55 protein-coding genes (2 of these 55 cut by a window edge) are annotated in these 55,340 nt (G+C 66.3%); 30 read left to right on the top strand and 25 right to left on the bottom strand.

Annotation, left to right across the window (positions count from 1 at the left end):
* Positions 1-576: the 3' portion of a DUF1345 domain-containing protein gene (locus ACYQOP_RS20415; protein WP_461223670.1), read on the top strand. The gene continues 81 nt to the left of window position 1, outside the view; the window shows 576 of its 657 coding nt (coding positions 82-657); its start codon lies off the left edge, out of view; it ends in the stop codon at positions 574-576.
* 13 nt (positions 577-589) lie between these two features.
* Here ACYQOP_RS20415 and ACYQOP_RS20410 read toward each other — a convergent pair whose 3' ends face one another.
* The 6 genes from ACYQOP_RS20410 to ACYQOP_RS20385 all read right to left on the bottom strand — a co-directional run bounded on the left by ACYQOP_RS20410 (position 590) and on the right by ACYQOP_RS20385 (position 8,301).
* Entirely contained in the window at positions 590-1,501 is a 912-nt protein-coding gene (locus tag ACYQOP_RS20410) for a WecB/TagA/CpsF family glycosyltransferase (protein ID WP_461223669.1), read from the bottom strand.
* Complete coding sequence (locus ACYQOP_RS20405; protein ID WP_461223668.1) at positions 1,498-3,591, bottom strand: GumC family protein; 2,094 nt, start codon at positions 3,589-3,591, stop codon at positions 1,498-1,500. Before ACYQOP_RS20405 ends, ACYQOP_RS20410 begins: the two co-directional genes overlap by 4 nt.
* Positions 3,592-3,954: 363 nt before the next feature.
* Complete coding sequence (locus tag ACYQOP_RS20400) at positions 3,955-4,791, bottom strand: polysaccharide deacetylase family protein (protein ID WP_461223667.1); 837 nt, start codon at positions 4,789-4,791, stop codon at positions 3,955-3,957.
* Positions 4,788-5,600, bottom strand: coding sequence for a class I SAM-dependent methyltransferase (locus tag ACYQOP_RS20395; RefSeq protein WP_207411333.1), 813 nt, complete (start codon positions 5,598-5,600; stop codon positions 4,788-4,790). Before ACYQOP_RS20395 ends, ACYQOP_RS20400 begins: the two co-directional genes overlap by 4 nt.
* A 257-nt stretch (positions 5,601-5,857) precedes the next feature.
* Positions 5,858-6,910 carry a DUF6492 family protein gene (locus ACYQOP_RS20390; protein WP_461223666.1) on the bottom strand — a complete coding sequence of 351 codons (1,053 nt, stop codon included), beginning with the start codon at positions 6,908-6,910 and terminating at the stop codon, positions 5,858-5,860.
* A gap of 29 nt (positions 6,911-6,939) precedes the next feature.
* Entirely contained in the window at positions 6,940-8,301 is a 1,362-nt protein-coding gene (locus tag ACYQOP_RS20385) for a lipopolysaccharide biosynthesis protein (RefSeq protein ID WP_056434104.1), read from the bottom strand.
* A 369-nt stretch (positions 8,302-8,670) separates the two neighbouring features.
* Between ACYQOP_RS20385 and ACYQOP_RS20380 the strand changes: the two genes are divergently transcribed.
* The 3 genes from ACYQOP_RS20380 to ACYQOP_RS20370 are packed head-to-tail and all read left to right on the top strand — an operon-like array spanning position 8,671 to position 12,078.
* A complete protein-coding gene (locus tag ACYQOP_RS20380) occupies positions 8,671-9,765 on the top strand; it encodes an endo-1,4-beta-xylanase (RefSeq protein ID WP_461223665.1) in 1,095 nt (364 codons plus the stop codon).
* Positions 9,762-10,727 carry a glycosyltransferase gene (locus tag ACYQOP_RS20375; protein WP_207411330.1) on the top strand — a complete coding sequence of 322 codons (966 nt, stop codon included), beginning with the start codon at positions 9,762-9,764 and terminating at the stop codon, positions 10,725-10,727. The genes ACYQOP_RS20380 and ACYQOP_RS20375 overlap by 4 nt, the downstream gene beginning before the upstream one ends.
* A 13-nt stretch (positions 10,728-10,740) precedes the next feature.
* Positions 10,741-12,078, top strand: a complete 1,338-nt coding sequence (locus ACYQOP_RS20370; RefSeq protein WP_461223664.1) for an O-antigen ligase family protein — start codon at positions 10,741-10,743, stop codon at positions 12,076-12,078.
* A 50-nt stretch (positions 12,079-12,128) separates the two neighbouring features.
* On the opposite strand, the gene ACYQOP_RS20365 is transcribed toward ACYQOP_RS20370, so the two are convergent.
* On the bottom strand, positions 12,129-12,290 hold the full coding sequence (locus tag ACYQOP_RS20365; RefSeq protein WP_207411328.1) for a hypothetical protein: 162 nt from the start codon (positions 12,288-12,290) through the stop codon (positions 12,129-12,131).
* Between the two features lie 101 nt (positions 12,291-12,391).
* A complete protein-coding gene (locus tag ACYQOP_RS20360; RefSeq protein ID WP_461223663.1) occupies positions 12,392-13,504 on the bottom strand; it encodes a glycosyltransferase family protein in 1,113 nt (370 codons plus the stop codon).
* Positions 13,505-13,799: 295 nt separating this feature from the next.
* Between ACYQOP_RS20360 and ACYQOP_RS20355 the strand changes: the two genes are divergently transcribed.
* The 3 genes from ACYQOP_RS20355 (at position 13,800) to ACYQOP_RS20345 (ending at position 17,365) form a co-directional block, all read left to right on the top strand.
* On the top strand, positions 13,800-14,732 hold the full coding sequence (locus ACYQOP_RS20355; RefSeq protein WP_461223662.1) for a hypothetical protein: 933 nt from the start codon (positions 13,800-13,802) through the stop codon (positions 14,730-14,732).
* A gap of 77 nt (positions 14,733-14,809) precedes the next feature.
* Positions 14,810-15,919: a GNAT family N-acetyltransferase gene (locus tag ACYQOP_RS20350; protein WP_461223661.1), complete on the top strand. Its 1,110-nt coding sequence runs from the start codon at positions 14,810-14,812 to the stop codon at positions 15,917-15,919.
* A gap of 117 nt (positions 15,920-16,036) precedes the next feature.
* The gene (locus ACYQOP_RS20345; protein ID WP_461223660.1) at positions 16,037-17,365 is read left to right on the top strand and encodes an LLM class flavin-dependent oxidoreductase; all 1,329 of its coding nucleotides are present in this window, start codon (positions 16,037-16,039) and stop codon (positions 17,363-17,365) included.
* A gap of 42 nt (positions 17,366-17,407) precedes the next feature.
* On the opposite strand, the gene ACYQOP_RS20340 is transcribed toward ACYQOP_RS20345, so the two are convergent.
* Positions 17,408-17,911 carry a YciE/YciF ferroxidase family protein gene (locus ACYQOP_RS20340; protein WP_419951210.1) on the bottom strand — a complete coding sequence of 168 codons (504 nt, stop codon included), beginning with the start codon at positions 17,909-17,911 and terminating at the stop codon, positions 17,408-17,410.
* Between the two features lie 605 nt (positions 17,912-18,516).
* Between ACYQOP_RS20340 and ACYQOP_RS20335 the strand changes: the two genes are divergently transcribed.
* From ACYQOP_RS20335 to pqqA, 3 genes are all read left to right on the top strand, one after another.
* Positions 18,517-18,648 carry a DUF2735 domain-containing protein gene (locus ACYQOP_RS20335; protein ID WP_244477938.1) on the top strand — a complete coding sequence of 44 codons (132 nt, stop codon included), beginning with the start codon at positions 18,517-18,519 and terminating at the stop codon, positions 18,646-18,648.
* A gap of 84 nt (positions 18,649-18,732) precedes the next feature.
* Positions 18,733-19,548 (top strand): shikimate 5-dehydrogenase, encoded by an 816-nt coding sequence (locus ACYQOP_RS20330; RefSeq protein WP_461223659.1) that lies wholly within the window; start codon positions 18,733-18,735, stop codon positions 19,546-19,548.
* 187 nt (positions 19,549-19,735) lie between these two features.
* Positions 19,736-19,825, top strand: a complete 90-nt coding sequence (gene pqqA, locus ACYQOP_RS20325; RefSeq protein WP_018043773.1) for a pyrroloquinoline quinone precursor peptide PqqA — start codon at positions 19,736-19,738, stop codon at positions 19,823-19,825.
* A 112-nt stretch (positions 19,826-19,937) separates the two neighbouring features.
* Here pqqA and ACYQOP_RS20320 read toward each other — a convergent pair whose 3' ends face one another.
* Both ACYQOP_RS20320 and ACYQOP_RS20315 read right to left on the bottom strand, forming a co-directional pair.
* The gene (locus ACYQOP_RS20320; protein ID WP_461223658.1) at positions 19,938-21,095 is read right to left on the bottom strand and encodes a helix-turn-helix transcriptional regulator; all 1,158 of its coding nucleotides are present in this window, start codon (positions 21,093-21,095) and stop codon (positions 19,938-19,940) included.
* 87 nt (positions 21,096-21,182) lie between these two features.
* Complete coding sequence (locus ACYQOP_RS20315; RefSeq protein ID WP_461223657.1) at positions 21,183-22,280, bottom strand: helix-turn-helix transcriptional regulator; 1,098 nt, start codon at positions 22,278-22,280, stop codon at positions 21,183-21,185.
* 305 nt (positions 22,281-22,585) lie between these two features.
* Between ACYQOP_RS20315 and ACYQOP_RS20310 the strand changes: the two genes are divergently transcribed.
* From ACYQOP_RS20310 to ACYQOP_RS20295, 4 genes are all read left to right on the top strand, one after another.
* Complete coding sequence (locus tag ACYQOP_RS20310) at positions 22,586-24,427, top strand: beta strand repeat-containing protein (protein ID WP_461223656.1); 1,842 nt, start codon at positions 22,586-22,588, stop codon at positions 24,425-24,427.
* A gap of 486 nt (positions 24,428-24,913) precedes the next feature.
* Complete coding sequence (locus ACYQOP_RS20305; RefSeq protein WP_200919237.1) at positions 24,914-25,066, top strand: hypothetical protein; 153 nt, start codon at positions 24,914-24,916, stop codon at positions 25,064-25,066.
* Between the two features lie 250 nt (positions 25,067-25,316).
* The gene (locus ACYQOP_RS20300; protein ID WP_461223655.1) at positions 25,317-25,595 is read left to right on the top strand and encodes a hypothetical protein; all 279 of its coding nucleotides are present in this window, start codon (positions 25,317-25,319) and stop codon (positions 25,593-25,595) included.
* A gap of 357 nt (positions 25,596-25,952) precedes the next feature.
* Positions 25,953-27,056 carry a helix-turn-helix transcriptional regulator gene (locus tag ACYQOP_RS20295; RefSeq protein ID WP_461223654.1) on the top strand — a complete coding sequence of 368 codons (1,104 nt, stop codon included), beginning with the start codon at positions 25,953-25,955 and terminating at the stop codon, positions 27,054-27,056.
* A gap of 33 nt (positions 27,057-27,089) precedes the next feature.
* Here ACYQOP_RS20295 and ACYQOP_RS20290 read toward each other — a convergent pair whose 3' ends face one another.
* The gene (locus ACYQOP_RS20290) at positions 27,090-27,998 is read right to left on the bottom strand and encodes a LysR family transcriptional regulator (protein WP_207411315.1); all 909 of its coding nucleotides are present in this window, start codon (positions 27,996-27,998) and stop codon (positions 27,090-27,092) included.
* 93 nt (positions 27,999-28,091) lie between these two features.
* On the opposite strand from ACYQOP_RS20290, the gene ACYQOP_RS20285 reads away from it, so the two are divergent.
* Positions 28,092-28,964, top strand: a complete 873-nt coding sequence (locus ACYQOP_RS20285; RefSeq protein ID WP_461223653.1) for an aldo/keto reductase family oxidoreductase — start codon at positions 28,092-28,094, stop codon at positions 28,962-28,964.
* Between the two features lie 474 nt (positions 28,965-29,438).
* On the top strand, positions 29,439-29,699 hold the full coding sequence (locus tag ACYQOP_RS20280) for a hypothetical protein (protein ID WP_056434137.1): 261 nt from the start codon (positions 29,439-29,441) through the stop codon (positions 29,697-29,699).
* A gap of 282 nt (positions 29,700-29,981) precedes the next feature.
* On the opposite strand, the gene ACYQOP_RS20275 is transcribed toward ACYQOP_RS20280, so the two are convergent.
* Positions 29,982-30,290: a hypothetical protein gene (locus ACYQOP_RS20275; protein WP_246747837.1), complete on the bottom strand. Its 309-nt coding sequence runs from the start codon at positions 30,288-30,290 to the stop codon at positions 29,982-29,984.
* Between the two features lie 60 nt (positions 30,291-30,350).
* On the opposite strand from ACYQOP_RS20275, the gene ACYQOP_RS20270 reads away from it, so the two are divergent.
* Complete coding sequence (locus ACYQOP_RS20270) at positions 30,351-30,491, top strand: hypothetical protein (RefSeq protein WP_461223652.1); 141 nt, start codon at positions 30,351-30,353, stop codon at positions 30,489-30,491.
* Between the two features lies 1 nt (position 30,492).
* Entirely contained in the window at positions 30,493-30,759 is a 267-nt protein-coding gene (locus tag ACYQOP_RS20265) for a hypothetical protein (protein WP_056434138.1), read from the top strand.
* A 45-nt stretch (positions 30,760-30,804) separates the two neighbouring features.
* Here ACYQOP_RS20265 and ACYQOP_RS20260 read toward each other — a convergent pair whose 3' ends face one another.
* Complete coding sequence (locus tag ACYQOP_RS20260) at positions 30,805-31,101, bottom strand: hypothetical protein (RefSeq protein ID WP_246747836.1); 297 nt, start codon at positions 31,099-31,101, stop codon at positions 30,805-30,807.
* A gap of 46 nt (positions 31,102-31,147) precedes the next feature.
* Between ACYQOP_RS20260 and rsgA the strand changes: the two genes are divergently transcribed.
* Entirely contained in the window at positions 31,148-32,260 is a 1,113-nt protein-coding gene (gene rsgA / locus ACYQOP_RS20255) for a ribosome small subunit-dependent GTPase A (protein ID WP_461223651.1), read from the top strand.
* An 81-nt stretch (positions 32,261-32,341) separates the two neighbouring features.
* Complete coding sequence (locus ACYQOP_RS20250; RefSeq protein WP_461223650.1) at positions 32,342-32,971, top strand: 2,3-bisphosphoglycerate-dependent phosphoglycerate mutase; 630 nt, start codon at positions 32,342-32,344, stop codon at positions 32,969-32,971.
* Positions 32,972-33,021: 50 nt separating this feature from the next.
* Here ACYQOP_RS20250 and ACYQOP_RS20245 read toward each other — a convergent pair whose 3' ends face one another.
* Positions 33,022-33,408: a phage holin family protein gene (locus tag ACYQOP_RS20245; RefSeq protein ID WP_461223649.1), complete on the bottom strand. Its 387-nt coding sequence runs from the start codon at positions 33,406-33,408 to the stop codon at positions 33,022-33,024.
* Positions 33,409-33,525: 117 nt separating this feature from the next.
* Entirely contained in the window at positions 33,526-34,617 is a 1,092-nt protein-coding gene (gene dinB / locus ACYQOP_RS20240) for a DNA polymerase IV (RefSeq protein ID WP_461223648.1), read from the bottom strand.
* Between the two features lie 344 nt (positions 34,618-34,961).
* On the opposite strand from dinB, the gene ACYQOP_RS20235 reads away from it, so the two are divergent.
* The 5 genes from ACYQOP_RS20235 (at position 34,962) to ACYQOP_RS20215 (ending at position 40,480) form a co-directional block, all read left to right on the top strand.
* Positions 34,962-35,363 (top strand): response regulator, encoded by a 402-nt coding sequence (locus ACYQOP_RS20235; RefSeq protein ID WP_348646094.1) that lies wholly within the window; start codon positions 34,962-34,964, stop codon positions 35,361-35,363.
* 229 nt (positions 35,364-35,592) lie between these two features.
* Positions 35,593-38,541, top strand: coding sequence for a PAS domain S-box protein (locus tag ACYQOP_RS20230; RefSeq protein ID WP_461223647.1), 2,949 nt, complete (start codon positions 35,593-35,595; stop codon positions 38,539-38,541).
* Positions 38,492-38,863, top strand: coding sequence for a response regulator (locus ACYQOP_RS20225; protein ID WP_056434152.1), 372 nt, complete (start codon positions 38,492-38,494; stop codon positions 38,861-38,863). Before ACYQOP_RS20230 ends, ACYQOP_RS20225 begins: the two co-directional genes overlap by 50 nt.
* A 131-nt stretch (positions 38,864-38,994) precedes the next feature.
* Positions 38,995-39,738 carry a Crp/Fnr family transcriptional regulator gene (locus ACYQOP_RS20220; protein WP_207411347.1) on the top strand — a complete coding sequence of 248 codons (744 nt, stop codon included), beginning with the start codon at positions 38,995-38,997 and terminating at the stop codon, positions 39,736-39,738.
* A gap of 40 nt (positions 39,739-39,778) precedes the next feature.
* Positions 39,779-40,480, top strand: a complete 702-nt coding sequence (locus ACYQOP_RS20215) for a sensor histidine kinase (RefSeq protein WP_056434158.1) — start codon at positions 39,779-39,781, stop codon at positions 40,478-40,480.
* Between the two features lie 98 nt (positions 40,481-40,578).
* Here ACYQOP_RS20215 and ACYQOP_RS20210 read toward each other — a convergent pair whose 3' ends face one another.
* The 3 genes from ACYQOP_RS20210 to ACYQOP_RS20200 all read right to left on the bottom strand — a co-directional run bounded on the left by ACYQOP_RS20210 (position 40,579) and on the right by ACYQOP_RS20200 (position 43,029).
* Positions 40,579-40,788: a hypothetical protein gene (locus ACYQOP_RS20210; protein ID WP_461223646.1), complete on the bottom strand. Its 210-nt coding sequence runs from the start codon at positions 40,786-40,788 to the stop codon at positions 40,579-40,581.
* A 74-nt stretch (positions 40,789-40,862) separates the two neighbouring features.
* Complete coding sequence (locus ACYQOP_RS20205; RefSeq protein ID WP_461225404.1) at positions 40,863-42,323, bottom strand: DUF2252 domain-containing protein; 1,461 nt, start codon at positions 42,321-42,323, stop codon at positions 40,863-40,865.
* A gap of 502 nt (positions 42,324-42,825) precedes the next feature.
* Positions 42,826-43,029, bottom strand: a complete 204-nt coding sequence (locus tag ACYQOP_RS20200) for a hypothetical protein (RefSeq protein WP_461223645.1) — start codon at positions 43,027-43,029, stop codon at positions 42,826-42,828.
* Between the two features lie 269 nt (positions 43,030-43,298).
* On the opposite strand from ACYQOP_RS20200, the gene ACYQOP_RS20195 reads away from it, so the two are divergent.
* The gene (locus ACYQOP_RS20195) at positions 43,299-44,177 is read left to right on the top strand and encodes a DUF4336 domain-containing protein (RefSeq protein ID WP_461223644.1); all 879 of its coding nucleotides are present in this window, start codon (positions 43,299-43,301) and stop codon (positions 44,175-44,177) included.
* Positions 44,178-44,236: 59 nt separating this feature from the next.
* Here the strand turns inward: ACYQOP_RS20195 and ACYQOP_RS20190 are convergent, their stop codons facing one another.
* Positions 44,237-44,905, bottom strand: a complete 669-nt coding sequence (locus ACYQOP_RS20190) for a DUF4142 domain-containing protein (protein ID WP_461223643.1) — start codon at positions 44,903-44,905, stop codon at positions 44,237-44,239.
* Between the two features lie 254 nt (positions 44,906-45,159).
* Between ACYQOP_RS20190 and ACYQOP_RS20185 the strand changes: the two genes are divergently transcribed.
* Positions 45,160-45,351, top strand: a complete 192-nt coding sequence (locus ACYQOP_RS20185; protein ID WP_244477943.1) for an Rmf/CrpP family protein — start codon at positions 45,160-45,162, stop codon at positions 45,349-45,351.
* A gap of 139 nt (positions 45,352-45,490) precedes the next feature.
* Here ACYQOP_RS20185 and ACYQOP_RS20180 read toward each other — a convergent pair whose 3' ends face one another.
* Positions 45,491-45,874: a hypothetical protein gene (locus ACYQOP_RS20180; protein ID WP_056434164.1), complete on the bottom strand. Its 384-nt coding sequence runs from the start codon at positions 45,872-45,874 to the stop codon at positions 45,491-45,493.
* Between the two features lie 307 nt (positions 45,875-46,181).
* Between ACYQOP_RS20180 and ACYQOP_RS20175 the strand changes: the two genes are divergently transcribed.
* Positions 46,182-47,054, top strand: coding sequence for a type 1 glutamine amidotransferase (locus ACYQOP_RS20175; RefSeq protein WP_461223642.1), 873 nt, complete (start codon positions 46,182-46,184; stop codon positions 47,052-47,054).
* Between the two features lie 46 nt (positions 47,055-47,100).
* On the opposite strand, the gene ACYQOP_RS20170 is transcribed toward ACYQOP_RS20175, so the two are convergent.
* Positions 47,101-50,124 carry a M10 family metallopeptidase C-terminal domain-containing protein gene (locus tag ACYQOP_RS20170; RefSeq protein ID WP_461223641.1) on the bottom strand — a complete coding sequence of 1,008 codons (3,024 nt, stop codon included), beginning with the start codon at positions 50,122-50,124 and terminating at the stop codon, positions 47,101-47,103.
* 426 nt (positions 50,125-50,550) lie between these two features.
* Between ACYQOP_RS20170 and ACYQOP_RS20165 the strand changes: the two genes are divergently transcribed.
* A complete protein-coding gene (locus ACYQOP_RS20165; protein ID WP_461223640.1) occupies positions 50,551-51,237 on the top strand; it encodes a L,D-transpeptidase family protein in 687 nt (228 codons plus the stop codon).
* 241 nt (positions 51,238-51,478) lie between these two features.
* Here ACYQOP_RS20165 and ACYQOP_RS20160 read toward each other — a convergent pair whose 3' ends face one another.
* The 3 genes from ACYQOP_RS20160 to ACYQOP_RS20150 all read right to left on the bottom strand — a co-directional run bounded on the left by ACYQOP_RS20160 (position 51,479) and on the right by ACYQOP_RS20150 (position 54,135).
* A complete protein-coding gene (locus ACYQOP_RS20160; protein WP_461223639.1) occupies positions 51,479-52,336 on the bottom strand; it encodes an EamA family transporter in 858 nt (285 codons plus the stop codon).
* A 111-nt stretch (positions 52,337-52,447) separates the two neighbouring features.
* Positions 52,448-53,263, bottom strand: coding sequence for a DeoR/GlpR family DNA-binding transcription regulator (locus ACYQOP_RS20155; RefSeq protein ID WP_461223638.1), 816 nt, complete (start codon positions 53,261-53,263; stop codon positions 52,448-52,450).
* Positions 53,260-54,135, bottom strand: coding sequence for a LysR substrate-binding domain-containing protein (locus ACYQOP_RS20150; protein ID WP_056434171.1), 876 nt, complete (start codon positions 54,133-54,135; stop codon positions 53,260-53,262). Before ACYQOP_RS20150 ends, ACYQOP_RS20155 begins: the two co-directional genes overlap by 4 nt.
* Before the next feature lie 127 nt (positions 54,136-54,262).
* On the opposite strand from ACYQOP_RS20150, the gene ACYQOP_RS20145 reads away from it, so the two are divergent.
* Positions 54,263-55,340 carry the 5' portion of a 2-aminoethylphosphonate--pyruvate transaminase gene (locus ACYQOP_RS20145; RefSeq protein WP_461223637.1) on the top strand. The gene runs 29 nt beyond the window's last position, so 1,078 of the gene's 1,107 nt are visible here — the first part of the coding sequence; the start codon lies at positions 54,263-54,265; its stop codon lies beyond the right edge, outside the window.

Below are 55,340 nucleotides of genomic sequence, written 5' to 3'. Positions count from 1 at the left end.
CTGCCCTTCGCGTCGCTCTGGACGCGCCTCCTCGTCGGCTGGTGCGTCGGCGTCGTCGTCTACACCGCCCTCGTCATCTGGCGGACCTCGTCCCTGTCGCGGGACGCCCTGCGCCGGGAAGCGTCGCGGCTCGACGACAGCGCACCGGTGATCTCGCTCTTCGCCATCCTGGCGGGGCTCGCGAGTTGCGGCGCCGTGGCGATGCTGGTGATCGGAGGACGGGAGCCGGATGCGCCGCGCCTCGCCCACCTTGCCCTGGCGATCATGACGATGCTCTGCGCCTGGGTCTTCGTGCAGGTGATCTTCACCGTGCATTACGCCCATCTCTATTACGGCGAGGTCGACGAGGGTCGGAACCGTGGCGGAATCGACTTTCCCGGCGGAGAGGAGCCGGATTTCTGGGACTTCCTCTACTTCTCCGTCACCATCGGGGCGACCTCACAGACCTCCGATACCGACATCACCAGTAAGGCGTTCCGCCGGATCGTGACGGCGCAGACGATCTACGCCTACCTGTTCAACACCAGCGTCCTGGCTCTGGCGGTGAACATGGCCGCGGGCTTCGCCCAGCAGTGAACCTCGAAAGGGGTCAGGCCCCCTTCACCCGTGTCACGACACGATCGCCGTCATCGGTCGCGGTTCGGACGATCGTCTGGCCGTGATCGGCTTGGCCGTCACTCGCCCGGTTGTCTCTCGCCTTGTCTCGACGCGTCCGCCAGCGATCGCCGCTGCGTGTGAGCATGAGGTAGAGCGAGTGCGGATTGGTGAGGAAGTAGCGCCAGAACAGGCGCCGGGGCTCCTGCAGCAACCGCCAGAACCATTCGAAACCGATCCGCTGGACCCAGGCCGGTGCCCGGCTGCGGCTTCCGGAGAGAAAGTTGAACAGGCCGCCCGACGTCTTGATGAGGGCGACGTTCCGCAAAAGCGGACCGTGATCGCGCACGAAGGCCTGCTCGCGCGGCACCCCCAGGGCGATCCAGAGAATGTCCGGCGCCAGGGCGTCGATTTCGGCGACCTTGGCGGCCAACGCGTCGCCCACGAGGTAGCCATGGTGGTGACCGACGATGCGCAGCCCTGGATACAGGCGCTGTGTCGTCGCCACCGCCGCGCGGTTCTCGTTCTCGGTGGCGCCATAGAGATAGAAGGTCACGCCTTCCGCCAGAGCCTTGCGGGCGACCTCGTGATAGAGGTCGGTGGTGGCGACCCGTTCGGGCAGGGCCCGGTCCCCGACGAAGCGGGACATGGTCACCATCGGCTGTCCGTCGGCGCTGATGACATCCGCCATGTCCATCAGCCGGGCGAACTCAATGTCGCGTGCGTGCCGTGACATCACCTCGCCATTGGCCGAGGTGAAGTAGAGGGGCGTTCCGGGGCGCGGATGACGGCGCACGGCCTCGGTCATCAGATTCACGGTCTCCCGCATTCCCAGAGCCGCGATCGATACGCCGCCGAGAGAGGTCAGGGGAACCGGTTCGGGCAGAACCGGAGACGGTGTCGTCATCGTGCCCCTCCGATCAGCGCGGCAGCGCCGGACACGCTGAACGATGCGGCAGAGGCACGCTTGACCGATGGACGTTGTCCCGGATCGGGTTTGTCGAAAGGCTTCTTCGGGGCCTGCTCGGGCTCGGGACGGGAGACGGTTCTAGGCACCTGTACCGGCTCCGACGGACCCTTTGGCTCCACTCGGACGGGGGGCTCGATGGCCGGCCTGGTCTCCGGGTCCTTGGCGTTGCCACGGATGAAAGCCATCGCCGACCGCCGCGGATCTGGCAGATCGGGCGCGCGGAAGGCGGGCGGGCTCACCGGGATGCGTCTATCCTTCGGAATACCCGCCGGAATCGGTGCCTCGGCCGAACGGGGCATCTCGACCAGCTTGGATTCGCGGCGCGGCTTGGATTCGCGGCGCGGCTCGGTTTCGCGGCGCGGCTCGGTTTCGCGGCGCGGCTCGGTTTCGCGGCGCGGCTCGGGCGGCCGGGCGGGAATGGGAGCGGGGGCGGGGGCGGGGCCCGCAACCTGCGCCGGATTGAAGGCTTGGACCGGCTCCGACACGGGAGCCCGCTTGAAAGCCTGGGCCATCTTGGGAGCCGGCTCCGGCTCTCGTGCCGGAGCGGCGGCCTTCACCGCCATGGGGGGCTCAGCGACCCTGGGCCCACGGACAGGGTCCGACCGGCCGAACCGGGCCCAATCGTCGAGCAGGGCGAGGAGAATGCCGAGGCCGAGCCCCGCCAGGAGTCCCATCGCCATCAGCGTCCGCGCCGGGGGCGGGAAGCTGCGCATGATCGGCTTCGTCGCCGGAGAGACGACCCGGGCATTGCCCATGTCGAGATAGGCCTGCTGGCCTGTCTCGCGCGAGCGGGTGAGGAAGGCTTCGTAGACCGAGCGGCTGGCCTCGGCCTCCCGTTCGAGTTCCCGCAGGCGGATCGACGCCTGGGCGAGACCGACCGTGCGGCCCTTGGCCTGATCGAAGTTCTTCTCCAGGGCCGATGCGGTAGCCCGCGCCTTGGCGAGGTCGGTCTGCGCCGCCTGTGCGAAACGGGAGACCTCCTGATCGATGGAGCGGCGCGCCTGGGCGACCTGCTTGACCATGGAGGAGACGGAAGGATGCCGCGGCCCGAGCTCGTTGGTAAGCTCGGCCTGACGCCGGGTGAGGTCCGCGTATTGGCTGCGCAGGGCAGCCACGGTCTGCGAGGAGAGGATATCGTCCGTCGCCCCGGCATCCAGCCCGGCGCGGGTAATGCGCTGGCTCTGTTCGACGCGGGCCTGCGCCTCGACCACCCGAGCGCGGGCGGCGGCGAGCTGCGCGTTGATCTGCGTCAGCTGCTGATCGCTCACGAGGGCGTCGCGGGTGCCGACGAGCCCGGTCTCGGCACGATAGGCCTGAACCCGATTCTCCGCGGCGTTGAGCGCGGTGCGCAATTCGCCGAGCCGCGCCGTGAGTCCGGAATTGGCGCGGTTGGCGGCCTCCGTCCGGGCGGCGGCATCCTCGGCGAGATAGGCGGCCACCACCGCGTTGGCGAGGCGCGCAGCCTTCGCCGCATCCCGCGCCCAGACCGAGACGTCGATCACGTAGGTCCGCCCGGTTCGGCGCACGGAGATGCGCTGCTGCAGGAGCCCGACCGCCGCATTCGCGTCGCCCTCGTCATCCGAAGGCGCATCCTGACTTCCGAACCCCAGGGCAGCGACGACCTTCGAGACCATCCCGCCCGACGCGGCCGTGAATTCGTCGTCCCTGGTGAGGCCGGTGGCATCGACGACCCGGCGCAGCACGCTGCTCGAGGTGATGAGACGGGTCTGGCTCTCCACCACGCTCTGGTAGGCGTTGGAATCCTGGCCGCCGGTGGTCAGTTCGCGGGAGACGAGGTTCAGGTCGCGCGGGTCGATATAGATCTGCGCCTCGGCGGTGTAGCGCGGGCTCAGCAGCTTTCCCCCGACGAGGCCGATCCCGGCCAGGACGAGCGCGCAGGCGAAGATCCAGACGATGCGTCGGCGCAAGGCCGAGAAGACACCCCCGACGGAGAGGCGATAGCCGTCGCGTACCGGCTCGACCGGGCCGGGCCTGCCGGATGCAGGGGGATCGTCGTAGACCAACATCAATCGCCTCCCACCATCACGGAGTTCCGAGAAGACACGAGCCCCGGCGCGCCCCGGGATTGCTGGTGTGACGATCCCGCTTCGGTCCGTTCGTGTCCCGAGCCGGCACAGTCCGTAGAGCGCGCGGCCGAATGCACGAGGGAATAGCAACTGCGAGTCCAAATTAGATTAAATTCTCAGGCGGCCTTCAACGAATGCGCAACAACGCGGAACGATGATGAATCACGTCTTTACACCTCCCGCCGGAATTGGATGGGACGCCTGAAGACACGCCTTCGTCATGGCACCGGACAGGACAAGAAGCCTCGGATGCGGGCGGGCTCACGCGTCGCGTGGACCGTTCTTCGAGAGCTGCGTCGAGGTCTAGCCCGAAAGGCAGGATGCCTCTTCCACGGGGCGCCGTTCCCCAGCGATGCCAAGGGCCCGCGCTATCCCCTCCGCCATCGAGACCACCGGGATGCCGCGCCGGTTCGCGGCCAGGAGAGTGGCCTCGAGCAAGGCGGGGGAGCAGCCGTAGGGGCTTGCCCCCTCGGTCACGTCATGGCCGAAAAAGATCACCCAGCCGTTACGGGCCACCGCCTCGTCCATCAGACGCGCGAGGAGAACGGCGTCGAGGCAGCGGTCGAAGAGCGGGTTGGCGCGCAGGAAATAGCGGTCGATGCGTCCGGCATTCAGGCCCGGCATGATGCTGCGGCCGGATCCATAGGTCCGGCTCAGCACGCGCTTTGCGGCCAGCGACGCATAGCCGTAGGGAAAGGCGAAATTCTCCAGCACCAGTCCCGGCACGAGGGAAGCGAGCGCATCCCGGTTACGCCGGAGATCCGCGGCGAAGCGCGGTGCGTCGAGGGTGGGCACGAGGCGGTGATCATGAGTATGGCAACCGATTTCGTGCCCGCGGCAATGGATCTCCGCCAAGGCCTCGGCCCCTGCGACCCGCCAATGCTCGGTGGCGGTGCCGAGGAGGGTGCGGGAGACGTAGAACGTGCCTTTCACGCCATGGTCGTCGAGGAGGGCAGCGCCCGTCTCGCAGGCACTGTCCGGCACGTCGTCGAACGTGACGCTCACCATCGGGCCAGGCAGGCGGGGAAGTAAGGGCGCGGACGGGATATGCCGCGACAGACGATGGGAGAGCCGCGCCCGGAAGGAGAGCTGCGCCTTGAGTTCGGTCACGTCGCGATCGAGGATGGCGTCGGGGGTCATTGCGGTGTCGGATGCCCGGACCGCTTGCGCAGCACCAGGTGATAATCACCGCGCTGCAGGTTGAAGCGCCGCCCCGTCACCCTGTTCACCACATCGGTCACGCCGTCGGTGAAGGCGGCGAGGCGCGGACGGCATATCCGCATCTCCGCATAGCGCGGGCTCTCGTAGACATGTTCGTAGATCGGCTCGAGCCCGAGGCGATCGAGGAACGGCTTCAGCCGGGCCGGCAGGACGAGCGGGTGATAATGGACTGGAAATGGAGGTTCGCCCGGCTCGCCCGCCCGCTCGTGACCGCGGATATGGCGGTAGAACCAGACGTGGAACCAATGCGGCGAATATTTCGTCACGAGGCCGGAGAGCGACCGCGGATGCGGTGCGCCGATCAGCAGGAGACCGCCGGGCTTCAGGCATTCGGCGAAGCGCTCCATCGCCGCGCCGACATCGGGCAGATGCTCGATGACGTTGTAGCTCGTCACGAGGTCGAAGGTCAGGGGCGTGAAACGGTGGGTCTGGACGTCGCCGCAGATCACCGTATCGGCATAGGCGTTGTTGCTCACCTGGGTCGGGTCGATATCGACCACGGTCACGCGGGAGCGGCGCAGCACCGAGACCGGAAGATAGGAGGATGCTCCGCCGCCGGCCTCGTAGACCGAGACCTCGCCCGCCGGAAGCAGTTCCTCGAGAATTTCGTGGACCTTCGCGAGGCTGAACCCGGCCTCGCCCGCCGGCATCTCCGTGTCCTGGTGGAGATCCTCCCGCCCGACCTGCCCCGCCATGGAGGCGGTGTCGTCCTGTGCCGTGGCCTTCATGCTCCGTCTCTATTCCGTCGTGATGGGGCGAGACGGAAGCGAAGACTTCTGCGAGGGCATGGGAGAGAATCCGCCTTCCGGAAAGTGCGTCGACCGTGCTCTCGCACATGACACGGCAAATCTTACTTTTCCAAGTACCGGGCACGGGGAAACGTATTAGCGCGCCTGTCGGTCCCCTTCATCATTCATCACCCGCGAGGGATTTGCCTCGGCGTGCGATATGCCTCAGCAAGTCGAGGCGCGGGCGGAATGAGGCTTCAGGCCGCTTCCGTCCGCAGCTTGGGACGCTCTTCTCCACCCTCGGCACGGAACGCGTCGATACTGGCGCGGATCGTGGAGAGCGGCGTCGATCCGAAGGACTGGATGCAGAAGGCCCGCTCCGTCGGCGTGGCGACGTCCAGCATCGCCAGGATGTCGGCCTCGCTCAGGGCGTCGTCGTCCCAATGGGTCCGGCAGAAGCTCTGCGTCGTCACCGCATGCCGCGCCATGACCGAGGGCGTGTTAGTGACGAAGGTGCCGTAGATCATGTATTCTGAAAAGTGACGGTCCCGGCACAGGGCGGCGACCCAGCCACGGCCGGTCACCGCCTCGATCCGGTCGGTCATCGCCCGTGTCGTTGCCTGGTCCCAGATGATGATCTGGTCGATGTAATCGTCGGCGGGTACGCTTTGCGGCTTGGTGGCGAGGAGCCGGCTCGCGGTGCCGAGCCATTGGATGTGGCGTGGCCGGTTGGCTCCGACACCGCCGGGATGGACGTGGAACGGCGTCGGATTGGGCTCGGCCAAGGCGGCGAGGTCGAAGTCCCGGAAGAAGCAGACGTCGGAATCGATCAGGCAGTAGCGTGCCTCCGGCAGCCTGCGCGTGGCCTCGATTTTGACGAACTGCTGGATGTGCCAGCCGCTGACCGGCTTGCCGAACGGCGTGAGCCAGTAGCGGAGCCGGCGCCGACGCAGGAACGGGATCGGCCTGATCCACCAGGGCAGGAACTGCGACTGCGGCAGGATCCGCCGGTCGGGACGGGCAAAGCGCGCAAACAGCGCCACGTCCCTGTCGTCGACGAGGACGTAATGGCAGCCGCGCGACGCCGCGTGCCGATCGATGCTCTCGAACAGCAGGGCGCATCGTTCCAGATCGCCCCGGTGGCTGAGGGTGATCAGGCCCACCGTCTCGGCTCGGTCCTGCTCGGCCCGGCCCTGCTCCGCGGCTGCGAAGGCACGATCTCCGGTCTCGGCCTTCATGCGCACCTCCTCCGATCCGCCGCCCTTCATGGGGGGGACCGATGCGCCGGGAAGGGTGAAGGCTTCCGTCATCGGACCGCGCCTGTCATGCGATGTCGCGATCACGGTGCCGTGTTCCGCCACAAAAGACCGTAGAGGGTAAAGAAGGAGAACGCGTAGATCGCGACATAGATCGCGTTCAGCCACAGGCTCCACTGCGCCGGATCGGGAAGCGCCGTGAGAAGCAGGGCGAAGCCCAGAGCCTTGAGGGCGATGAGGGTCGCGGTGACGCCCGCGCGCAACCCCATCCGACCGAAGGCGAAGAACAACTCGCCATGAAATTCCAGGAGATTGCGCACCGCCGGCACGGCGACGATGACGGCGAGCATGCCGTAGGCCGCCGATACGTTAGGGCCGAGAAGGTCGGGGCGGATGTGCAGGACCGCGACCATGAAGACGAGGGCGCCGGTCGAGACGACCGCCACCATCGCTTCCACCTTCAGAGATTCGCGCAGGCTCGCCCGGGTGGCGCGGCCGGCCTGGATGAGCTTACGCGAATACATCATGAACATCGGCCGCAATGGCACGCCCGTGAAATCGATGAGCCGCATCGAGATCGCGTAGATACCCGCCATGCGCTCGCCGGCCAGCGTCAGGACGATGAGTTTGTCGATCTCGCCCTGAGCGAGGAACATGAAATAGGAGGCGGCAAAGAGCAGTCCGTCGCGCAGCCGGCCCTTGAGCAGCGCCGCGCGGAACCGCATCCGCGTGCGCGGATGGAAGCGGATGGCGAGGACGACGACCGAGACCGCGTTGCCGACGAGATAGTAGACGGCCCAGGTTTCGGCGTTGCCGCCGCCCGCAGCCCAGAACGCCACGGCGGCGGCGGCGCGGAAGCCGATGGGAAGCGACATCACCGTCGCCGCCGCGGCGTAGCGGCCGAGCCCGTTATTGACCTGGACCAGGAGCTCGATCTGGCGCCACAGCGCCACCTCGACCACGATGATCGCCAGGTAGCCGGGCAGGGCGATCACGTCCCGGAACAGAAACGCGTAGAGAGCCAGCGAGAGGCCGAACATGATCGGCAGGGCGAGTCCGAAACAGGCATAGTAGACGGCGAGATATCCCCCCATCGACGAACGCCTTCCGGCGGCCGACCGCATCACGAAGGATTGGAAGCCGAACCCCGCCAGACAGCCGATCATCACGCCCGCCGCCGAGACGGAGGCGAAGACCCCCATTTCGGCGAGGCTCAAGGTGTTGGCGAGAACCAGGAAATAGACCATCTGAAGCACGAGGCGCCCACCCGCCCCGGCCAGAAGCTGGCCGTAACCGATCAGCACGGTGCGGTGGGTCGCCCACGCGCCGGCGACGAGACGCATGGGCGTGCGATGCAACTCTCCGATGCGGCGTCCCACACCGGGTCGCCCGGCAGGGAGCGCCGGCGCGACGGGCGTCGGATTTCGGGACAGTTGGGCGGTCATGGCCGAGGCTTCCGCAGGGCCCGTGCCATGGCGCGGGAAAGAGAAGGGCCAGGCTCCGTCCGGAGCGGTCGGGCCGGAGCGATGTCCTATCCTCGAGAACGGGGCGCCGTCATGTCCTGGTGATCGGCGTATTCCTGCCGAGGGCACAAGTTCTGGTGAACACCACGTCCTGATGGACCCATAGGTCTCGGCTGTCCGATCGCGGGAGGCATCCCACAAGGATGGATGCATCGCAGGGTCATCCGTGACGGATACCATTCCCTGTTCGGCCCAGAACCTGTGTACGGACCTGAACTTGCAGAACTCCCCACCATCTCCCGGCGGGATGTGCCGTTTTGGGCGACTTCTCACTCTTCCCAGGATCTCGGCATGAAACAGGGCCCTCCCCATCGCCGGACCATCCTCAAGGGAGCGCTGGGCGGCATCCTTGGGCTGGAAGGCGCGCTCGGGCTGGAAGGCGCGCTCGCCCATAGCGCCGCCGTCGCCTCTCCGCGCAAGATCCCGTTCGGGGCGGCGGTTCGCGGGGACGCTCTCGCGGCGGATGCGGGCTATCGCGCCGCCCTGGCGGAGAGGTGCCGCTTGCTGGTCCCGGAGGGCAGCCTGAAATGGCCGGTCCTGCGGCCCAACCGGGAAACGTTCGATTTCGGGGATGCCGACACGATCGCCGCCTTCGCCCGTAGCAACGGACTCGGCCTGCGGGGTCACACCCTGGCCTGGTACGGCGGCATGCCCGCCTGGGCGGAGGCGATCACGAGCCCCGTCGAGGCCGAATGGGTGCTGACCAGCCATATCGAAGCGGTGGTCTCCCGCTATCGCGGCTTCATCGGATCCTGGGATGTGGTGAACGAGCCGATGCCCGAAAATCCGGTCTCGCCACGGGACTTGCGCTCCTTCGTCTGGACGAAGACCCTCGGCGCCGAGTACATCCCCATCGCCTTCAAGGCGGCTCATGCCGCCGATCCGGCCGCCCGGCTCGTCCTCAACGAATACGACATCGAATTCGTCGGACCGCGCTTCGCCATGCGCCGAGCCGGCATCCTCGCCATCGCACGCTCCCTCGTCGATCGAGGTATCCCGATTCATGCCATCGGATTGCAGGCCCATCTGTTCGCGGATCGGGAGATCGACCGCGACGGCCTCCAGGCTTTCCTGCGGGAGATCAAGGCGCTGAAGCTCGACGTTCTGGTCACCGAACTCGATGTGATCGACGTGGGACTGCCGACCGACGCCGCCACCCGAGATGCGATGATCGCGCGCAAGGCGGCCGATTTCCTCCAAGCGGTGAACGAGGTGACGCCGCCGAGCGCGGTCCTTACCTGGGGTATTACGGATCGTTATACCTGGGTACCGATATACTTCACCCGACCCGACGGCACGGCGAACCGGCCGCTCCCCCTGGATTCCGACCTGAGGCCCAAGCCGCTGATGACCGTGATTGAGCGCTTCACCGGAAGCGCGTCGTGAAGGCGCGCGCCAATCCATTCGACGCGGTGGTCTGCGTCCCGACCTTCAAACGGCCGGAGCACCTCGTCCAGACCCTCGCCTCCCTGGCGCGCCAGCGGACCGGCCTCCGCTTCGCCGTCGTGGTGGTGGACAACGACGGCGCGTCGCAGGCCGGCTTGGCGGCCGCCGAGGCGGTGTTCGCGAAGGGACCGCTCCAGGGCCAATGCGTGGTCGAGCAGCGCCAGGGCAATTGCTCGGCGATCAACCGGGCCTTCACCACTGCCCTCGCGGCCTATCCCGACACCCGTTATTTCCTGATGATCGACGACGACGAGCTGGCACAGCCCGACTGGCTGGAGCGCATGGTGGCCACGGCGCAGCGCACGGGGGTCGGCATCGTCGGCGGCCCGGTGATCCCGCGCTTCGAACCGGGAACACGGCCCGGCCTCGACAACCACCCCGCCTTCGCCCCCGCCTATGACAAGAGCGGGCCGGTTCCGGTGATCTACGGCAGCGGCAATTGCCTGATTACGCGGCGCACCTTCGCGCTGATGGGAGCTCCACCCTTCGACACGAGCTACAATTTCCTCGGCGGCGGCGACACCGACTTCTTCACCCGTGCCCGCCGCTCCGGTGTGACCTTCTACTGGGAGGCGGATGCGGTCATCACCGAGACGGTGCCTCTCGCCCGCACGCGGACGGGATGGCTCGCCGCACGCGGCCTGCGGATCGGGGCCGTCAATTACCGGATCGAGCGCAAGCATGCGCAGGGCAGTCTTGGTCTCGTGACCCTGGCCGGCAAATCCTTCGCCATCCTCGGGGTCTCGTTCGGACGCGCCATCCTCAATCTGGTCCGGACACGGGAACCCACCATCGCCCTGCACCCGATCCTCGTGGCCCTCGGGCGCTGCTTCGCGGCCCTGGGCATCGAACCGCAGCCCTACCGCGCCAGCACCCCGCGCCTGCGGACTCGCGGGAGATGAAGGAGGCGGGTCGATGAAGACGGGGGCAATCGGAGTGCCGGTATCGGGGGCAGCGCCCGGGGGATGGCGCCGCCTGCAGGCGGTACTCGCTGACACGCCCGCCATCCTCATCGCGCGGAAGGTCGTCTTCCTCGCTGTCCTGCTGCTCAGCTGGATCTCTCTCAAACCGTTCCAGGATCTCAGCAATCCGGACGTTCTGGAACTCGCCACGGGGCGGGAGGGGCTCACCTATGCGAGCTTCGGCCTTTTCGCGCTGCTGTGCCACGCCCTGACTCTCCCGGCTCACGCCAAAGCCTTGCGCGGCTTCGCCTCGCCCTGGTTCCTGGCGCTCGGAGCCTGGCTCGCCGTCAATGTCGTTCTGTCACAGGATCCCATGACGTCGGTCAAGCGCCTGACCCTGGCGGGCTCCGTGATGCTGGCGGCCGCCTGCCTGCCCTTGCTGGCGCGGTCGCGGAACGATCTGCGCAACCTCCTCGCCATCGCCTCCCTGCTGCTGCTGGGCGCATGCTATCTCGGCATGCTGCTCGCGCCGGACCTTGCCATCCATCAGGCGAAGGACGTGGGCGAGCCCATGCTCGCGGGCAATTGGCGCGGCGTGTTCGGCCATAAGAACAGTGCGGCGGCGGTCATGGCCATGCTGGTCTTCATCGGCATCGCCGTGGCGCGTTCGGGGCTCGTGACGGTGGGCCTCGTCATCGTCGCCCTGTCGGGGCTGTTCCTCCTCGGCTCGGAAGGCAAGAGCGCGACGGCGCTCCTGGTGGCTTCGCTGGCGATCACGGGCCTGTTCGGCGTCATCCGTTCGCTCGCGGGCCGAATCCTCCTCACGCTGGTTCCGCTCTTCACGATCAACCTATTCAGCGTCGGCACGGTGGTGAGCGAGCCCCTGGCCGCCATCGTGCGGGCTCTGCCCGTGGATTCCACCTTCACCGGCCGGACCGATGTGTGGCAGTTCGCCATCGAGGCCCTCACGGCGCGTCCGCTCACCGGCTACGGCTTCTCGGCATTCTGGAACAACGTCACCGTGCGCGCCGCGTCCGATGACGGGTCGAGCTGGGCCGGATACGCCTCGCACAGCCACAACAGCTACCTCGACACCGCCGTCACCCTGGGCCTGCCCGGGCTGGTCCTGGTACTCGCGATCTTCGTCGCCGCCCCCCTGCGGGACGTGATGAGGATCGAAGCGAACGGCCGGGCCGACCCGCTGGTGACGATGTTCGTGCAGGTCTGGCTCTTCGGCCTGCTGCTCTCCTGCATGGAGAGCTTCTTCTTCGATGGAGGAGACCCGGTCTGGGTCACCTTCCTGATCTCCGTCTTCGGTCTGCGCTACCTCGCCCGTTTCCGCAGCGCGTGAAACGCCCGGGGGCGTCTCAGCCCGAAAGTGGGCCGCCCTGTCCGGCAGTCTCAGAACTCGATGATGCCGACGGCCCAGCCGCCGAGAGTCATCAGCGCGCCGAACCAGAGCAGGGTCGCGACGCAGCCGACGACCAGCCCTCCGACCGCCCAATGCGCGGACCAGCCGGTCTTGTTCTCATACGGCACGGTGCCTGGATCAGATTGGGTCATGGCATGCCTCTTCAGCCCTTCGATCCCAGGGAGAGGGCAAAGTTCACACCTCCCAAAGTTCACACCTCCCAAGCGTCGTACCTCCCAAGCTTGGTCGCGCCTCAGCCGAGGGCGTCCCTCAGGCTGCCGGCGGCATCGGCGAACCAGACTTGGCGATCGATGGCGGGGGGCAGCGTCGGCCGTGTCGACGCTGCAAGGGCGAGGTCGACATAGGCCTCGGGTCCGGCTCCGCCCGGCGCGAGGACGATGGCCCCACCGGACAGGAGCGCCTGGAAGCGCGGATGGTGATCGAATTCGTCCGCGCGCACCGGCTCGGTGACGACGACCGGCCGGCCGGCCTGGACGCAGGCCAGGATGCTGGCGCGGCGCGCGGTGAGCCCCTCCGGGAGGACGTAGACGAAGGCGTCCACTTCGTCGAACAGGCCGAACAGCTCCTCCGGCGAGGCGACATAGCCGGAGACCACCACCGTCTCGGAGAGACCGAGCGCCGCGACCTTGGCCCGGAATATCTCTTCAATCCCGTCGGAGGCGCGGATGAACGAACCGATGAAGACGACGAGCGGATCGGCGCCGCGTGCCTTCAGGCTGGCGGCGATGTCGAGGATCGCCTCCGGCTGCTTGCCCGGATAGATCGAGCCGAAATGACCGACCACGAGACGCCCTCCCTCGCGGGCGGCGCGCATCTGTGCGGACAGGGCGCTCGGCACGGTGGTTTCGGGCCGCGTGATGTTCGGGGGCAGGGGCATCATCACCGCCCGCCGCGCGAGACGGCCGATCACGGGATCGGCGGCGAGCTCCTCCCGAACCTGGGGCGACAGGAGGACGATCGTGTCCGCGAAGAGGAGAAGCGGCCGGAGGACGAGCCGGCGCAGGCGGTGCATGCTGCCCCATTCATGCAGGATCGCGACCCGTCGCCGACGCCGCAGGAACGCGATGGTGAAGGCCGAAGGGGGGCCGATCAGCGCCCGCTTCCAGGGCACCAGCGGCAGATTGGCGATGACGGCGCGGGCATTCCCCACGGCGCGCCAGATTTCGCCGAGCGGCACGCGGCCCGGCTCCAAGGGGAGGGTCTCCTGTGGCTGACCCTGACGCCTGAGGGCCTCGATCAACTGTCCGGCGAAATCGCCGACCCCGCAGGGCGGATGCCCCGTACCGACGAGATGCAGCCAGGGGGAGGGTACCCGCGTCTCTCCCGGTCCAGGGCGTTGCGTCATGCGGTGAGGTTCCGGAGAAGGATGTGACCGGCCTGTCCTAGCAGGCCGTCGCTTGCGAAAGACTTTCGGCCGAGCAGTTTAAAACGCTCGATCCACCCGCCAACGGCCCTTCTACGAAGAGCATGACACCGTATTCACGCGGCCCACGCAGGAATCTTTTTCCGTCGGCACCGCGAATGCAAAGATTTTATCAACGTCGGATATGATGTCCGGAAATGGATCGGCCCTGTCCCGCAGGGGGACCGACCCACCTCATCTGAAGAACAGCGGGACACGATACGGATTGACCGTAGCCATGAACAACCCGATCTTCACCTCCTGGGACGAGCCCCACAGCGCCCTTTGGGGGCATCAGCCGCTGCGGCTCGAGCATCGGCTGCACCAGTCTCCCCTGTTCTCGCGGGAGGCCTTGGCCGATCTGATCGACACTTATCCAAGCGGCCAGTACAGCCTCGTCCATATGGGAGCCGCCGGACAGCGCAAGTTCTGGCGCGAGGGCGAGACCGGGGGACTTCCCGGCGCGCAGGTGATCGAGTCCATCGCCCAGGGGCGGATGTGGCTCAACCTGCGCAATGTCGAGACCGTGGACCGGCGCTACCGCGACACGCTCGACGCCATGTTCGAGGAGTTGGCCCAGCGAGTACCCGGCTTCTCTCCGGCGAAATCCACCTGCGGCATCCTGATCTCGTCGCCCAACGCCCAGGTCTATTATCATGCCGACCTGCCGGGGCAGCACCTGTGGCAGATCATCGGCGCCAAGCGAGTCTACGTCTATCCCTCGACCCCGCCCTTCGTGACGCCGAAGCATCTCGAGGACATCGCCCTGTTCGATGTGGAGGTCGATATGCCCTACGCCCCCTGGTACGACGCCCATGCCCAGGTGATGGAGCTGTCGCCCGGCCAGATGCTGAGCTGGCCCCTCAACGCGCCACACCGGGTCGAGAACCTCGACTGCCTCAACGTGTCGATGACGGTCTCCTTCGTGGACGAGCCGATCCGCCGCAAGCAGATCGTCAACCTCGCCAACGGCATGCTGCGCCATCGCTTCGGCCGCGAGCCGGCGAGCCACGCCATCACCGGGCCGGGCTACTGGTCCAAGGCGGTGATGCAGAAGCTGCTGCGCAACAGTGATTGGGTGAAGAAGGAGCGCGCGGCCCGCCGTGCCGTCGATTTCCGCCTCGATGCGGCCCGACCGGGCCAGATCCTCGAACTCTCCGCTCTGGCGTGAGCGGGACGGCGCTGCCGGCCCATCGCCGGAGCATCGCGCCATCGGGAAAGGGAGCCTCCGGAGCGCGGAGCTACGATGTGGCGATCGCATCCGACTGGACGGAGTGCGTGCCCGGATGGACGGGTGCGCCGACGCCGTTTCAGGATCCGGTCTGGATCGAGACCTGGTATGAATCGCTCCAAGACCGCGTGGGGCTGACGCCCCTCCTGGTGACGGCGCGGGACAGGGCAACGGGGGTGCTCGCGCTGCATCTTCCCCTCGTGGTCGACGAGACGGGGCCCCGCCGCATCATCGCCTTCGCCGATCTCGGCCTCACCGATTACAACGCGCCGCTCCTCGGCCCAGCGGCTCCGAGAGACCATGCCGGCGCCCTGGAGCTATGGCAGGCGATCCGCTCTGCGCTGCCCCGCGCCGACCTTCTCTCCCTGCGCAAGATGCCGGCGACCTTCGCCGACGGGTCCAATCCGCTGTCCCTCCTCAGGGGTGTGTCCCCGTGCCCGCTCAACGGCAACGAGGTCAGGACGGGCGAGGATTGGGAGGCCTATCATCGCAGCCTCGCCAAGACCGTGCGCAAGGAGCTGGAGCGAAGCTGGAGGGTGTTTTCCCGCGAGCCCGAGACGGCCTTCCGCATCGTCACCGACCAGGGCGAGGCCCAGCGGGTTCTCGAGGTGATGGCGCGCCAGCAGGAGGCGCGCATGCGCAGCATCGGCGCCGATTACCGCCTCGACGAGGCCGAGTTCGACGCCTTCTACCGTCGCCTCGTCGGACGGGGCCTCGGCCACGGCTACGCCGTCGTCAGCGCCCTGACATCGGGCGACGAGGTCGTCGCGGCGTTGCTCGGCATCCGCAATGCCGACACCTACGTCATGATCCGCATCAGCAATGCCGGGGGGGAATGGTCCCATTGCTCGCCCGGGCGCCTCGTCATCGACAAGACCATGGAAGCGCTCCATGAAGAGGGTTGCCGCTCGTTCGACTTCAGCATCGGCGACTACGATTACAAACGCCGTTTCAACGTCGAGCCCCTGCCGCTGGTGGACTTCACCGTTTCCCTCGGCTGGCGCGGCCTGAAGGGCGCGGCGCGGGCGCGGCTGGTCTCGACCCTCCGCCGCTATCCCGCCCTCGACCGGCGGGTGCGAGACGTCGCCCGCCGGGCCGCCATCCTGTGGCAGGAACGACGCCCGTGACGGTGAACCGGCCCTGAGATTTTCCCGGCCATTTCCCTCGAAATCCGGGAGCCTTTTCTCTCTCCGCTGCTCTATTCCGAAGTCGTGCTTTCACGCACCGGACGGAGATAGCCTCGGATGACCCAGCCTCGTCGCCTCCATCTCGGCGCCTTCATGCGGCCGATCGGCATCCACACCGCCTGGTGGCGCTATCCCGGTGGATATCCGGACGCGAATTTCAGCTTTCCCCATCTCAAGCGCTTCGCCCAGCGCCTGGAGGCAGCCAAGTTCGATGCGTTCTTCATGGCCGACCATCTGGCGGTAATGAACATGCCCATGGCCGCGCTGAAGCGCAGCGCTACCGTGACGTCCTTCGACCCGATGACCCTGCTGCCGGCGCTCGCTGCCGTCACCGAACGGATCGGGCTCATCGCCACGGCCTCCACGACCTATAACGAGCCGTACCATGTGGCCCGGAAGTTCGCCTCCCTCGACCATATCTCGAATGGCCGCGCCGGCTGGAACCTCGTCACCTCCGGCAACCCGGACGAGGCCCTGAATTTCGGCCGGGACGCTCATCTCGACCACGCGGTCCGGTATGCCCGCGCCCGCGAGTTCTTCGACGTGGTCACCGGCCTGTGGGATTCCTGGGCCGACGACGCCTTCATCCGCGACGTGGAGGAGGGGGTCTATTTCGACCCCGGCAAGCTCCATGTCCTCGACCATTCCGGCGAATTCCTGAAGGTGAAGGGGCCGCTCAATATCGCCCGCCCCATCCAGGGCTGGCCCGTGATCGTGCAGGCAGGGGCATCGGAAGCCGGACGCCAGATCGCCGCCGAGACCGCCGAGATGGTGTTCGGCGCCGGTTCGAAACTCGCCGCCGCCCAGGACTTCTACGCCGACGTGAAAGGCAGGATGCCCGCCGCCGGCCGCGATCCCGACCATCTCAAGATCCTGCCCGGCGCCTTCATCGTCCTCGGCGAGACACGCGACGAAGCCGAGGCCAAGAAGGCTCGGCTCGATGCGCTCGTGCCCACGGACAGCGGCATCGCCAACCTCTCGGTGCGCCTCGGCGTCGATGCTTCGGAGTTCGACCTCGACGCACCCCTGCCCGATCTCCCGGAGACCAATGCCAGCAAGAGTGCCCAGGCCCAGATCGTCGGCTACGCCCGGAAGACCGGGGCCACGGTGCGCGAACTCGCCCAGCGTGTTGGCGGCTATGGCGGGCTCACCATGGTGGGGACGCCGGCCGAGGTGGCCGACCAGATGGAGGAATGGCTCGTGACGCGGGCCTGCGACGGGTTCAACGTCATGTTCCCCTTCGTGCCGGAAGGTCTCGACGACGTGGTCGACACCCTGGTGCCGGAACTCCAGCGTCGGGGCCTGTTCCGCACCGAATACGAAGGCACGACCCTGCGCGACCATCTCGGCCTGCCGCGCCCAGCCAACCAATTCTTCCCAACCTGACGGACGGGCCGCCCTCCGACCGGGGAGGGCGACTTCATCGGGTCAGGCGGCGCGGCGGTTGACCTGGCTCTCGGCCATCCGCGTCAGGCGTTCGTCGGTGGCGCGCTCCTCGTCCAGGGTCTGCTGCAGCACGCTGGCGCAATCGTCCCGGCCGAGCTGCTTGGCCCAGGCGACGAGGGTGCCGTAGCGCGTGATCTCGTAATGCTCCACCGCCTGTGCGGAGGCGATGAGGGCGGCATCGAGGACCTGCTTGTCGCCGATCTCTCCAGAGACCTCGTTGGTCTCCTTGATGATCCCGTCGATGGCCGGGCAAGTCACCGCCTTCGGCGTATGACCATGCATCTGAAACACCTGCTCCAGGCGCTTGATCTGACCCTCGGTCTCCGAAAGGTGCTTCTCGAACCCGCTCTTGAGTTCGGGATCGGTCGCCTTGGCGATCATTTTCGGCAGCGCCTTGGTGATCTGGTTCTCGGCGTAATAAATGTCCTGCAGGGTATGCACGAACAGATCGTCGAGAGTCTGGATGTCCTTGCTGAAAAGACCCATGGCTCGTTCCTCCTTAGTTTGAATGACGTCGTGACAGGCCAAACGGGATCGATCCGGCGGACACAATATGGACCGGATCGTTCTCCCGCATCCATGCGCACACGGCAAAGCTTGACCCAAGTTAAGCGATGATATCGGCGTGCGCTTGCTAGGCTTGATCAAGATATTTACGCCGTCATGGTTCCGAACGACCTGATGCGCGGCAGGTCTGGATTTGATCCGCCCTCACATGTGAGCAAGACGATACGCTCGGCTGCTCGAGGGCAGCGCGCCGATGACGTAGCACAATCGCCACAAAGCCGTCCGTCATCGGCATGAGCAGGAGCGAAAGAGGCGTCCGGCGGCGGCAGCGCACCATACATTCACGCATGAAACAAATTCAGGCATGCTCGAATTACCGGCATGGCGTGCCTTTCTCACGTTTAGCCAGTGCAAATATCAGATACCGCTCATATCATAACGAGACGTCGGGGGCATGAAGGCCCAGCAGCTTTTGGAGACGTTGGATCATGACTTTGAGCTCACCTCGGAATTCAGCCGAAATCTTTGCTTTCGTGCCCAGGAAGGTTGCAGCATCGGCGCGTGCCCATTCGACAGGCACACGCATGGGCAGCAACGCCGTGGTGGACCTCGCTTCACGCATCTCGCGACCGATGGAACTGCCGAGGATGGATTTCTGCGACGGCTGGTACCACGCCGAGGCGATCCTGGACGACGGGCGCAACCGCAAGGCCTGACGGGCGCGACGTATCGCGGGACGTGATATCGCTCCGGTGCCGGAGTGCGGGGCATGCCGCGTCTCCGAGCGACCGGAGACCGCGATGAAGCCCCCGATCGGACGCGAGACCACGCTCTGCATGTCCCTGTCGGGACGGCCGGGTCATTTCGGGTCGCGTTTCCACAACCGGCTCTACGAGCTCATGGGGCTCGACTACGTCTACAAGGCCTTCACCACGACCGACCTGCCGGCTGCGATCGGCGGCATACGGGCTCTGGGCATTCGTGGCTGCGCCGTCTCGATGCCGTTCAAGGAGACCGTGATCCCGTTTCTCGATCGCCTCGAAGCTTCGGCCGCGGCCATCGACAGCGTCAACACGGTGGTGAACGAGGCCGGCTGCCTCACCGGCTACAACACCGATTACATCGCGGTCCGCTTGCTCCTCGAGAAGCACGGCATCGATCCGCAGACACCGTTCCTCCTGCGCGGGTCCGGCGGCATGGCCAAGGCCGTCGTCGCGGCCCTGCGCGATGCGGGCTTCGTGGATGGCACGGTCGTGGCACGCAATGAACCGGCCGGACGGGCCCTGGCGGAAAGCCATGGCTTTGGCTGGCGCCCCGAGATCGGCGAGGCGCAGGCCCCGCTCCTCGTCAACGTCACGCCCCTTGGCATGGAAGGGCCGGAAGCCGAAACCCTCGCCTTTCCGCCCCCTCAGATCGCTGCCTGCGCCGTCGCCTTCGACGTGGTGGCGCTGCCTTCGGCGACGCCCTTCCTACGGGCGGCCGAAAGCATGGGAAAGCGCGTCATCACCGGCCACGACGTGGTGGTACTGCAGGCTCTCGAGCAGTTCGTTCTCTATACGGGCCGAACTCCCGACGAGAATCAGGTGAAAGAGGCCGCGGCCTTCGCCCGGACATGACGGAAGCGGTCCGTCCGCATGCGGCTTCCCCCTCTTTTCCATGAGAGAAAACTAAGGGAATCCTGCAGAATATTTCCGTCTTTCTGCTTGCTATGGGGCAGGGCGGACAATAGGTATTGCTCAAGCGCGGTCGTGCCGCGCATCTGAGATGTCTTCTAAAGAAGACTTGCAACGCAGGAGAAACATCATGGCTTGGACTGCCCCCGTCGTTCAGGAAGTGTGTGTCGGCATGGAAGTCACCAGCTACGAGTCGGCTGAGATCGACACCTTCAACTAAGTCGGCCGGAAGCGTCTACGCTTCCCACCGATAGAGCGAGACCAAGGTCTCCGCGAGAAGCCGCCTTCGGGCGGCTTTTTGCGTTCATGATACTGGGTGACGCCTGCACCATTCAGGGTTTGGTATCGGCTTCGCGCTCGCGCCGTCGGCTCAGGATGGCATCGAGGCGCGCGACGATGATGGCGAGTTCGCTCTGACGCCTGACGCCGAGCTTGCCGAAGATCGCTTTCAGGTGAACCCGCACCGTGCCCTCCCGGACCGCGAGCAATTCCGCCGCCTCCCGGGGCGAGCTTCCCCGGCCGATCTCCATCGCCACAAGAGCCTGCATCCGCGTCAGGCCCAGTTGCTCGAGTTGCGGGGCAACGGAAACCAACACTGGCGGCGTGACGGGATGGAGCAGGAGCAGGGCCCCGCCCTTGGCCGAGCCGATTAGTTCGAGACCGGGCTCGCCAGTGCGCAGGGGCATCGCCTCCGCCAGCAGCCGGGGGGACCCATCCGACGAACGCAGGATGATGGGTTCGGCCGCGCAGGGCCTGTTCTCCGCCAGGGCGGAGGCGACGAGGTGGTCGAGTCTCGGGCCATCGGCCGCCACGACGGTTCTCACGGGCAGGCCCGGGGCGATCTTCAGGCAACCGGCGACGATCCTCTCGGAGCCGGGATTGACGAACCGCACGGCGCCACCCCGATCGAGCAGGACGACGCCGATCTCTGCGCGCGCCAGGGCCGAGCCGAGATCGGCCGCCTGCCGGTGGGCGACGCCGAGCCGAGCCGTGAGGTCGAAGGCCCGCGCGACATGCGGCCCCAACAGCGTGAGGAGGGCGATCTCCCCGGCTTCGAAGTAGCCTTTGCCGGCCTCGCGCAGGGCGCTCACCGTCATCAGCCCGCCGCCGGGATCGGGGGCGAAGAAGGCCACGAGTTCGTCGAGCCCGTGCTTGACGCAGAAATCCTGAAAGAAGGGATCCTTGCGCTTGTCCTCCGGCGTGAACAGCATCGCATCCGCCACCACGAGGCCGGGCCGCATCCCGAGCCCCCGCGCGCGGGCGATACGGCTGTCATGCTCCCACCACCCGCCGTTATACGCGTCGTGCACCTCCCGCAGGCTGTCCGAATGGAGTGTGTCCGCCGTCCGGCGAGGATCGTAGGAGACGATCACCGTCCCCCGCGCTCCGAGACAGGCGCTCACCTGCTCGAGAACTCCCGGCCAAAGCGAGGCATTGAGGGCGGCTGCGTAGCAGGCATCGACGAGACGCAGCGGGTCAGGATTGGTCATGGCGATCCGACGAACCCGAGCGGGCGGCGCTTTTCATACAGGCAACTCCACGGGACAACAGGACACGGATCGGCTCGTCCAATCGTCTTACGATGTCCGCCAGTCCCGCGGGGTCGTTCCCGCGAGGAGCCCGACGAGTTCGGCTTGGCGGTTGGTTCCGGTCTTGGACAGGACGGATCGCAGCTGCGTCCGGACCGTGCTGGTGGCGACGCCGGTCCGCAGGGCGATGTCCTCCACCGTCCTGCACAGGGCAATCTCGCGCGCCACCCGCGCTTCGGCTACGGTCAGGTCGAAGAGGCCGGACAGGACGGTGAGGTCGGGCGCGGCGCCTTGTGCCACGGGCGTGAAGATCGCGATGGCGGAGGCGGCGTTGAACAGGTCCGCCGCCGCCCGTCGGATCGGCAGGAGATGCAGGATCACCGGGCCGCGCTCGTCCGTGGCCGGGATCGGGATGGACCGGGTCGAGGTCCGCCGCTCCGTCGCCAGTCCTTCGAGGGCCCGCTCCAGCAGGCGGTCCGCCTCCGGGTTGGACAAGGTCAGGCGATGCGCCTCCCGGATGGTGCTTCCGAGGAACGCCGCGCAGCCGGCATTGATGGCCAGGATCTGGGAGTGCCTGCCGAGGATCGCGGCGGGAATGTCGACCACATCGAGCACCTGAGCCGCCACCCTGACGGTCTGCAGCCGCAGCCTCGCCGACATGGTGGCTGCCCGGGCGAGGTGAGGGCGCAGGGCATCGAGGCGGGCGACGATCTCGCCGGGGACGGGACCGCGCGCGAATTCCCGCTCCACGTTGAAGATGAGCCGATCCCCGCTCGGCACCGCGATGGCGCTGGCGACGCCCCAACCCAGGCCCCTCGGCCGCAGAAAGTCCCGGAAGACCGGCTCCGCCTCCATCTCGGCGGCGGTGTAGACGTCGAGGTCGGTGAGGAAGCCGGCATGTTCCCTGGCGAACAACCGCGCCGGCCTGTCGGTCCGCGCAGGCCAGCCCCCGGCGACATATTCGGCGATCCCCGCCTCGAAGCCCGGGGACGTGACGTATCTGAACTCGCTGCCCACCGTCGTGAACAAAAGCGCGCCTTGTCCCTCGCCGACCCGCACCAGTTCGGCCAGTACACTGGGCCACATCTCCGGAATGACGGCGACTTCGCAGATATAGTCGATCAGGACTTCGGAACTGACGGTCATTGGCATCGTCTAAACCAGATCCAGCAAACGTTATGACGAACATCGACATCATTATACAGTCCGCATCGATGGTACGGCCGCGGCGGACTCCGCATGAATGCCGAAATGCTTGATTTTAAGGCATGGCTCATCATGGTTTGAGCCCACCAGCACAGTCCACCAGCGAATCTTTGACTCGACATACTCCATTTGGAGGATGTGCGGCATGCAATCGGGTGCTCTAACCGCGCCGGGCAAACGAATGACCGCCGTGATGTTCGAGATTCGAGACGGTCACGACGCCTTTCCAGGGGAAGATGACCTTCATGGCGACGCGCAACGTTCCGGGCGCCTACGCAACGATCGCCGATGCCATCGCGGCTTCGGATCCCGGAGATACGATCGCGGTCTCCGCGGCATATGGCGGGAATGAAACGGCGACCGCGACGGTCGACGACCTTCGTTTCAGCGCCCCCTCCAGCGTTACCGGCATCACCCTCCTCGCAGACGGGGTGACTACGAAGATCACCGCCCTCGGCGCATCGCCGATCTCGATTTCAGGGACTGCAGGTAACGAGATCCTCATCGGCAATACCGGCGCCAACACTCTCACCGGGGGTTCGGGCGACGACACCCTCAGCGGCGGAGCCGGTAACGACATCCTCGACGGCGGCGAGGGCAACGATATCGTCTTTGGCGGTGAGGGTGACGATACGATCACACTTTATGATAGCGGCAGCGTGGACAGACTCGATGGCGGAGCCGGTAACGACACGTTCCGGCTCATGACCGGTTATGGCGGCGGCGTGACCGTTGAAGGAGGCATCGGAACGGACATTGTGACAGACGCCTTCGACCTGGGAGATGCCAGCTTCACAGGGGTCGAGACGCTGGACACCACGTCAGTCTTCGCCACGACAGCCCAGCTTTCGTCCTTCGCCAGCCTCATCGACAGCACGGCGACCACCACACGGCTCGAAATCTCCCTACGGGGTGCGGGCGGTACGATCGACTTCACCAGCCGCGTCACCGGCACGGATTCGGTGCTGGTTTCCAATGCCGGCCTGACCGCTGGTGTCACCATCATCGGATCGGCCAGGAACGACACCCTCATCGGAGGCCTCGGCAACGACACCTACGTTACCGATGGCGGCGACACGATCACCGAGATCCTGGACGGCGGCACCGACCTCGTCCTGAGCTCGGTCTCCCTGACCCTCGGCGACAATGTCGAAAACCTGACCCTGACGGGCGCGATCGCCCTCGACGGCACCGGCAACGCCCTGGCCAACCGGATCACCGGCAACGCCGCCGCCAACATCCTCGACGGCAGCACTGGCCGCGATACCCTCATCGGTGGCCTCGGCAACGACATCTACGTCACCGATGGCGGCGACACGATCGTCGAGGCGCTCGGCGCCGGAACCGACCTCGTTCGGAGTTCGGCGACCCTGACCCTTGGCGGAAATCTAGAGAACCTCACCCTCACCGGAACGGGGGCGATCAAGGCGACGGGCAACGCCCTCGACAACGTGCTCCTGGGCAACGATGCCGCCAACGTCCTCAATGGCGGGACCGGTACCGACAGGCTCACCGGTGGATTGGGCAACGACACCTACATCACCGATGGTGGCGACAAGATCTTCGAGGTGGCGGGGGGCGGCATCGATCTCGTGCGGAGTTCGGTGGCGTTCAGCCTCGGCAACGAGCTCGAAAACCTTCTCCTCACCGGCAGCGCGGACATCATCGGGAATGGCAACGCTCTCGCCAACACGCTCACCGGCAATAGCGGTGCCAACATGCTCAATGGCGGTCTGGGCGACGACATCCTGAAGGGCGGAGCCGGTGCCGACATCTTCTTCTTCAAGACGGCGCTCGGCTCGGGCAATGTCGACAGCATCGTCGACTTCGCCGCCATCGACGACACGCTCCGACTCGAGAACGGAATCTTCACGGCACTGATCAAGACCGGAACCCTGGCGGCGGGTGCCTTCAAGGATCTCGGCGCGGCCGGTGCCATCCTCGATGCGGACGACCGGATCCTCTACGATTCGCGGACGGGCGCCGTCTCCTACGACGCGGACGGCAGCGGATCGGCCGACGCCCTCCAGTTCGCCCTCCTCACCTCGCGCCCAGTCCTGACATTCCAAGATATCCTCGTGGTCTAGGACACCTGACGGGCCTCCCGCTGACGATCGGGGTCACGCGGAACGGGGCGGGAGCCCGATTTCATAAGAGCCACGCGCCGACACCCGGCGGCATGAAACCGCCCGGTCTGGGGATCGCCCAGGGCTCCCCGGGGAGGCGGGGACCGAGGCGCCATGGCCTCGGAAAGGTAGAAGACATCGTTCACCCTGTCTCGAAACCACGCCGCAACGTATCGCCGCCATGATGTGGCATTCACGCGCCGAACGGCGGCAAGATCGAGGCTTCCATGATCACGGATCTTCACGTCTGGCGGCTCTTCATCGCGCTCGGCGCCTTGGGCGCGGCGACCGCACCGCTGCTGAAGCCGTTTCTGTCTTAGAACGGCCAAGCCGATGTGCGCGCCGGCACAGCGAAACGGATCGCGGCCAGCCATGAACCATTCAGCCGCCATAGGCGCATGATCTCAAGGTGACGATCCGACCGCGACGCAGCCCCAGGAATCCGACATGACAGTTGCACGTCCCTTCCGCTGGCTGCTCGCCCTCGTCACGCTGGTCCTGCCGGCATCGCTGATCCAGGCTCGGCCTCCGGTCGACGGATGTGAACGCGGCAAGGCGAAGGACGCTCAGAGCCAGGTCGTCTTCCGCCACTACATCTGATCCTGATCCCGGATCGGCGGCAGCTTCGCGGAATCCGTCGTCCTGTTCCCGGAATTCCGGAACGGCATTCCCTCATCTCAGCCGCTTGCCCTCGTTGGACGGCAGAACCACGATGGAGCGGCAAGGCCACCGGCTCCCTTCAGCTACGGTTCAACCAGTATGGTCTAGCTTGGGCAGCCTTACGAGATAGGCCGCCCCGGTCCGGTGGCGGCGGGATTGCGCAAGGCGCGTCGCGCACCCCGTGGAAGCCATGCTCGCTCTCCCCACAACGACCCTCGGCACGCCCGTCCTGCACATCCCGCCCAGGGGGTCGGAGCTTCCCCGCCCCGGCGCGGAGGCGTCCCAGGCCTTCCTACGCAGCATGATACCTGGCCTCGATCTCGCCTTCGGCCTCGAGAGCGCTGCCGACCTGCCCGAGGACATGACACGGCTGATCGCCCGGCTTCATGCCGGCCCTCTGGGTGCGCTTTCACAGGAAACGGCTTCGGACAGCACTCGATTGTCGGCGCCTGCCTACGAGCCAGCCTGATGGCGGCGATGGAGCGGCAAGCCCAGGCGCGGCGAAACGGGCGGCGTGGCGATGATCGAAGGGATCCAGCTCCCCCGCCCTGCAGCGTTCTTGCAACTATTGACCGTCGATTGCTCTATGCAGGTCCGAATCTTCGACCAACCACTAGCCCTTCGAACGCTCTATCTATTGATAACTATCAGTAAATATTCCAATATTGCCAGAATTTTAACTACAATAAGATCCGTTTATAAAATAGGCACCTCATCCAACAAAAACATATCAAGGTCTTTTCAATTAAGTTCAGCCGGGTTATTTTTCCTCAGCCGAGAGTGCATCGCTTTACGCGGGAGCGTTCGACGCCGCTGAAGGATCAAGATGTTCCTCGACGACGAGACTTTGCAGGACATCGAAAACTCGCTCGTCACATCCGCGCTTCAGTCTCATGACTGGGACAAAGCAGTCGCCAAAATCGCGACTTCCACGGGCGCGAGAGGGGTCGTCGCCATCCCGTTGAAGGGACGCGTACCCGGCCTGCCGATGAGCGCCAGTCTCGAGGCGGTGGCCGACGGCTATTTTCGCGATGGCTGGTCGAAGAACGATTACCGCGTGAGAGGCGTCCCCAAGCTTCTCAAGACAGGCATGTTCGTCGATCAGGACTACGCGACGCCGGACGCCATGCGATCCGAAGCGTTCTACGCCGACTACTTGCGCAGCCACGGCTTTCAATGGTCCGCCGGACTGATGGTCCAGGCGGGCGATGATGCTTGGGTGATGATGATGCAGCGGACCATCCAACAGGGGCCCTACACCTTGGATGAGCAGATCGCCTTGCGGCGCCTCATTGCCCCCCTCAACCGGGCCGCCCAACTGGCCCACAGCCTCGGCGAGGCGCGTCTCACGGGCATCGCCGACGCCCTGGAAACGGTCCGCAATCCTAGCGTGCTCCTCGACAGGACGGGACGGGTTCTACGGGTGAGCAGCGGCGCGGAACGCCTGTTCGGCCCCGATCTGGCTGTGCGGCTCGGGGAACTCGTCGTTCCCTCCGATGCTCAGGCCACGGCCCGGCTTCGCGCGCATATCACCGCCGCCATCTGGTCCGATCCGCAAGCTGTCTCACTCGCCTCGGCGCCGATCGTCATCCGCCGGGAGGCCAAGCGGCCTCTCACTCTCCGGGTTCAGCCCCTGCGCAAGGCGGGGCTGGAGTATTTCGACGGCTGCCGCGCCATTCTGACCATCACGGACCTCGATGACAGCCGGGAACTCGCCGGTGACATCCTGAAAACGTTGTACGGGCTGACGCCACGGGAGGCCGAGCTCTGCCACAGCCTGCTGGCCGGCCACAGCACCGGCGAATGCGCGGACAGGCTCGGCATGTCTATCCATACCACCCGGACCCATCTGAAGAAGATCTTCGTCAAGACGGATACGGCGAGCCAGACGGAACTGATGATCGTCCTGAGCCGAAACTTCGGCCTCTGAGCAGACGACGAGGCGCTCGGTCGCGCGGCGAGATCAGCGAGGATCGCGATGCGCGCCGATGAAGTCGACGAAGGCCCTCAGCGGCGCGGGAAGGTAGCGCCGGCCCGGATAATACAGGAACGGGCCGGAGAACGATTGCCACCATGGCTCCAGCACGGGCTCCAGAACCCCGCTCTCGAGATGCGGGCGTAGCCAATCCTCGAACAGGGTAATGATCCCGGTCCCCGCAATGGCGGCATCCACCGCGAGGTCGGTGGCGGCCCCGACCCGGACGATGAGGGGACCGCTGGGGTCGATGCGAACGACTTCGCCCTCACGCTCGAATTCCCACGCCGTCGTCGCGCCACTCGCGAAACGGCCGCCGAGGCAGGCGTGGCTCAGCAGGTCTCTCGGATGGGCGGGACGCCCGTGACGATCGAGATAGGACGGGGAGGCGGCCGTGGCGAAGCGCTGCCGGCGCGGCCCGATCGGAACCGCGATCATGTCCTGTTCGAGCCGCTCGTCGTAGCGGATCCCGGCGTCACATCCAGCGGCCAGCACATCTACGAAACCGTCCTCGGCCACGATGTCGAGCCTGATATCGGGATAGGCTTCGAGGAAAGGCGGCACGATCCGCGGCAGCACGAGCCGCGCCGCGCTGACCGGCACGTTGAGCCTGAGTGTGCCGGCCGGGCGATCGCGAAAGCCGTTGACGATGTCCAGCGCGGCATCCACCTCGCTCAAGGCCGGCATCAATCGTTCGAGGAGGCGTGCGCCCGCTTCGGTCGGCGCGACGCTGCGGGTCGTCCGGTTGAGGAGCCGGACGCCCAGCCTGGCCTCCAGCCGGCGGACCGCCTCGCTCAAGCCGGATGCGCTCGCGCCGCTCGCCCGTGCGCCGTCGCGAAACCCGCCGGCTTCCGCAACGGCGACGAACGCCGCCAAATCCCCGAGATCGGTCGCCATTGTTCGCCTTTTCGCACATCCCGTGCGAATAAGGGCGCATTATCACGCAATCCATGAGGCATTACAGTCCTGGTCATCCTACAGGAGAGTCGCATGACCAAGATCGGACAGGCCGGGACCTACGCCCTCGGAGACCGCACCGTGAAGCGCCTGGGCTACGGCGCGATGCAATTGGCGGGGCCCGGCGTTTTCGGTCCTCCGAAGGACCGGGCCGCCGCCATCGCGGTGCTGCGTAAAGCGGTCGAGCGCGGCGTCAACCACATCGACACCAGCGATTTCTATGGACCGCACGTCACCAACCAGATCATCCGCGAAGCGCTCCACCCCTATCCGGACGACCTCGTGATCGTCACCAAGATCGGAGCCAGGCGCGGTGCGGACGCCTCCTGGAACCCCGCTTTCTCCGCAGCGGAGCTCACGAGCGCCGTCCATGACAACCTGCGCAACCTCGGCGTCGACGCCCTCGACGTGGTCAACCTGCGCATCATGCTCGACGTGCATGGACCGGCCGAAGGCTCCATCGAGGCGCCGCTCTCCATCCTCGCCGATCTCCAGCGACAGGGCCTCGTTCGCCGAATCGGGTTGAGCAACGTAACGGCGCGGCAGGTGGCGGAGAGCCGATCCCTCGCGACGATCGTCTGCGTCCAGAACCAGTACAATCTGGTCCATCGGGCCGATGACGCACTGATCGACGATCTCGCCGCATCCGGTACCGCCTATGTCCCGTTCTTCCCGCTCGGCGGCTTCAGCCCGATCCAGTCGGCGGCCCTGAACGAGATTGCCGAGGGGCTCGGCGCGACGCCCATGCAGGTCGCGCTGGCCTGGCTCCTGCGCCGCTCTCCCAACATCCTGCTGATCCCCGGCACGTCGTCGGTCGAGCACCTGCGCGAGAACATGGCCGCGGTGGAACTCGACCTGTCCGACGACACCATGGCGGCGCTCGACCGTATCGCACCCTCGACCTGACACAGGCCGCCAGAGGATCATCGACGAGCGAGGCGATGCTCTTCGCCGATGATCGACCGGGGATGATCCGGCGCGCGAACCGATGCGGACGATGGCGTGAGGGGGGGAGGAAAGCCGCCCACACGCCGTCGACACAACTCGTCCGAACGGCACTCGCATGGACGAGATCGGAACGGCCATTCTCGAAATCAGGCTCTGGTCACAGCCACTTCCGCCATCGCAGGCCCTGCGACACTCATTCCCAAACTATTCAGGGATTATATAACCAACACTTTTGTATTTGATTGTCCCATCAAATAATTCGATGCTGGAATGCCACATACATCGATGGCATAGGCTTGATCAGGATCTTTAATCCGCTGCACCACGTGCGTGGCGACACGCCACAAAGAAAATTATTACTTCATATTGGCTTCACACAGAAGAAGCAGCCAGGACACGGAGGCTTCACAAGAAAAGAAAGCCATTGCCCATATGAAGTCTTACATCGCCGCCCTCTCGACTGCTCTCGTCGTGGGACTGACATCGATCTCGCCTACGATGGCGATGGAGCGTCCCTCGCGTTACACGGCGTTCGCTCCCTACGACGTCGAGACCACCAACGCGATCCGAGCCGATCGTCGAGCCCCCGCGTCCTTCGGTTGTCCGATGAGTTCGGCCGCGGAGGGCAACGCAAACCAGCAGACCCGCGACGTCATGCAATACGGCCAGACGTCCGGCGGAAGCCGCTGCTAACCCAGTCAGGACAGTTCATTGGCATCGATGCTGAAAGTCTTTTCCTACATCATGGTCGGCGTTGCATCGGTGATGCTGGCCGCGACCATCGTGGGCTCCGCCAATATACTGATAAATTCGTAACACGTCGTCCCGGACTACAATCCGGGACGATCTTCGAGATCCCCGGCAGGATCGGTTCGCTCCCCTGCGGCAGTATCCGTTAGGGGAACGGGTCGATCCGTCATTCGCTCGCACGAGGCGTGAGGGAACCCACACCCGGCAGACACTCGCCGTCCGGCCTCAGGGCCGGCGCATCTGCTTGCCGGCGTAAGCCACGAGCTGGGAAAAGGCCAAGGCCGCTGCCGAGGCCTGGACACGGCTCGGATACGGCATCGGAGAATGGGCGACCTCCTGGCCGTAAGCGTCACGCAGTGACCAGCCCCAGCGCCCGACCCGCTCCTCCAGCACGTCGAAATGCATGGCCCGGTCTCCGCTCGTGCGGGGTGACGGCACGCGTGCAGCCGAACCGGCATTCGCACGCTTCGCCATGCCCGAGGGCAGGCCGGCGGGAGAGAGATTTCCCGATATCCACAGGTCGGCCGTCTGCATCTTGACCTCCGCGCTTGAACTCTATGTTCTCTATATGTTCTTATGCGCGGAGTGTCCACCATGCTGGCCGATCCTTTGCTGCGGCTTGCGGCCCTAGCTACGTCCGAAGCGACGAACATGGCCGGCGGGGAGGCAGCTACCGGCAACGTCGCACCGGCGCAGAGCAGGATCCGGGGCTCATCTCCCGGTTCGGTGGCCTGACATGGAGCGCCTCTGCGACGTGAGAGCCTCGCATCTGGTCATCGCCTGCGGTCCTTGCGAGCGCCGGGGCATCTATCGGGTCGCCCGCCTCCGCCAGCAATTCGGCGATCACGCCTCGGTTCTGGATGTCTATGTGAGGCTCACGCAAACCTGCCGCTGGCAGCGTGAGGTCGGCAGCAGGCCGCCCAATGTCTACGCGGTCGGGTGTCGGGCCAAGCTCGACACGTCGGGCGGGGCCGTCGCGAACGGACTTCCCTCCAGGACATAGGCGAAGGGCAGTCTTCCGATTCCACCGGGGCCGGCGGGGCCGGATTCACGCATCGTCTTCGCGGCCGAACACCTCGCCCTCTTCGGCCAGCCGGGCATCCGCCTCGTCCGTCCGCAACTCCAGCAGGGCGCGGTACTCTCGCAGCCGCTGCTGAAGCTGCGTGCCCGCCTCCTCGCAATCGGCCGGCTCATCCGTGTCGAGGGCGCAGCCCTCGATCACCTCCGAGGTCTGGCGATCGACGGCCGCGCGGTCGGCCTCGCTCAATCCGGTCAGATCGCCGAGACCGAGTTCCGATGCGATCAGGGCCGCGATCTCCTCGCGCTTCTCATCGAGCTTCGACATCGTCTGACCCATCCCTGGAATCCATTCTCCCGAATCCGTTGCCTCGATGATCGGTCACCTTGCCGCCGCGGAGCAAGGGGAGGGGTGCCGGAAGACGGGTGGGGCGCTGGTCAATCCGCCAAGGCCCTGTCATGGCTGGCCGGTGACCGATGATCCCAGCCATTCCCATCCCCTGCGGCCCTCCCGTCTCGGATGGTCCGACTTCTTCGAGGAGCAACGTGAACCGGCCGAGGCCGGTCTCGTGCCCATGCGGATCGCGACGGTCCACCGCTCCCGGCTGACCGCCCTATCCCTCACGGGGCCGGTGGGTCTCGTGCTTCCGGTCCATACCCAGACCGGCGATTTCGCCGTGGGCGATTGGGTGCTGGTCGAGCCCGAGACCGGGACGATGCAGCGCCGTCTGTCACGCAGGAGCGTGCTGCAACGGCGCAACGAAGGCGGAGGCCCGCTGCAGCTGGCGGCGGCCAATGTCGATACCCTCTTCGTCGTCACGTCGTGCAACGCCGATTTCAACATCGCCCGGCTGGAGCGCTACCTGGCGCTCGCCAATCAGGGCGGGACGAACCCGGTGATCGTCCTCACCAAGGCCGATATGGCGCCCGATGCCGAGAGCTACCGGCGGCAGGCCGCCGGCCTGCAGCGCGACCTCGCCGTCGTCACGGTCAATCCGCGCCTTCCGGACGCCGTGACGCTCCTCGCCCCCTGGTGCGGCGAAGGTCTGACCGTAGCGGTCGTCGGCTCATCGGGGGTGGGGAAATCGACCCTGGTCAACACGCTCGCCGGCCCGGACCAGGACCTCCCCCAGGAGACCGGCGGGATCCGCGAACACGACGCCAAGGGGCGCCACACCACCACGTTGCGTTCCCTCCATGCCATCGCGGGCGGCGGCTGGGTCATCGATACGCCGGGGATGCGCACGCTGCATGTGAGCGACGCCGCGGAGGGCATCGATACGCTGTTCGCCGAGATCGTCGAGCTGGCCCCCTCCTGCCGCTTCCGGGACTGCACCCATGCCCACGAGCCGGGCTGCGCCGTGCAGGCCGCCGTCGCGGAGGGCACGCTCGATCCCGAACGTCTGATCCGGTGGCGCAAGCTCCTCGACGAGAACCGGGCCAACACCCCGGTGGTCACCGGCCCGCGCGGCAGCCGTAGGCGTTGACCGGCAGCCGCAGGCGTTGACCCGCGGCCTGACTTCGCACAACCCGACTTCGCCCGACCTCCTGCGGACACCGCTCCCCGAATGCTCCTTCCCGACCGAACTCTCGTCATCGTCCGCCACGGGCAGAGCCACGACAACGAGCGTGACCTCTTCTCCGGCATCCGAGATCCCGATCTGACGGAACGCGGCGTCAGCGAGGCGCAGAGCGCCGGGCGCCGGCTGAAAGAGCTCGGATTCGTCGTCGATCTCGCCTTCACCAGCGAGTTGACGCGGGCCCGGCGCACGATGGCCCTCATCCTGGCGGGCCTCGGGCAGCCCGACCTCACTGTCCACCGGAGCGCCGCGCTGAACGAGCGCGATTACGGCGAGCTCGCCGGGTTGAACAAGCGCGAATCCCAGGAACGCTGGGGGGTCGAGCAAGTCCGTGCCTGGCGCAAATCCTTCGATGCGATACCGCCGGGCGGCGAGAGCCTGGCGATGACCGCCGACCGGATGCTGCCGTATTACCGGGACGAGATCGAATCCCGGGTCCGGGAGGGCAGGCGGGTTCTTCTCGTGGCGCATGGCAATTCGCTGCGAGCGCTGATCATGCATCTCGACGGGATCAGCGCCGCCGAGGTGGCCGACGTGCATCTCGCCACGGCCCAGATGCTGGCCTACCGCTTCGACGAGCGGGGCGGAGTGGTCGACAAACAGGCGATCTCCGCCTGAGCCCGGAGGTCGATCGGCGAGGAGACCGGAAGGCGGCTCCTGGCTCGGCGTCAGCGGGCTCTCAGAGCGTCCCGGTCCCGTGCGAGTTGGCGCCGCGTCCGCATCGGCTCCAGGTTCGAGAGGGACATCAACCGATACCCGAAGGTGAAGAGACCGAGCGTCACGGCGGCAAAGGCACCGCCGACGATCAGCGACGCGATCGCCTCCGAACCGATCAGGAGCGCCAGCCCTTTGACGAAGGCGACCAGGAGCACGAACAATCCGATCAGGACGAAGAGTGCCGCCATCAGGAACAGGGCAAGCGGACGCGCCACCTGATTGACCGCCGACCCGATCTCGGCCTGGAACAGGGCGAGTTGCTTGGACAGGAGGATCTGGGTTTCGCCGATGGCGTCGCCGAGGAGGAGCAGGAGTCCCTTGTCATTCCGGCTGCTCATGCATTCCCTCTTATCCGCACGTCCTGGTCCGGACCCGATCGATCCATGAGCTGCACAATTCAGATAGTGCGCCGGTGTCGCGCGGCAATCGTCATCCGCCGTTGCCCGCTGCCGGGATCAGATCGCGAGCCCGAGTTGGCGCGGTCCCTCCGTCTCGCCCTGCTGCAGGCCCGACAGGGAGACGCCGAGCAGGCGAACGCTGCGGCGGAGCGGGAACACCGTGCGCAGCAGTCCCAGCGCCGTGTGCATCATCGTATCGCGACCGGCGACCGGGGCCTCGAAGGACTGCGCCCGAGTGATCTGGACGAAATCCGAGAATTTCACCTTCAGCGTGACGGTGCGGCCGGCGACGCCCTTGGCGCTGCAGGACGCCCAGACCTTGTCGATGAGCGGCGCCAGTCGCGCCTCCATGGCATCGAACTCGGTGAGGTCCTCCGAGAAGGTGGTCTCCGCCCCCACCGACTTCCGAATCCGATGGGCACGCACCTGCCGCTCGTCGATGCCGCGCGCCACCGAATGATAATAGGCCGCCGAGCTCCCGAAGGCCGCCTGCAGCTCTTCCAGGGAGCGGGCCTTCAAGTCACGGCCGGTGAGGATGCCGAGGCGCTTCATCTTCGCCTCGGTGACGGGGCCGACGCCGTGGAACCGGCCGATGGCCAGATCCTCGACGAAGCCAGGGCCCATCACGGGCGTGATCACGAACAGCGCGTCGGGTTTGCGGAAGTCCGAGGCGACCTTCGCGAGGAACTTGTTGTAGGAGACGCCGGCCGATGCCACGAGACCGGTCCGCGCGAGGATCTCCGCCCGGATCACCCGCGCCACCTCGGTGGCGGTGGCCAGCCCCTGCAGGTTCTCGGTGACGTCGAGATAGGCCTCGTCGAGGGCCACCGGTTCGATGATCGCGGTATGCTGGGCAAAGACCGCGCGGATCTCTTCGGAGATCGCCCGATAGACCTCGAAGCGCGGCTTGACGAAGACGAGGTCGGGGCACAGGCGCCGGGCCGTGACGGAGGGCATGGCCGAGCGCACGCCGAAGGCTCGCGCCTCATAGCTGGCGGCCGCCACCACGCCGCGCTCGCGCGACCCGCCGACCGCCAGGGGCCGCCCTCGCAGAGCCGGATCGTCGCGCTGCTCGACGGATGCGTAGAACGCATCCATGTCGATATGGATGATCTTGCGGACGGGGGCAGTGTCGGCAGGGCTCGACATCGGATTGGGCTGTCACATCGGTGCACGGGGCAGCAGGCAGGCAACGCGTTCGGCCTTTGTTCCTCGCGATTTTCAGCCCTCGGGTCAACCGGCGACGAGGATCCGGCTTTTGCCGGCGAGCCATCGAACCGAACCGGTTTCAAGACGCATGACGTGTTTCGTCCGCCCGCGGGGTCCGCTCCCACGCAGGAGCGCATCGTTATAAACGGGATGATCCGGCCGGTGGGCTGAGTAATCGCCCCCCACCCGACTGGTTCGACGCATAAGCAATCTACGTGATGGAAGAAGATGACGTTGACGGCATCATGGTTCCATCCGTTTCACAACGGGGGAAGGGAGTAGACATGATGCCGAAGCGGACGCTCTGCAGCCGGCGTATCCTGGTGGTGGAGGACGAGTACTTCCTGGCCGACGAACTGTCGCGCGGTTTGTCCGATGCCGGCGCCGAGGTGCTAGGGCCCATCGCCACCCTCGAGGGCGCCCTCGCCCTCCTCAAAGGCCCGATGCCGCCCGACGCCGCCATCCTGGACGTGAATCTCGGGGGTGACGAGGTTTACCCGGTGGCCGACGCCCTCCGTGCCCTCGACGTACCGTTCCTGTTCACCACCGGCTACGATCTGGCGACGATCCCGAACCGATACGCATCCGCTCGGCGGCTGGAGAAACCGGTGAGCAATGCGGCGGTCTTTCGGGAGCTCGACCTCATCCTCGGCGACCGGGCATCCCGGACGGACGCGGACGGATAGGGCGCGCACCGCCGGCTCGTCCCCTCGACGTCGATCGGTCCGTCTCGAGCGAATGCGGCACCTTGGAGATTGGACCAATGCGTATTCGGCTTTCGGCACAAGTTTAAATTGATTCAGCGCGCCCTATCGCGGAAAGATTGATGACATTCGCGCTGGAGAGCGAAATTGAGTACGCTCGCAGTGTTCCTGGCTGCTTCGACCTCGAACGAACGACGAGCACCCAAGAGAGATGACCCTCACGGAGTCACCGGATGCGCTGGCCGGCCTCGAAGAGGTCCTGATCACCGACGCGTTGCTGAGGCGTCCCGTACGGCCTCCCGACTACGAGGCAGAAGCCCATGCGCTGGCCGAACTGGCCCAGGCGCTGGCCGTCCGGCCGGACACGGTCCTGCAGCGCCTGGCGGATCTTGTCGTCGAGATGGGCATGGCCGAGTCGGCCGGCATCAGCATTCTCGGGTCGGGAGAGCCGACGAAAAGCTTCCACTGGCCGGCAATCGCAGGACCATGGGCTGCGCATATGGGCGGCTCGATCTCCTTCGACGAGAGCCCCTGCGGACTCGTGGTGAGCCGCAATATTCCCCTGCTGCTTTCCCACCCCCATACCCGCTTCCCGGCCGCCCGTGTCGAGCCGCTGATCCGGGAACTCCTGCTGGTGCCGTTCCGTGCCGGCGATGAGCCGGTCGGTACGCTCTGGGCCGGCATCCATGACCCCGGTCGCGGCTTCGACGGCGAGGATCTCAGGCTCCTCACTCGGCTGACGCACTTCGCCTCCGCCGCTTACGCCATGACCGGCGCCCTCGATGAGGCACGGGCCGGCAGGAGCGAACTGGAGCAGCGGGTCATGGACCGTACCCGCGCCCTGACGGAAGCCCATGACGCACTACGCAAAACCGAAGCGTGGCATCGTGCCGAACTGGAACGGGAGGTGAGGGAGCACACGGCCGAGCTGAAGCTGAGCCGTGACCTGCTGCAGGCTACGCTGGACAGTTCCATGGACATGATCCAGGTCTTCGAGGCTGTCCGGGACGCTTCGGGCGAGATCGTCGATTTCCGCTGGCGGTTGAACAACCACACGTCGGAACGGCACCTCGGCGAGGTGAGGGGACAAAGCCTCCTCGAACGCAGTCCAGGCGTGGTTCAGGAAGGGACCTTCGAGGCTTTTCGGCAGGTCGTGCAGACAGGCCGGTCCTCGGTCGCCGAACGCCGCTACGCACACGAGCGAGGAGACGGCTGGCTCTACCAATCGGTGGTGAAACTCGGCGACGGCGTGGCGACCACCGCCAAGGAGATCACCGCCTGGAAGGCGGCTCAGGAAGAGATCCTGCGTCTGCAAGACGAGGTCGCGCAAACGAAACTGGAGGAGAGCGAGGCGATGTACCGCCATCTGTTCAACTCCATCGACGAGGGCTTCTGCATCGTCGAGATGATCTTCGACGACCGGCAGCGTCCGGTCGATTACCGGTTCCTCTCCGTCAATCCTGCATTCGGTCACCAGACCGGGCTCGGCGACGCCGTCGGCCGGACGATGCGGGAGTTGCTCCCCGGGCTCGAGGCGAACTGGTTCGAGACGTTCGGCCGGATCTCCCTGAACGGCGTGGCGGAACGGTTCGAACGCCGGTCGAGCGCCATCGGGCGCTGGTACGACGTCTATGCCTTTCGCGTCGGCACCACCGAACAGCAGCGGGTCGCCATCCTGTTCAAGGACATCCAACCTCGCAAGCGCACCGAGGCGGCCCTGCGGGAGAGCGAGGAGCGCTTCCGTGCCTTCGTCACCGCCAGTTCGGACGTCGTCTACCGGATGAGCCCGGACTGGTCGGAGCTGCAACGGCTGGAGGGACGCGCCTTCCGGAGCGCCACGGACCAGCCGAACAAGACCTGGCTCGACCGCTACATCCGCCCCGGCGACCAGGCGGAGGTCCGGGCCGCCATCGACCGGGCAATCGCGACGCGATCGATCTTCGAGCTGGAACATGCGGTGATCCGCAGCGACGGGTCGCTCGGCTGGAGCCTGTCCCGTGCCGTGCCGACGCTCACGGAGTGGGGCGAGATCAAGGAATGGCTGGGAACGGCCAGCGATGTGACGGCGCGCAGGAAAGCCGAGACGGCGTTGCGCGAGAGCGAGGAGCGCCTCAGCCAATTCGGCGAAGCCTCTTCCAACGTGCTCTGGATGCGCGACGCCTCGACCTTCGAGTGGGTCTATCTCACGCCTGCCTTCGAGACGATCTACGGTCTCGACCGTGCGACGGCAGTCGCCGGCGACCACATGACCAGCTGGGTCGAGCTGATCGTGCCGGAAGACCGCGAGCGTGCGGTCGAGAGCCTGCAACGGGTCCGGACGGGCGAGAGCGTCACCTTCGAGTATCGCGTCAGGCGGCCCAGTGACGGCGGCATCCGCTGGCTGCGGGACACCGATTTTCCCATGCGCGACGCGGCCGGTGCCGTGTGCTGGATCGGCGGCGTCGGCCGGGACATCACCGAGGAGAAGGAGACGGCCGAGCATATGAGCGTGCTCGTGGCGGAGCTGCAGCACCGCACCCGCAATCTCATGGGCGTGGTGCGCGCCACCGTCGACAAGACCCTACGCAACAGCACGGATCTCGCCGATTTCCGGGCGCGCTACGGCCCGCGCCTGGCGGCCCTCGCCCGTGTGCAGGGATTACTGTCCCGCCTCGCCGAGGGTGAGAGAGTCAGTTTCGACGAGTTGATCCGGAGCGAAGTGGCCGCGCTCGACGGCGGCGCCTCCCGCGTCAGCATGAACGGGCCGGCGGCGATCGCGCTGCGCTCCTCGACGGTCCAGATCTTCGCCCTGGCCCTGCACGAACTGGCGACGAATGCGCTGAAATACGGGGCGCTCGCGCAGCGGCAGGCACGCCTCGAAATTCGCTGGCACGTGGAGTATCCCGGACCGGAAGATGGCCCATGGCTCCATGTGGACTGGCGTGAGCACGGCGTGCGGATGCCATCGCGGGATGATCAGCCGCAGGGAGGCGGCTCCGGCCGCGAACTGATCGAACGGGCATTGCCCTACCAACTCGGGGCCAGAACAACCTACGTGATGGAAGCCGACGGCATTCACTGCACCATTGCACTTCCCGTATCGGAACGCACGATCCGCCAGAAGGACACCGATGCCGCACAGCATATTCCAAGGCCGACGCATCCTCGTCGCGGAGGATGAGTATTTTCTGGCGGACGAGTTGCGGCGCGAATTGCAGGATGCCGGAGCTGAAATGCTGGGCCCGGTCGCCTCCGTGCGGAGCGGCCTCCAGATCCTGGAGGCACGTACGAAGCCGGATGCAGCAAGTCTGGACGTGAATCTCGGGGGCGAGTGCGTCTACCCGCTCGCGGACGTTCTGATCGCCCGATCCGTGCCGTTCGTCTTCACGACGGGCTACGACCAGGGCGTCATCCCGGACGCCTACGCCCATGTTCTCCGCCTGGAAAAGCCGGTCGAGCCCGAAACGGTGCTTGCCGCGATCGAGACGCTCCTCAAGGCTTGACGGCGGCACCCGTGCAAGGTCTTGCTTTCATTTCCAGGGGGGTCAATGAGAAGCTCCCCGAAAACTTAACACAAGTAAATTATTGTGTGTGGGCAATTCTCTATTCGTGCTCTGCGCACGACGAGGAAAGCATGCCGCAACATCTCCTTCGCAAGCTTGAGCACTTCACCAAGCTCTCGCATGACGACCGGCAGGCCTTGGAAATCGCGGCCAGCAAGCAGCGGATTTTTGCAAAACACTCCGATATCATCAGCGAAGGTGACGATCCTCATCACGTCAACCTGATCTTGGAAGGGTGGGCCTGTCGCTACAAGCAGCTCGACGATGGCCGGCGTCAGATCATCTCCTTCTTCGTGCCCGGCGATCTCTGCGACAGCCACGTCTATCTCCTGCGCGAGATGGACCATTCCATCGTTGCCCTCACCCCCGTTAAACTGGCGGAGATCTCGCGCGCCGCGCTGGAACAGATCGCCAACGACAATGTGCGGCTCACCAAGGCACTCTGGTGGGACACCCTGGTGACGGTCGCGGTCCAGCGCGAATGGACGGTCAATCTCGGCCAGCGCACGGCCTTCGAGCGCGTCGGTCATCTCCTCTGCGAACTCTTCCTGCGCTTGCAGAGCGTCGGCCTGACGGAGGGCACCACCTGTGACCTGCCCCTGACGCAGGTGGAACTGGCGGATGCGCTCGGGCTCTCGAACGTGCACATCAACCGCACGCTGCAGGAATTGCGACGCGCCGGCCTGATCGTGCTGAAGGGTGGGCGCCTGACCATTCCCGACTTTCTTGCCCTGCAGAGGGCATCCTTGTTCAATCCGAGTTATCTTCACCTCGACCACGAAGGCCATCATTTCGATGCCAACGGATCGATGTGATCCTGAACCGGTTCTGCCTCAAGCATGCCGTGGAGCTGCGATGACGATGGGATCCAACCCGACGGACACAGAAGAGCAGGTGGTGCTGCTGGCCGAATTGCAGCACCGAGTGCGCAACACGCTGGCGACGATGCGCATGATCGCGCGGCGTTCGGCCGAATTCAGCGAGAGCCTGGAGGATTACACCGCGCATCTCGACGGGCGGTTGGCCGCCATGGCCCGGGTGCAGAACGTGATCATCCAGAACCCCTTGGCCGGGGTCGATCTCGACCGCCTCGTCACTGACGAACTCACCAGCGCGCTCGCCTACCAGGATGGACGCACGCAGGTCGACGGACCGGACCTGCGGCTGCATCTGCGCGCGGCCGAACCCCTCGCGCTCGCGCTGCATGAGCTTTCGACGAACGCCCTCAAGTTCGGGGCCCTGTCCACGCCGGGGGGCGGCCTGGCCGTGACATGGCGGGTCGAGGAGCGGAAAATCGAGGAGCGGGATGGCGGCCCCTACCTCGTGTTCGACTGGGTGGAGCGTGGCGTGCCGCTGGACGAGCGCGAGCCCCGCCGCAAGGGCTTTGGCACGGTGGTTCTGGGCGAGATGCTGGCGCACAACCTGAAGGCCGAGGCGAGCTTCACCTTCACGCCCGACGGCTTGCGCTACCGTATGGCGATGCCCCTCACCAGCCGGACCCTGCAGGGGGACGCCGTCCCCCTTTCGCTCCCCGAGAAGAGGGATGGGCACCCTTAGCAGGGAATCGATGCCGTCCCCGACGATGCCTGCCCGGCACCGTCCGGAGGATCGGACCGCGTCCGCTGTCAAAACCTCCCCGCGGTGACGACGGGTGGTCAGAAGCTGCCGCTCAGGGGCACGGGTGGGGACCGGTCGGCATCCTCGTCCCGCTTGCCCGAATTCAGCATATCGTCCAGCATCGACAGGAGGTCGAGGAGTTCCAGCTTCCCCTCATGCGATATGTCGCCGGCCCCCACACGCCGCTGGATCGTGCTTCTGACGCTCGACAATGCCTCATGGTAGCCCTCGGCGCGTTCGGTACTCATGATCGGTTCCCTGCTCGGCGGCCATGGCGAGATAGGGCAATGGGCCGAGGCGCCCATCCCTCCCGCCTCACCGATCAGAGGCAGGAATCCGGCGCGGCCTCGAGCCTGCCATCAGAAATCGCGGACAGGAACGCCCGGTAATCCGCCTCGTTCTGATCACCGTAAGCGTGCGCCCAGTCCGCGAAGGCCTCGCGCAGATCCGCGCGGCCATCATGACCGCAATAGCCGGCGATGGCGGCCGCATCACCCGTACGGGCATGCGCCCGAGCGAGGAGGGCGCCGTAGGCGTGGGAGAAGTACAGCAAGGGCTGCCCTGCCATCCTAGCGATGGGAATCTCCCCCTTCATGTTCTTCATCTGGCGGACATAGAACGGCCGGTCGTCGATCGACGTCCAACCGAGCAGGGGGTCTCCCACCGCCTGCAGGAGCTTCTGCCCGTAGATGACGCGCTCGCCCTCGTGGCTCGCATAGGGTTCGGGCATGCCGGTCAGATAGGGCGCATGGGCCGGGCGAACGGCCTCCTTGACCTGAAGGAAGAGCGCGTCCTGATCGGAATTGCCGCAGAGCAGGGCGACATAGGCGCGGGTTCCGACACTCCCGACCCCGACCACCCGATGGGCCACATCGACCACGTGATAGCGGTTGAGCATGAAGCGGCGCTCGCGCGGCAAGGTCTCGGCATAACGTTCGAGGCCCGAGGTCACGTTCTGGCGCGTCTCCTCGTCGACGCGCATGAGGATCGGCGGCTCCTCGCTGAAGCGCCAGCTGCCATCCGTGCGTCGCTCGCCGACCCGGTCGAGCAAGCTCTTGTTGTTCTTGCGGCGCGCCTTCTCGACGGCCTTGCGCACCACCGTCTGGGATTGCGCGTCGATCTCGATACCGGAAAATTCGAGCTGGTCGGCCCGCGCCGCCCGCTGCCACACATCGAGGGAACCACGGGGCGCCAGATCGTCCATGGTGTGCTGATACCCGGCAACGGCCGCGAGCACGGCCGCCCGCCGCTCCACGGCCCGTACGCCATCGTCGCGCGCCGCCACCTCAATGCTGGCGCAGAGCCGTTTCAGGTCCCATTCCCAGGGCCCGATCGTCACCTCGTCGAAATCGTTGAGATCGAACACCACCTCGCCCTGCGGTGTCCCGAACAATCCGAAATTCGAGATGTGGGCGTCGCCGTTCATCACGACGTCGATCGTCCCGTGGGGTCCTTGCGCCAGGTCCCAGGCCATCACATGCGCCGCGCCGCGCAGGAAGGCGAACGGGGAGCTCGCCATGCGGGCGACCCTGAGCGGGATCAGATGGGTCTGCCTGCCATCATGAGCGCCCTCGATCAGCGAGACCGGATCGGGACGGTCGGAGCCGATGTCGAGAGAGGCATGGACCGCGTGAGGCACTTTCCCCCGCAAGGTCTTGCCGGCGGCCCGGCGCTTCTCCCAGGGCTCTACCCCGGTGCGGAGATCGATATGGGGGAAGTCCGCCAACGGTTCCAGGACAGCGTCCGGCCCAGTCTCGACGGCATCGTTCGGCTCGGCGTGTATGACGTCGGAAACATCCGTCGATCGATCCAAGTCGCGATCCTTCTCAAAGCGATGGATTAGAACGGGGGTGGATCGCGGGCAACACGATGCCGGCAGCTTTTGCATTCATTCGACATCTCACGAAACACATCATCGCGAAAAGTCTCGAACAGAGTCGCGAGGAGAAGACATCAGCGATGGGAAAGACCGAGGCGGGCGGATGGGCCGCCCGTCAATCCACCTCGCTCACGGCCCGGTTCGACCGTGCGGCGGCGCATGCTTTCCCGCCCGTGGATGACATGATGTCGGACAGAAGAGACGTAGCGTTGGAAGCTCAGCGAAGAGTTCCCGGCTCCTGTCAAAGCCAACGGCCACGAAGGCCGGGCCAAAGTGCGCGTACATCCGGCGTCACCCTGTCCCGGCATCGTGGCCGTCTCCGATGAAGCGACGAGGTCGCGATCGGTATGTCCCCTAGATGGGGGCAATATAGTTAATAATCAATGATCACCGTGCCGGATCGCGGTTACTCCGCGGCCTCGACCTTTGCGTCGTCCTCGTCGAGGATGGTTTCCAGATCGCCGGTCAGCGCGTCCAGCTGCTCGGCGGTCGCCACGATCTTGAACTTGGTCCCGTCCTCGGCTTCCACTGCGATCTCGACGTGGTCGCCAACCTTCGCCGCGAGGGCCTGTTTCAGGGTGTAGGTCGTGGCCTTGTCATTCGCTGCCATGAGGGTCTCCATGTTCGGCAGCGGCCAACGCATCAATGCGCGGAAAAGCCCCGGCGCCCGCCGGGTTTCGGGGGCTTTTCGTGTGCGACTTAGTGGCCCGCTTCCCCGGCCACCGGCTATAGCCGGTGCTCCCGACGCTACAGAAGGCATCTCGTGCCGCAGGTTCGAAGACAGAGCCTTTGAGCGTTGAGTAACGCCCAAGATGGGACCCTCGCGCCCGGTTCCTACGTTTCACCCTCTGATGGACAGAGAACCCGGAGATCCATGGCGTGGCGTACGAAACCGGCTATCCACCTCTGAATACCCTGAAACAGGTTGCTGACGGCGTCTGGATCGTGGACGCGGCCCCCATCCATGCGGGCGGGATACCGTTGCCGATCCGCATGACGGTTCTACGGTTGGCGGGCGGCGAACTGCTCCTGCACTCGCCCATCCCGTACAATCCAGGCCTTCAGCGCGGCTTGGAGGAACTCGGCCGCATCGGTCATCTCGTGGCCCCGAGCGTCGGCCATTGGATGTTCCTCCGGGATTGGCAGGCGGCCTGCCCGAACGCGATCACCTGGGCGGTCCCGGGACTCGAAGATCGTGGCCAGGTTCGCCGCTCCGGTGTCCGGATCGACGCCGAGCTCGGGAACAGACCGCCCCGCCTCTGGGCCGACGAGATCGACCAGGTGCTGGTCGCCGGCCCCGTGTTCAAAGAGGTCTGCCTCTTTCACCGACCGAGCGGCACGCTTCTCCTCACCGACCTCATCATCAACCTGCGGGCGGATGATCTGTCCACCGTGCCGCGGTCGCTGGCCCGCATGCTCGGGATCGTCTCCCCCGACGGAAAGGCGCCGCTCTATCTCAGGCTTCTTCTGCGCGCGAACCGTAGCGAGGTCGCGCGAGCGGCCGAACGTCTGGTGGGATTCGAGCCGGAGAGAGTGATCTTCACGCACGGCGAATGGTTCGACCGTGACGCGGCCGCGAAACTGCGCCGCTCGCTCTCATGGCTTCTGGGACACGACAGCGGCGGCGGGCGACTTCTGTCCCGGCCGAGCGGCCCATCTTCCGTCGCTCCATGGCCCCGGGCCGTCCTCGCCGGCGCGGCCCTTGTCGGCGTCGCCGCGCTCGTTGCGTGGGTCAGACGAGGGCGCCGCCGTTCCTGAAACGGAGAGGGCCCGGCGGAACCCCGCCGAGCCCTTCACGCGCCGCAACGCCGGGACGGTCAGCCGCGTTGGCCGCCCATCATCGCCTGCATCTTGGTCAGCTGGGAAATGTGGAGCCGGATGAGCGGGATGGCGCCCTGGGCAATGCGGCGGAGCTGGGGATCTTCGCCGCTCTCGGCGTAGGAGCCATGAATGGCATAGGCTTCCTGGTGGCCTTGCAGCGAGGCGCTCACGAAGGCCGCATCATATTGCGGGCCCGGCTGGGTCGCGGCAAGCTGCGAGAGGAGCTGAGCCTTCTGCTCGTCCGTAGTCATGCCGCCAGGCGGAGGGGCCCCCAGCGCACCGCCGGCGACACCGACAGCGGCGCCGGCCACCCCACCCGCGACAGCCAGAGGCGCCGCGACGAGTCCCCCGATGAGACCTCCGGGGCCGGGAGGGCCGCCTGCCGCCGCGGAGGCCAACCCCTCCGAATAGGGAGCCAACTTGCGGGACAGGCTTACCTGCTCGACCACCTCCGCGCGGGAGAACTTCTTCACCCGAGGATTCGTCGTCTTGTCGAACGCATCACGCGCCGAGTTCTCGAGAAACAAGCCGCCCTTGGTCGCCATGTTGAGGTAGACCGGCGTGGGCATGCCACCACCGGGAACAGGCTGGGCCGCCGCGGTGCGGGTGACGGCAAGGGAAGCGGTGGCCGTGAGCATGCCAAGTACGAAGGCGCGACGATGCATTGCAGTGCTCCGAGTGCTTGAGGGGGCACCTCGCCGATGTAGCTTAGCTTTAGGTGCTCAGCCAAAAACCATGCTGATCAAGCAATGTTCCAAGAATAAATGGCGACATCGCGTCAATTATAGAAGGTTTATAGCAAATATCAATCATCGCACGATATTTGGGGTCCCGGATCAAATAGCCTGATACAGCGATTGTTGCGCTCAAGCTTTCCGCCGCAGCCCTTCATCGGGCTTCGCCCTCTTGGACCGGGCTCATGGCGCCCTACCTTGCGGCAATGACACAGCCGCCCGACGACAACCTCGACCACCGCGCCCTCGGCTACTACGCCCCCGGCAAGGGATTGAGGCGCGAGGATTGCCCCTATGCCGAGGGCACCGAGGCGCATGCGGAATGGATCGCCGGATATGATGCGGCGGTCAGGGAAGGCGAGGGCGGCAAAGCTTGAAGTGGGAAGGCCTGAAGCGGCAAGGCTTCGGCAAGTCAGCCTCGATAATGTCAGCCTCAGCGAGGCCCCGTCTGAGCGTGACGAGGGGCCTCACAGGCCCCTCGCACTGTCCCACGGGCTTACACCCTGTCGGCCACTGTCAATCGTAAGGCTCGAAATCGGGCCCAGGGTGCCGAAACCCGACCGGACGAGGACCATAAGGGCGATGGTCGTAGACGCGCTCCCGGTCCACGATGACCTCCCGAACCACCGGACGCGGCCGATAGACGGCCGGCCTTTCCTCGATCACCTCGCGGACGACGCGGCGCGGCGCATAGACCGGCGGTCGCTCGATGATCTCCTCACGCACGAACCGTTGCGGGCGAACGACCTGGCGCTCGACAACCGTGCGCCGAGTGACCACGGTCGCGGGCTCATCGTAGCCGCCATAGCCGTAATCGCCGGCCTGTGCAGTCACCGAACCGACGCTCAAGCAAGCTCCCAGGGTCAGCGCAGAGAGTGCGCCCAAGGCGAGCAGTCTCATCGTCTTCTCCTTCAGTCACGAGACACGCCGCCCGAAGACGGCTTGCCCTGAAAACTCCCGGACCTTCGTTTTGGATGTGTCGGACCCGGAGAAAATCTTAAACGAAGCCGACTCTCCGGCTCGGCGGAACATCCGGGACTGGACTTCGGAACCGTAGCCATGATGCGCCGATCCCCCCACGCGTCATGAGCGCGACGCTGGTGGCGCGGACCGTAGAGCCCCCTGCGGCAGGTTCGCCGAGGCTGGAACGCGGATCGCCGCCACCGGTTCGGGTACCGGAGAATAACTCTCCGGAGCACGCGTTTCCTTGAAGGTCACCACAGCCGGGTTGCGCTTCCTGATCGCCGAAAGCGAGCCTCCCGAAGCGCGCGACGAACGCCGGAAAAGCGTTGGGCGGTCATCCGGAGAAACCTATCTCGATCTCCTGGCTCGAATGGCACCTGGCGCGACCTGTCACCGGGTCACGCCGGCCGACGCGGACAGCGCCCTGCCGCCGGGTGAATCGCCGGGCGGCTACGATGCCGTCTTCTTCAGCGGCTCGCCGCTCGCCCTCTACGAGGAGACACCGGAAGTTCGGCGCGCGGTCGCCTTCATGCAGGCCACTTTCGCATCGGGCACCCCCGCCTTCGGCTCCTGCGCCGGGCTGCAACTCGCCACCGTCGCAGCCGGCGGAACCGTGCGACGCAACCTTCACGGCCCGGAGGCAGGCTTTGCCCGCCGCATCACCGCCACCGAGAGTGGCCGTGCCCATCCCATGTTGGCCGGCCGACCCGCCGCCTATGACGCTCCGAGCATTCATACCGACGAGGTGGAGACCCTGCCGGCGGGCGCGTCCCTCCTGGCGAGCAACCGGGGTACCACGGTCCAGGCCGCCGAGATCCGCCATGACGGGGGTGTCTTCTGGGGCGTGCAGTACCACCCCGAAATCGGCCTCGACGAGGTTGCGGGCGCCCTGCGCCGCCAGGCCGACGATCTCGTGGAGAGCGGGCTCGCCCTGTCCTCCGCCGAGGTCGAGGCGCAGGCCGCCCTGGTCGAGAACCTCCATCGCGAGCCGGACCGGCGCGACCTCGCCTGGCGGCTGGGACTCGACGATCAGGTCACCGACCCCGAGCGGCGCCAGACGGAAATCCAGAACTTCATCGACGCCTTGCTGAGGCATGGACGGTCACTGGCGCCCTGATCGCGCGTGACAGAACCCCATCCGGCAGAGCTGGCGCGGCTCGCTCTCATACCACGAAGAGGTCGCGGTAGCCGAGATCGACCCCGTCGTTCAGGATGGCGAACCGGATGGCCTGCCCCGCACCGCTGCCATCCGCGTCATAGAACAGGTTTCCGGTGTCGTGATCGTAGAGGATGCGATCGTCGGCATCGGTCCTGGCCACGCTCACATCCTTGAACGCGTCGGCGGCGAGGCGACCGGGGGCCAGCGCCGTGAAGATGGCGTCGTCGAGCCGGATGCGATCCTCGCCCACGGTAAAATCGGTAAGGCGATCGATATTGTTGGCCCCGAGTGTGGTCGAGAACGCGAAGACGTCGCGTCCGGCGAGCCCCCTCATGATATCGGAACCCAATCCCCCGTCGAGGGTGTTGGCGCCCTCGTTGCCGCGCAACAGGTTGTCGAACTCGTTTCCGACGAGGTGCAGACGCGACGTTCCGGTGGCGATCGCCAGTTTCAGTATCTCGATCTCCTGGCCGGCGGCCAGGGCATAGCTCGTCGACGCCACGACCGTATCTCGGCCCTCGTCGCCCGTCTCGAAGACACGGTCGGCGAGGCGGTCGACGATGTAGGTGTCGTTGCCGGCACCGCCGTAAAGGCTGTCCGTACCGCCCTTGCCGTTCAGGACGTTGTCGCCGGCATTGCCGCGCAGCACCTGGTTGATCTCGTTGCCCACGAGCTTGAAGGCGTCCGTGGCGGTGGCGTCCCTGGCGGCCAGAAACTCGACGGACTGGCCGGTGCCGAGGGCGTAGCCGACATCCGTGAGAACCCGGTCGTAGCCCTGATGCGGGAGTTCGTACACGCGATCGGCTTTGCTATCGACGATGTAGGTGTCGCCGCCCTTCAGGCCGTAGAGGAAGTCGGACCGGTCGCCGCCGTCGAGGAGGTTGGCGGTATCGTTGCCGACGATGGTGTCGCGCCCGCTTCCACCGATGGCGGTCTCGATCACCGTGCCCTGCGCGATAGCGATGTTGTTCGTGAGGCCGGCGACGCTGCTGAAGGCCCCCGCGCGGAGATCGACGAAGGCGGCCTTCGCGAAACCCGACAGGTCCAGGATATTGTGGCGGCCTTCGTTGAAGAGGGTCAGAACCGGCTGCGTGTTGAGGCTGAAATCGTAGATCTTCTCCAGGGGACCGGTGATCGAGCTGTTGAAGCCGTAGGTCTGCCCGCCCGAGAACGGCGTGCCGGCCGGCGACGCGGCGCCATAGAGCTGCTGGATCGCCAGGATGTCGAGCTGCATCAGCGATTGGCTGGATTTGCGGGTTTCGCCATCGGCATGGCCCCAATCCGTGCCGGCGACCGGATCGCTCGCGCGGTACTTGGCGTCATGCGCCTTGGTCCAGTCGATATAGGACATGACCGACCATTCGCGGTCGTCATAGGCACTGAATTGCTGGGTCGCCGGATCGACCTTGCCGTTGTAGCGGCCATCATCTCCGAGACCCAGCACATGGCCGATCTCGTGCACGATGGTCCCGAATCCATATCCGGCGGCCTTGTGGAGGGAGCCCGACAGGTCGAACCCATGCTTGCTCGTATCGATCGAGACCACGACCTGACTCTGAGGCGTGCCCAGGGTGCTTCCGCTGCCGCGTGAACTCGTGTTGCTCGCGTCGGCCCGGCCATCGTTCCCGCGATGGATCAGGACGTCGGCGGCCGTGCTCGACGAAGCCGCCACGAAACGGACATCCGCCACGCCCGACCAGGTCGCGAAGGCCCGCAGGACGGTGGCCTGCTCGTTGGCGGAGAACGACGAGTCCGGATCGAAGGCATAGGTGATCGTCGCTCCGGTTCCGGCGGTGGGCGCCCCCCATTTATGCGCTGTCCTACCCTCCCAGCCGGCGAAGCTCGCCTCCGTCAGCGTTCCGTCGGGCGAGAGCCCGTTGATGAACGAAACCTCCTCGGCCATCGTCGGAGAGACCGGCGCGCCGTTGGTCTTGAACCCGATCAGGCCTTTATCCGCATCGTAGACGTAGGTGTGGTCGCGGAAGAAATGGGTTCCCGTATTCATGAACGAAGCCGAGCCATGGGTAGCGCGGCTCTCCCAGACGTTCGAGGGCGTATCCCCTCTCTCGTCGCCGAGGACGAAGCCGTAACTGGTCGCCGCACCGTTCGAGCCGGGAACGGTCACGGTGAATGCGCTGCCATCCGGCATCAAATGGCCCGGCTTCGTGATGCCGGGGTAATGGACGAAGGCTTCCGGCGTGCCGGTGTCGAAGAGCAGGTCCATTCCGCTATGGACCGTGCCGTCGATGACGACGGAGCCGGTCGGCCAGAGCCAATCCTGCGGGCTGCCCGGCAACGGCGCCGAAAGGGCCTCGTCGAGCTTCTGCACGGTCCAGCCCGCCCCCTCGTCGGCGCCGGACCAGCCGAGATGCATGCCCTCGCGATCGATCATGTAGCTATGGGCCATCTCCCCGCTCTTCATCTCGGCGAGGTTCAGGACGGCATTGTTCGCGGAGGTGAGCGTGGTCCCCTTCACATCCGTGGCGAAGCCGGTGTTGAACCCGACGCCGAGCATATACGTCGTGGTGCCGTCGCCGCGGACGAGGGCCGTCACCGTGGTCGTCGGCACGCTGCCATCCGGCAGGGTCGCGTCGGGGAAGGCGAGGATCAGCGGAACCCAGTGCCCGGTTTCGACGATGCCGTCGCTGCTGTATTTCAGGCTACCCTCTCGATATTGCGGATACTGCGTCCAGTCGATCGGCCCGACCGCAGCCTCGACGAGCTCTTGCGGAAGGACGGTCGCCCAGGATCCGGTATCCACCTGGAAGATGCCGGTGGCGGGCGGCACGTCGACCCCCGTCCCGTGGTTCGCCTCGGGGGTCGCACCGGGGGTCGAGTGTGCCGCGGGCAGGGTCTGGCTCAGCGACGCGGGAACGGGCTTTCCGTCGGCCCCGGCGATGCCGACCACGGAGACATGCGCGTACATGCCGCTCTGCAGGCCGGCAGAGTCCAGGGGGCTGTAGGCCAGCTTTTCGACCGAGGTGTAGAGAGGGATGAGGACCTGAGAATTCTGAACGCCCGTCGCCATTGTATCGACCCATCACCCGCACGTCTGGCGGACTGAGCCGTTCCCGATCTCGAGATCGATCGGGAGCATGGCGACAGCCCCTGCAACATCGCTCCATGTCATCGATGAATTCTGTAAAGAAACCCGTACGGCCAGCTTTGGCGAAGACCGGTGCGACACCTCGCTGGCGCCGACCCGATATCGGGCGTCGCTGAGCCTGATCCGTCGAGGCCTCTTCGCGCGACGGCGCGGCACCGGTCGTTCGCATCGCAAGTCATCGTCCTCACCGAAGACGCTCAAAGGCCGTTGTCGTCCCCCCATCCCCGGCAACGAGAGAGTTTCGCCATACTCTCGACGCAAAAGCCGAGCTTGCCAGTCTCAGCTGGCCATTGAGGCGCGACCGGAGCACTCGTTCTTCGGTCCGCAGGGCAGGGAAGGTCCGGGATCATGATCATGGACGGTGGGATTATCGATCCGCTCGGGCATGGAACGCGGCCTCTCACCCGCCGGTCTTTCCTGGCCGGCTCCGCCGCTGGATTGAGTGCCTTGGGGCTCGCCGGCTGCGCGACATCCGACGGCCTGATCCTCGCCGAGGCGGCGAAGATCTACGGGCCGATGCCGGACGAGAAATTCCCGATCCCGGCTGCCGATATCAGCAAGGTCGACCCGAAATATTATCGCCGGACGGTTCGCTACGACACCAAGGAAGCTCCCGGCACGATCGTCGTCGATCCCGGCAATTTCTACGTCTACCGCATTGAGGGCGACGGCTCCGCCACCCGCTACGGCGCGAATGTCGGCCGCGATGGCTTCCTCTGGAGCGGCGACGCCTATGTCGGCCGCAAGTCCGAATGGGCGACCTGGACACCGCCGAAGGAGATGATCCGGCGTCAGCCCGAGGCCGCCAAATATGCCCGCGGCATGCCGGGCGGCCTGGACAATCCGCTCGGCGCCCGCACCCTTCATCTCTACCAGAACGGCGCCTATACGCTCTACACGATCTATGCCAGCAGCGAGCCCGACACGATCGGCACGGGCATCACGAGCGGCTGCGTCGGTCTGCTCAGCCAGGACATGATCCACCTCTATTCGCGGACACCGGTCAAAACCAAGGTGGTCATCCTGCCGGCGTAAGCAAACGCGCAGGAACACGCCCGGAGCGGTACTTCCGCGTCATCGTCGCGGGGACCGGCTTTGCTTCATGAGTGGGTATTCGCAGCCTGCACGCAATCAAGTGCTCGTCGTCAGAGACGGTCGCCCGGCCCGGCGGCTCTGACGATCCATTCCCTCGCATCGGGAGCTCCGCTTTGCCGCGCTTCGCGTAGCCCTCGCGGCATGGTGCTCGATCGTCGGAGCGCGCCGCGGGATCGAGCCTCTAGGCCAGGCGCATGGCCACGACCCCCGCCACGATGATGACCACCGCCGCCGTTCGCGACAGGAGAAGCGGCTCCTTCAGCACTATGACGGAGATCAGCATCGCGAACAGGACGCTGGTCTCGCGCGTCGCCGCGACCAGGGGAATGGGCGCGACCGTCATCGCCCAAATCGCGATCCAGTAGGAGCCAAGGGCCAGGGCTCCGCCCCCGAGTCCTGGCACCATGAGGCCCCGCACGGAGCGCAGCACGTCGCGGCCCCGCGTCCAGAGCACGAAAACCGGCAGCGGGATCGCGTCGATCACGAAAAGTGCGGCGGCATAGGCGTGGGGGTCGCCCGCCGCCCGCGCGCCGAGCCCGTCCACCAGCGTGTAGCCGGAGATCAGGCCGCCGGTGAGAAGCGCGTGCACCAGGGCCGCCCGGCTCAGCCGCTGGCCGCCGGCCTTGGCGAACGCCATCAGGGCGACCCCGGCGCAGAGAATGCCGATCCCGAGGGCGGCGAGGGGGGGCAGCGCCTCCTGCAGCACCAGGAGCGAGGCGCAGGCGGTCAGCAGCGGGGCGCTGCCGCGCGCGATCGGGTAGACCTGCCCCATATCCCCGTGCCGGTAGGCCTCGGCCAGGGCGATGTAATAGCCGAGATGCAGCAGGATCGAACCCGCCAGCCAGGGCCAGGCGGCGGCTTGGGGCCATCCGAACCAAAGCGAGGCCGGAAGCGCGAACAGCCCGGCCGAGGCCGAGATCAGCGCCATGGTGAGAATCGGCTCGAGGCGCAGCTTCGCCACCGCGTTCCAGCCCGCATGCATGAAGGCGGCGGCAAGCACCGCGCAGAAGACGGGCAGGCTCATGCCGGTGGCCATCATGAGATCTCGCGTCCTGTGAGGGCAACGCCACGCCGACGAGCGGCCGAAAACGTCGTCCGTTCCTAATGCAGGCCCGCTGCAAAAGAAATCAAAAAGCCACAAAAAACCACATCAGGGCGCGACGATCAGGTCGAGGCCGCGTCGGGTCAGGGCGTTCCGGAGAAGGGGCGGGGGCTCGACATCGACGATGAGACCGGTCCCCGCCGGGATCGGCGCGAGGCGGATCGGGGTCAGGCGACCGAACTTGGTGCTGTCGGCCACCACGTAGCCCTGCTCCGCCGCCGCCAGCATGTGGGTGCGCAACTCGGTGGGGAGCGGCGCGAAGTCGGTGATCTCGCCGCTTGGTGAAATGCCGCCGGCACCCACGAAGGCGAGGTCGGCGCGAAAGCGCGCCAGGGCGGTGAGCGCCTCGGTGCCGAAAGCCGCCTCGTCCGCGCCCTCGATCTCGCCCCCGAGGAAGTGGACCCGCACGCTGGCGACACGGCAGAGCAGGAGCCCCACCGGCAGGCTGTTTGTGCAGATCGTCAGCCCCTTGGGCATGGGGCGGGAAAAGAGCGGGTCGCGGCCGGCCAGCGCGTTCGCCACCGCCAGGGTGGTGGCGCCGGAATCGAGCACCACCACCATGCCGTCCTCGACGAGCCCCGCCGCGACCCGTCCGATCGCAGCCTTGCCCGCTGGATTGTCGCGCTCGCGGATGGCCAGGACGGGTTCGTCCGCGCGCCGGGTCGCGCCTCCGTGCACGATGGCGAGCCGGCCCCGCTCGGCCAGGGCCTTCAGGTCGCGCCGGATCGTCTCGCGGGAGACGCCGAAACGGTCCGCCATCGCCTCGACGCTGACGCTGCCGTCCTGGCCGAGCCGTGCCAGAATCGCGTCGTGGCGGGAGGCGGCCAGCGCCCGGTTCTCCGGTGCGGAGGGCTTCCGGCTCATCGCGTCGCCTCCGCCGCATCGACCGCCAGTTCGAACACGACACGGATCAGGCGCAGGTTCCGGCGTCGCGCCAGACAGGCGATCGCGTGTCGATTGACGAGGTCCGGCCCGTCGATCGGGATCGCGGCGATCCGGGCGTCCTCGCCGCATTCCAGGGACGAGACGATGCCGATGCCGATGCCGGCAGCGGCGGCCTCGATCACCGCCTCGCGGCTGTCGAGTTCCATCAGCACGGCGGGCGTGATGCCGATGCGCCGGCAGGCACGATCGAAGGTTCGGCGGGTCACGGAGGTGGGCTCGCGCAGCACCATGGCGGCGCCGTCGAGTTCGGCCAGATCCAGCGCCGCGCGACCCGCCAGGGGATGGTCGCGCGGAACCACGGCGCAGATGCGCGAGACCGCGATCTCCGCGAGGTGGAGGTCTGGATGCGCCTCGGCCTCGGTGAGCACCGCGACGCTCGCCCGCTCCGACAGCAGGGCCTCGCGGGTATCGGCGGCGTTGCCGAGGATCAGCCCGACGACGATGCCGGGATGGCGGGCCCGCAGGCGGGCGAGCAACGGCATCACGATATGGGGCGAATCCACCGCGATCTCGACCCGCCCCGAAACCAGCGTCCGGTTGGCCTCCAGGAGATCCTCCGCCTGCTCCACGAGGCCGAAGAGCGGGCCGGTGAGTTCGGACAGCGCCCGGCCCTGCGGAGTCAGTTCCGCCGCCCGCGCCGTGCGCCGGAACAGAACGAGGTCGTAGCGCTCCTCCAGAGCCTTGATGTGCCCGGTCACCGCCGGCTGGCTGATGCAGAGTCGCTGGGCCGCGCGTGTGAAGCTGCCCTCCCGCGCGACGGCGTCGAAGGCGCGCAGCTGGAACAGGTTCATGGCGACCTATCGGCGAGACTGATGACGGGCATCACAAGAAACGATTTGATCTGATGGCTTGCCCGAACGCAAGATCTACCTGTCCCGAAGCGCTCACGGCGCTCACGGCAGATCGGGCAGGATCACCATGACAGCCGCTCCCATTCTCCTGACTCCCGGCCCGCTGACGACGTCGGAGCGCACCCGCGCGGCGATGATGACCGATTGGGGCTCCTGGGACGGCAGCTTCAACGCCCTGACGGCCAGCGTCTGCGAGCGCCTCGTCGCCATCGCCAACGGCACCGGCAGCCATGTCTGCGTGCCACTCCAGGGCAGCGGCACCTTCGCGGTCGAGGCGGCGATCGGCACCCTGGTGCCGCGCACCGGCAAGGTCCTGGTCCTCGTCAACGGCGCCTACGGCAAGCGCCTCGCCAAGATCTGCGAAGCTCTGGGCCGCGATCATAGCGTCTACGAGACCGCCGACGACGTGCCCACGACGCCCGAGGCCGTCGACGGCCTGCTCGCGGCCGATCCCACGATCAGCCATGTCGGGCTGATCCATTGCGAGACCAGCACCGGCATCCTCAACCCCCTGCCGGAGATCGCCGCAATGGTCGCCCGCCACGGGCGCGGCCTCATCGTCGATGCGATGAGCTCCTTCGGGGCGCTCCCCATCGACGCGGCCACGGTTCCATTCGAGGCGTTGATCGCCGCCTCGGGCAAGTGCCTCGAAGGCGTGCCCGGCATGGGCTTCGTGATCGCGCGGGCGGATGCCCTGGCGCGGGCCGAGGGCAACTCGGCCTCATTGGCCCTGAACCTCAGCGACCAGCACGATTACATGCAGCGCACCGGGCAGTGGCGCTTCACCCCGCCGACCCACGTGGTCGCGGCGCTCCACGAGGCGCTGCTGCAATACGACGAGGAGGGCGGCCTGCCGGCCCGCCACGCCAAGTACGCGCGCAATTGCGACGTGCTGATCCGCGGCATGGAGCGCCTCGGCCTCAAATCCTTCCTGGCGCCCGAGATCCAGGCGCCGATCATCGTGACCTTCCACGCCCCGCGCGACCCGAAGTACCGCTTCGCCGATTTCTACGCCGCCGTCCGCGCACGGGGCTTTATCCTCTATCCGGGCAAGCTCACGCAACTGGAGACGTTTCGCGTGGGCTGCATCGGCCACGTCGAATCCGCCGACATGGAGCGCGCGGTCGAGGCCGTGGCGGCGGTGT

This window comes from Methylobacterium sp. CM6247, assembly GCF_054817925.1.
Note: the sequence above shows the minus strand (reverse complement) of the source record. Positions and strands in the feature narration are given on the sequence as shown.

Excerpts from the sequence above, each read along its gene's own strand:
- ACYQOP_RS20200 (WP_461223645.1), bottom strand. The coding sequence starts at position 43,029 with ATGGCAGCGAATGACAAGGCCACGACCTACACCCTGAAACAGGCCCTC.
- ACYQOP_RS20185 (WP_244477943.1), top strand. The coding sequence starts at position 45,160 with ATGGCGCCCTACCTTGCGGCAATGACACAGCCGCCCGACGACAACCTC.
- ACYQOP_RS20320 (WP_461223658.1), bottom strand. The coding sequence starts at position 21,095 with ATGACCAATCCTGACCCGCTGCGTCTCGTCGATGCCTGCTACGCAGCC.
- ACYQOP_RS20295 (WP_461223654.1), top strand. The coding sequence starts at position 25,953 with ATGTTCCTCGACGACGAGACTTTGCAGGACATCGAAAACTCGCTCGTC.
- ACYQOP_RS20390 (WP_461223666.1), bottom strand. The coding sequence starts at position 6,910 with ATGACGGAAGCCTTCACCCTTCCCGGCGCATCGGTCCCCCCCATGAAG.
- ACYQOP_RS20310 (WP_461223656.1), top strand. The coding sequence starts at position 22,586 with ATGGCGACGCGCAACGTTCCGGGCGCCTACGCAACGATCGCCGATGCC.
- ACYQOP_RS20235 (WP_348646094.1), top strand. The coding sequence starts at position 34,962 with ATGATGCCGAAGCGGACGCTCTGCAGCCGGCGTATCCTGGTGGTGGAG.
- ACYQOP_RS20370 (WP_461223664.1), top strand. The coding sequence starts at position 10,741 with ATGAAGACGGGGGCAATCGGAGTGCCGGTATCGGGGGCAGCGCCCGGG.
- ACYQOP_RS20225 (WP_056434152.1), top strand. The coding sequence starts at position 38,492 with ATGCCGCACAGCATATTCCAAGGCCGACGCATCCTCGTCGCGGAGGAT.
- ACYQOP_RS20245 (WP_461223649.1), bottom strand. The coding sequence starts at position 33,408 with ATGAGCAGCCGGAATGACAAGGGACTCCTGCTCCTCCTCGGCGACGCC.
- ACYQOP_RS20270 (WP_461223652.1), top strand. The coding sequence starts at position 30,351 with ATGCTGGCCGATCCTTTGCTGCGGCTTGCGGCCCTAGCTACGTCCGAA.
- ACYQOP_RS20210 (WP_461223646.1), bottom strand. The coding sequence starts at position 40,788 with ATGAGTACCGAACGCGCCGAGGGCTACCATGAGGCATTGTCGAGCGTC.
- pqqA (WP_018043773.1), top strand. The coding sequence starts at position 19,736 with ATGGCTTGGACTGCCCCCGTCGTTCAGGAAGTGTGTGTCGGCATGGAA.
- ACYQOP_RS20365 (WP_207411328.1), bottom strand. The coding sequence starts at position 12,290 with ATGACCCAATCTGATCCAGGCACCGTGCCGTATGAGAACAAGACCGGC.
- ACYQOP_RS20400 (WP_461223667.1), bottom strand. The coding sequence starts at position 4,791 with ATGACCCCCGACGCCATCCTCGATCGCGACGTGACCGAACTCAAGGCG.
- ACYQOP_RS20380 (WP_461223665.1), top strand. The coding sequence starts at position 8,671 with ATGAAACAGGGCCCTCCCCATCGCCGGACCATCCTCAAGGGAGCGCTG.
- ACYQOP_RS20360 (WP_461223663.1), bottom strand. The coding sequence starts at position 13,504 with ATGACGCAACGCCCTGGACCGGGAGAGACGCGGGTACCCTCCCCCTGG.
- ACYQOP_RS20340 (WP_419951210.1), bottom strand. The coding sequence starts at position 17,911 with ATGGGTCTTTTCAGCAAGGACATCCAGACTCTCGACGATCTGTTCGTG.
- ACYQOP_RS20300 (WP_461223655.1), top strand. The coding sequence starts at position 25,317 with ATGCTCGCTCTCCCCACAACGACCCTCGGCACGCCCGTCCTGCACATC.
- ACYQOP_RS20170 (WP_461223641.1), bottom strand. The coding sequence starts at position 50,124 with ATGGCGACGGGCGTTCAGAATTCTCAGGTCCTCATCCCTCTCTACACC.
- ACYQOP_RS20180 (WP_056434164.1), bottom strand. The coding sequence starts at position 45,874 with ATGAGACTGCTCGCCTTGGGCGCACTCTCTGCGCTGACCCTGGGAGCT.
- ACYQOP_RS20285 (WP_461223653.1), top strand. The coding sequence starts at position 28,092 with ATGACCAAGATCGGACAGGCCGGGACCTACGCCCTCGGAGACCGCACC.
- ACYQOP_RS20155 (WP_461223638.1), bottom strand. The coding sequence starts at position 53,263 with ATGAGCCGGAAGCCCTCCGCACCGGAGAACCGGGCGCTGGCCGCCTCC.
- ACYQOP_RS20315 (WP_461223657.1), bottom strand. The coding sequence starts at position 22,280 with ATGACCGTCAGTTCCGAAGTCCTGATCGACTATATCTGCGAAGTCGCC.
- ACYQOP_RS20265 (WP_056434138.1), top strand. The coding sequence starts at position 30,493 with ATGGAGCGCCTCTGCGACGTGAGAGCCTCGCATCTGGTCATCGCCTGC.
- rsgA (WP_461223651.1), top strand. The coding sequence starts at position 31,148 with ATGATCGGTCACCTTGCCGCCGCGGAGCAAGGGGAGGGGTGCCGGAAG.
- ACYQOP_RS20385 (WP_056434104.1), bottom strand. The coding sequence starts at position 8,301 with ATGACCGCCCAACTGTCCCGAAATCCGACGCCCGTCGCGCCGGCGCTC.
- ACYQOP_RS20230 (WP_461223647.1), top strand. The coding sequence starts at position 35,593 with ATGACCCTCACGGAGTCACCGGATGCGCTGGCCGGCCTCGAAGAGGTC.
- ACYQOP_RS20280 (WP_056434137.1), top strand. The coding sequence starts at position 29,439 with ATGAAGTCTTACATCGCCGCCCTCTCGACTGCTCTCGTCGTGGGACTG.
- ACYQOP_RS20250 (WP_461223650.1), top strand. The coding sequence starts at position 32,342 with ATGCTCCTTCCCGACCGAACTCTCGTCATCGTCCGCCACGGGCAGAGC.
- ACYQOP_RS20215 (WP_056434158.1), top strand. The coding sequence starts at position 39,779 with ATGACGATGGGATCCAACCCGACGGACACAGAAGAGCAGGTGGTGCTG.
- ACYQOP_RS20165 (WP_461223640.1), top strand. The coding sequence starts at position 50,551 with ATGATCATGGACGGTGGGATTATCGATCCGCTCGGGCATGGAACGCGG.
- dinB (WP_461223648.1), bottom strand. The coding sequence starts at position 34,617 with ATGTCGAGCCCTGCCGACACTGCCCCCGTCCGCAAGATCATCCATATC.
- ACYQOP_RS20355 (WP_461223662.1), top strand. The coding sequence starts at position 13,800 with ATGAACAACCCGATCTTCACCTCCTGGGACGAGCCCCACAGCGCCCTT.
- ACYQOP_RS20150 (WP_056434171.1), bottom strand. The coding sequence starts at position 54,135 with ATGAACCTGTTCCAGCTGCGCGCCTTCGACGCCGTCGCGCGGGAGGGC.
- ACYQOP_RS20335 (WP_244477938.1), top strand. The coding sequence starts at position 18,517 with ATGGGCAGCAACGCCGTGGTGGACCTCGCTTCACGCATCTCGCGACCG.
- ACYQOP_RS20345 (WP_461223660.1), top strand. The coding sequence starts at position 16,037 with ATGACCCAGCCTCGTCGCCTCCATCTCGGCGCCTTCATGCGGCCGATC.
- ACYQOP_RS20330 (WP_461223659.1), top strand. The coding sequence starts at position 18,733 with ATGAAGCCCCCGATCGGACGCGAGACCACGCTCTGCATGTCCCTGTCG.
- ACYQOP_RS20260 (WP_246747836.1), bottom strand. The coding sequence starts at position 31,101 with ATGTCGAAGCTCGATGAGAAGCGCGAGGAGATCGCGGCCCTGATCGCA.
- ACYQOP_RS20305 (WP_200919237.1), top strand. The coding sequence starts at position 24,914 with ATGACAGTTGCACGTCCCTTCCGCTGGCTGCTCGCCCTCGTCACGCTG.
- ACYQOP_RS20160 (WP_461223639.1), bottom strand. The coding sequence starts at position 52,336 with ATGATGGCCACCGGCATGAGCCTGCCCGTCTTCTGCGCGGTGCTTGCC.
- ACYQOP_RS20190 (WP_461223643.1), bottom strand. The coding sequence starts at position 44,905 with ATGCATCGTCGCGCCTTCGTACTTGGCATGCTCACGGCCACCGCTTCC.
- ACYQOP_RS20405 (WP_461223668.1), bottom strand. The coding sequence starts at position 3,591 with ATGTTGGTCTACGACGATCCCCCTGCATCCGGCAGGCCCGGCCCGGTC.
- ACYQOP_RS20290 (WP_207411315.1), bottom strand. The coding sequence starts at position 27,998 with ATGGCGACCGATCTCGGGGATTTGGCGGCGTTCGTCGCCGTTGCGGAA.
- ACYQOP_RS20395 (WP_207411333.1), bottom strand. The coding sequence starts at position 5,600 with ATGAAGGCCACGGCACAGGACGACACCGCCTCCATGGCGGGGCAGGTC.
- ACYQOP_RS20275 (WP_246747837.1), bottom strand. The coding sequence starts at position 30,290 with ATGCAGACGGCCGACCTGTGGATATCGGGAAATCTCTCTCCCGCCGGC.
- ACYQOP_RS20220 (WP_207411347.1), top strand. The coding sequence starts at position 38,995 with ATGCCGCAACATCTCCTTCGCAAGCTTGAGCACTTCACCAAGCTCTCG.
- ACYQOP_RS20410 (WP_461223669.1), bottom strand. The coding sequence starts at position 1,501 with ATGACGACACCGTCTCCGGTTCTGCCCGAACCGGTTCCCCTGACCTCT.